The sequence below is a fragment of the Bradyrhizobium sp. BR13661 genome (assembly GCF_029892425.1).
In the GTDB taxonomy this organism is placed as follows: domain Bacteria; phylum Pseudomonadota; class Alphaproteobacteria; order Rhizobiales; family Xanthobacteraceae; genus Bradyrhizobium.
Window position 1 is genome coordinate 1 of sequence record NZ_JARXWB010000045.1, and the last position, 50,195, is coordinate 50,195.

Sequence of the window (50,195 nt, forward strand, 5' to 3'; positions counted from 1 at the left end):
CTGTCCGCGCCTTCAACGAAGCGTCCCATCCGTGTCCTCCATCAGGAAACGGAGGAATCGTAGCCGACTCGTGGCTTTTCACACAGCCAGGGTCATTTCCGGACCATCCGCGGTTGCGGCCACCTTTCTGCTTTACCCTCCAAAGCAGACACTGCGGATTGTCGCGCTTGCTTTAGCTCGCACATCGCAGCTATGCGCGACTTCTGCCCTTGGCCGGAAGGCGTGCGCGCTCACCACCTTCTTTCCGCTTGGGCGGGGGAAACCAGAATTGATCGCCTCGGACACCGAAGGCATCGGCTAGGCTCACGACCTGCTGAAGATTGAAGTTTATCGGGTAGGTTTCGAATGCCTGGTATTGGTCCATGTCCATGCCGGCTGCCCGGGCCGCCGTCTCGACCTTCACACCCATAAATTCGCGCCAGGCGCGGATGCCGGAGGGAATGTCACCCATGCCGGCCATGATGCCATCATGCCCCTGTTTTGCCCGACGGAGCAAGCGAATTTCTTAAAAAGCGAAAAAGCCAATGCCGTCAATGCGTCGGCTACTGTGCATGGGGTTGTTTTCGAGGTTTGATTGTCCGGCCCTAAATTTCGCTCGGTCGCTGGCTAGCCTCAGCTATCCACCTTCAACGCGGCAATGAAGGCTTCCTGCGGGATGTCGACCTTGCCGAACTGCCGCATCTTCTTCTTGCCTTCCTTCTGCTTCTCCAGAAGTTTTCGTTTACGCGTGATGTCGCCGCCGTAGCACTTCGCGGTGACGTCCTTGCGCAGCGCGCGCACGGTCTCGCGCGCGATCACCTTGCCGCCGATCGCCGCCTGGATCGGGATCTGGAACATGTGCGGCGGGATCAGCTCCTTCATCTTCTCGACCATGGCGCGGCCGCGACCCTCGGCGCGGGTGCGATGCACCAGCATGGACAGCGCATCGACCGGCTCGTTGTTGACGAGGATCTGCATCTTGACGAGGTCGGCCGGCTTGTAGTCGGTCAGATGATAGTCGAACGAGGCGTAGCCCTTCGAGACCGACTTCAGGCGGTCGTAGAAGTCGAACACCACTTCGTTGAGCGGGAGGTCGTATTTCACCATCGCGCGGGAGCCGACGTAAGTCAGCTCCTTCTGCGAGCCGCGGCGGTCCTGGCACAGCTTCAGCACGCTGCCGAGATATTCGTCGGGGGTGAGGATCGTGGCTTCGATCCAGGGCTCCTGGATCTCGGCGATCTTGACCACGTCAGGCATGTCGACGGGGTTGTGAATGGAGATTTCCTGACCGTCGGTCAGAGCCATCTTGTAAATCACGCTCGGCGCGGTCGCGATCAGGTTGAGATCGAACTCGCGCGACAGACGTTCCTGGATGATCTCCAGATGCAACAGCCCGAGGAAGCCGCAGCGGAAGCCGAAGCCGAGCGCAGCCGACGTCTCCATCTCGTAGGAGAAGCTGGCATCGTTGAGGCGCAGCTTGCCCATCGCTGCGCGCAAGGTCTCGAAGTCGTCGGCGTCGGCGGGGAACAGGCCACAGAACACCACGGGGATCGCCGGCTTGAAGCCGGGCAGCATGTCCGTCACCGGCTTCCTGTCGTCGGTGATGGTGTCGCCGACGCGGGTGTCGGCAACTTCCTTGATCGCGGCGGTGATGAAGCCGATCTCGCCGGGGCCGAGCTCGTCGACCTGCTGCATCTTCGGCGTGAAGAAACCGACGCGCTCGATGTCATAGGCCGCGCCCGTGCCCATCATGCGGACCCGGCTGCCCTTCTTCATCACGCCGTCGACGACACGGATCAGCACGACCACGCCGAGATAGACGTCGTACCAGCTGTCGACCAGCAGCGCCTTCAGCGTCGCATCACGATCGCCCTTCGGCGGCGGCAGGCGGGTGACGATGGCTTCCAGCACATCGGGAACGCCGAGGCCGGTCTTGGCCGAGATCATCACCGCGTCGGACGCATCGATGCCGATGACGTCCTCGATCTGCTGCTTGACCTTTTCGGGCTCCGCAGCCGGAAGGTCGACCTTGTTCAGTACCGGAACGATCTCGTGACCCGCGTCGAGCGCGTGGTAGACATTGGCGAGCGTCTGCGCTTCGACGCCCTGGCTGGCATCGACCACCAGCAGGGAACCCTCGCACGCCGCCAGCGACCGCGAGACCTCGTAGGCGAAGTCGACGTGGCCGGGCGTGTCCATCAGGTTGAAGATGTAATCCTTGCCGTCCTTGGCGCGGTAGGCGAGGCGCACCGTCTGCGCCTTGATGGTGATGCCGCGCTCGCGCTCGATGTCCATGGAATCGAGCACCTGCTCCTTGCCCGCCATTTCGCGGTCGGAGAGGCCGCCGGTCATCTGGATCAGGCGGTCGGCCAGCGTCGATTTGCCATGGTCGATATGGGCGACGATGGAGAAATTGCGGATGTTGGAAATGGGGACGGTCGTCATGGGCGCGGGATACCACTCACGCCGCAATGCGGCAACCATTCCCTTACCCTCCCGCGCCGGTAGGGGCCTCCCGCCATCGATTTCAGCGCCGCCCTCTGCTATTTTTCCACTTTTCTGTCGTGGAAACAGGCATGCGCTGGAAGCTTCTTGCCGCCTTGTTGTTTGCAGCATGTTTCGCCATGCCGGCGGCGGCCGAGAAGCGCGTAGCGCTGGTCGTCGGCAACTCCGCCTATCAGAGCGTATCGCGGCTGGAAAACCCTTCGAATGATGCGCGCCTGGTCGCCGAGACGTTGCAGCGGCTCGGCTTCGCGCTGGTCGGTGGCGGCGCCCAAATCGATCTCGACAAGGCGGCGTTCGACAGCGCGGTCCAGCGCTTCGGCACCCAGCTGATCGGCGCCGACGTCGCCTTATTCTACTACGCCGGGCACGGCATTCAGCTGCGCGGGACCAACTATCTGGTGCCGGTCACGGCCAATCCGGCGCGCGAGACCGACGTGGATTTCCAGATGGTCGATGTGGCGCTGGTGCTGCGGCAGATGGACGGTGCAGGAACCAAGCTAAACATCGTGATTCTCGATGCCTGCCGGAACAATCCGTTCGGCGGGCGGGGCCTGCGTGCTTCCGACGGTGGCCTCGCGCAAATCCGCGCGCCCGAGGGAACGCTGCTCTCTTATGCCACGCAACCCGGCAATGTCGCGCTCGACGGCGCCGACGGGCACAGCCCCTACACGCGCGCGCTGGTGGACACGATGCAGCGGCCCGGGCTCGACGTGCTCCAGGCCTTCAACCAGGTCGGGCTCATCGTCAAACGCGCGACCGGCAGCGCCCAGCAGCCTTGGGTGTCCTCGTCGCCGATCGACGGCTCGTTCTACTTCTCCGGCGCGCCGGCAGGGCAGGGCGGGGCAAACCAGGTCGCGACCGCCGGCGTGCCCGCGACGGTCGTGCCGCCCGTCTCGAACCCTCCCTCGTCCGCGCCTGCGCGAACCCAATCGGATTTCCTGTTTCCGGATTCGGGTAGCCGGCTGCTCACTGATGGCGATTTGAGGGCGCTGAGCAAGGACGAGCTGCGCATCGCGCGTAACGAGATCTTCGCGCGCCGTGGGCGCTATTTCGACGCGCCCGATCTGACGGCGCGATTCAGCAAGTTCGCGTGGTACGTCCCTCGCACCTGGGATCCTCAGCTTAGCGCCGTGGAGAGGGCGAATGTCGCCTTGATCGAGCGCTACGAATCCGGCGGCCCGGCGCAAGGCGGCTTCATCTTTGCCGATTCGGATCGGCGCCTGCTCACGCCCGCCGATCTGCGCGGGCTTTCGAACGACGAGCTGCGGATCGCCCGTAACGAGATCTTTGCGCGACGCGGGCGCTATTTTGAATCGGCGGACCTCAAAGCCCGCTTCGAGCGCTTCTCCTGGTATTCGCCCAACACCTGGAATCCGAAACTCAACCCGATCGAGGAGGCCAATGTCGCGCTGCTCGATCAAGCCGGCAAGCGGCGATGAGGATCGCACTGCTGGCCACGCGAATGGCCGTCGTGCTCCCGCTCGCATTCGACCCGGCGCAGGCTCAAACCAGGACCGAGTTGCTGGATCGGCTGGTGCGCGCCTACCCCGAAGCGCTGTCCGGCCACGATGGCAAGCAGATATTCTGGCGGGACGGCACCGCGATGCCCGTCGATGACGGAATCGAGGACAAGTCCTTCGAGCAGCGCCTGCGCGGGGCCTCGATCCTCGACCAGCTCCGCTTGCCCTATCCCCTTGGCGCTTCCGCCGCCCCTGCCGCAAACGCCGATCCCGGGCGCTTCCGCAACGAGGCGTTCTTCAGGAAGATGTATGGCGACTGTCACACGGGGGCGGTCCAGCGCAATCTCGTGACCATCACCTGGCTGCCGCGATCATGGGGGAAGGCGGTCCAGGTGACGCGGATCAATGGCGTCGCGGATCGGCTCAAGGAGGTGTCGGCGGACATCGACAAGCTCGAACCGGCGATCAAGGCCGCGGCCTTTCCCATTGCCGGCGTGCTGTCGTGCCGTCCTGTCGCCGACACCGGCAAGATGAGCATGCACGGCTACGCCGCTGCGATCGACCTGAACCTTCGCTATTCCGATTACTGGCTGTGGGCGGGCCGGGGCAAATCCATCCCCTACAAGAATCGGATGCCGCAAGCGATCGTCGACATTTTCGAACGCCACGGCTTCATCTGGGGCGGCAAATGGTATCACTACGACACCATGCATTTTGAATATCGCCCGGAACTGCTGGCCAGGTGATCCCGCATGGTTTCCGTGCTCCAGGCGGTCATTCATTCACGCCAAGCTGATTTCACTCGGGCGTAAAACGCGCTACGCAAGCGCCCATGTCCACGACCTCGATCCCTTCGGCCCGACCGCGCGTTAAAGCCCGGGTGAGCTATAACCGCCTTCGGGCGTGGTTGGTTGCCTATGCGACCGACCCCTCCGCCCGGCTCTGGCTGGTGATCCAGTTCGCCATTCTGCATGCGGTGATCTGGACCTTCATCCTGATCAATCTCAAGGCAGCGCAGGACGTTCACATGGACGTCGCAGAAGCCTGGGGCTGGGGCCAGAAATTCCTGTGGGGCTACGGCAAGCATCCGCCGCTGTCGGGCTGGATTGCCGGTGTCTGGTTCAAGGTCTTCCCGCCGACGGACTGGGCGACCTATGCGCTGGCGATGGCGACCGTCAGCGTCGGCATGGTGATCTGCTGGCTCGTCGCGATGCGCGTGGTCGATCCGCGCCGCGCGTTCCTCGTCGTGGTGATGGTCGCGCTCTATCCGATCTTCAATTTCAAGGGGTTCAAGTACAACCCCGATCTGCTCCAGCTCGTCACCTTGCCGCTCGTCGTGCTCGCTTATCTCAATGCGTTCGAGAAGCGGAGCTCGCAGTCCGGGATCTGGCTCGGTCTCGCCGGCGCGCTGGCGCTGATGACCAAATATTGGGTGCTGACCATGATCGGCGCCATCGGCCTTGCCGCGCTGATTCATCCGGAGCGGACGAGGTTCCTGCTGTCACCGGCGCCCTGGATCGCGATCGCAACGATGTTCGTTGCAATGATCCCGCACATCATCTGGCTGGCGGGTTCGAATTTCGTGCCGCTGACCTATGCCGGCGACACTTACGCCATCGAGAATGCGGGTCTCGTGCATCAGCTGGTGTTCGGCTACGTCCTGCACAATACTGGGCTGCTGGCGCTGCCGGTGGCGCTTGCAGCCCTCGCGATGGCGCTGGTGCCGCCGTGGCTGTCGCTGCTGATGCGCGCGCCCTCGCGCATCGTCACGCGCGCCTGGGCGCGCGGCGCCAACGCGAGCGTCAATGCCGCTCAGGCGCTGAATATCTGGATCATCCAGATCATCGTTGCGGCCGGGCCGCCGCTCGGCGCGCTCGCCTTCAGCATCTACATGAAGACTGATTGGGGCATCTCGCTGTTCTTCCTGGTGCCGCTCGCTCTGGTCGCGATTCCGGCGCTGCGGGTGCAGAGTGCCGTGCTGTTCAACATCACCGCGATCTGGCTCGTGCTCAGCATTGCGACGCTGGTTGCCTCGCCCTGGATCGCCGCGCGCGAGATGACGGCGAATGCGGACAACACCGCGACCTATGGCGCACGCTCGGAGCTCGCGCGCGAGCTGACCCAGGCCTGGCATTCGCGCTTCGCCTCGCGCTGGGCGGTCGTCGTAGGCACCATGGAATCGATTCAGCCGATGGTGTTCTACAGCCCCGATCATCCGGTGGCGTTCACCCCGAACGAGGCGTGGTCCTCCGGGCTCTCATCACTCGACGACGTCAAGAAGTACGGCTTCATCGGCGTGTTCGATCCAACCGACGGCCGCCTGCCCGCGTTCGAGAAATGGGTGTCGGAGATCGCCCCGAACGCCGAGCGCGTGGTGATGACGACGCGCCGCTTCACCCACGGCAAGGCCGGCCCGTCGATGACGTGGAACGTCTACATCGCCCCGCCGGCGAAGTGATCGAAGGGCCTAAACGCCTTCCTCGTTGAATTTGCTGTCAACGAGCTCGGTGATCGCCGCGAGCGCGGCTTCGGCGTCAGTGCCGGCGGCGGCGACCGTGATCGTCGTCCCCGGTCCTGCCGCGAGCATCATCAGGCCCATGATCGAGGTGCCGCCGACGGTCTCGCCGCCGCGCGTCACCCACACCTGCGCGTTGAAGCGCTCGACCGCCTGGACGAACTTCGCCGAGGCGCGCGCATGCAGGCCGCGCTTGTTGATGATCAGGAGCTCTTTTGAGATCGCGCCCGCGGGCACGCCTGCCCCGGCTTGTGGCGCGTCGTCGCTCATTTGCCGGCGAGCACACGGCTGGCGATGGTGACGTATTTGCGGCCGGCCTCCTGCGCCATCGCGATTGCGTCCGGCAGCGGACGCTCCTCACGCACCTTGGCGAGCTTGACCAGCATGGGCAGGTTGATGCCTGCGAGCACTTCGACCTTCGGCCGGCTCATGCAGGAGATCGCAAGGTTCGACGGTGTGCCGCCGAACATGTCGGTCAGGATCGCAACGCCGTCGCCGGAATCGACGCGGTTAACCGCCTCGATGATGTCGCTTCGACAGAGATCGGAATCATCTTCAGCGCCGATCGTAATCGCTTCGATTTGCTTTTGTGGACCCATCACATGCTCGAGCGCTGCCTTGAATTCGTCGGCAAGGCGCCCGTGGGTCACAAGTACTAGACCAATCATCGGAAAACTCCCGCGGGCGCTTTTGGTGCACCGCACGAACGCGCCACTTTGACCATCCAGAGCCCCCGCGCAAGAGGGGATGTTGCGTATCTCCCTGAATCTAGACGGATGGATAAGGGGAGTTGCGCCGGTCTACTCGGTCGCGAGTGTGGGGTTCATATGGTTACCATTTCCCTTCAAACAATCGCCTCAAGGCTTAGCAGAAGGTTAACTCTTGGTAGTGGTCAAGGCCGCGACAACCAGTGGGAGGGGCAGATAGCTGCTGTTGACCGGGATTCGCGGTATTTCGACACCAAAAATCACGGTTTTGAGCGATTCCGGCGGCGGCAGGCGTTCGGCGTCGACGGCGTCCAGATCGACCACGAGACCGACCGTCGCATGCTCCACGAAGTCGCAGCTTCGGATTCCCAGCCCCCGAATCTCGATCAGGCCGGCCAGGAGGGGCGCGGGACGAACCTCAATTTCGTCGCCGACTGTCGCCAGATGGACACGGTCATCGCCGACCAGAACGGCGCTTTCGAGCACCCCCGAGCGCCCCGCCATGATCAAATCGAAGGCAAGGCGCGATTTGCCGGCGCCGGACGGTCCGCGGATCAGCACGGCCCGGGACCCGACCTTGACTGCGGAGGCATGAATACTCGGCCCGCCATCGTTCAAACGGCCTTGGCTCATAGCGCCGGCAGCCTGACCACGAAGCGCGCGCCAGCTACGGTCGGCGCGCCGTCTTCGTCGGCTGGGCCAGCGCGGTTTTCTGCCCAGATGCGTCCGCCATGGGCGTCGACGATCTGCTTGGAGATCGACAGGCCGAGGCCGGAGTTCTGGCCAAAGCCCTGATGCGGCCGGTCGGTGTAGAAGCGCTCGAAGATCCGCTCCAGCGCGTCGTCGCGGATGCCGGGGCCGTCGTCGTCGACCACGATCTCGATCTCGCCGCGGACACGGCGACAGGTCAGGCGGACCTTGCTGCCGGCTTCCGAGAACGACTGCGCGTTGGAGAGCAGGTTGGAGACCACCTGCCCGAGCCGTGAATCATGGCCGGTGACGGCGAACGTGTCGGTCGGGCTGCGGCCCTCGAAACGCACCTCAACGGCGACGTCGTGGCCGAGCTTGGTCTCGTTGGCGACCCCAACCAGCGTGCCGAGGAGGCGCCTGAGATCGACCGGAATCGCATCCTGCCGCTGCAATTCGGCATCGAGCCGGCTTGCATCGGAGATATCGGAGATCAGCCGATCGAGCCGTTTGACGTCGTGCTCGATCACCTCGAGCAGGCGGGCGCGGCTGTTCTCGTTGCGCGCCAGCGGCATCGTCTCGACCGCCGAGCGCAGCGAGGTTAGCGGGTTCTTCAGCTCGTGGGCGACGTCGGCGGCGAACATCTCGATCGCCTCGATCCGCTTGTAGAGCGCGTTGGTCATGTCGCGCAGCGCCCCGGAGAGGTGACCGATCTCGTCGCGGCGGCGGGTGAAGTCGGGGATCTCGACGCGGGTCTTGATGCGCCGGCGGACCCGCTCGGCACTGTCGGCGAGCCGGCGCACGGGGCCTGCGATGGTGCTCGCGAGCAGCAGCGACAGCATGATCATGACGGCTGCGGCGACACCGCCGACCTTGAGGATCGCCAGACGCTCGGCGGTGACCATCTGATCGATTTCGTCGCCCTGGGTCGACAGCATCAGCGCGCCATGAATGGCGCGCGAGCGCTGCACGGGGACGGCCACCGAGACGATCACCTCGCCGCGCGCATTGACCCGCACCATCGAGCGCTTCTGGCCCTGCAGCGCGTCGGCGACTTCCACATAACCATTGCCGTTCTCGCGCCCGAGCTCGCGATAGAGCGGCAGGTCGCCGCGGTTCAGCCAGGTCCGCACCGCGGCCTTGACGCGTTCGACCACGCCTGGCTTTTCCGATAGCGGTGGCAGCGGAAAGCCGCGGACAATGTCGAGATCACGGCTGTCGAGCAGCACGCTCCCGTTGGGATCGAAAATCCGCGCGCGGGTCTTGGTCGGCGAGATCAGCGTGCTCAAAACCGGCGCGACGCGCTCGGGATTGATCGGAAAATCCAGCGAATCGTCCATGCCGCCGTAGGTCTCGCCCAGCTTCAGGTCGAGCAGCCGCTCGGGGTCGACGGTAATGGCGTTGGTCTGCACCGTTGCCGACGCGCCGATGGCGCCGGCAATGATCTCGGCCTGCACCAGCAGGCTCTGCGCGCGCGCATCGATCAGGCCGGCGCGGAATTGCGACAGATACAGGATGCTTGCGACCAGCGCGACGAGGCCCGCGAGGTTGAGCGAGACGATGCGGCGGGTCAGGCTGGAGAAGGACAGCGCGAAGAAGAACTGACCGGCGCGCTTGAGCCAGTTTAGCGGGCCCCAGCCTTTCGCAACCGGCTTGTCCTCATGATCCGGGGCGCCGTGAGATGCAATCTCCTCGGCGTTCGAACTCGAATCAGGCTGCGTTCGGTCCAGCAATGCTCACGCCCGCGTTAGGAGAGCTCGTTGCGACGGTCCCCGCATCCTAGAGCCATCCCGGTCCCGATGGAATCAATACCGGACTTGAGCTCTGCTCTTTGTAAAGGCGCGCCTCCGCCTCAGGCTTCCTTGAAGCGGTAGCCGACGCCGTACAGCGTCTCGATCATCTCGAAATCGTTGTCGACCACCTTGAACTTCTTGCGCAGCCGCTTGATGTGGCTGTCGATGGTGCGGTCGTCGACATAGACCTGGTCGTCATAGGCGGCGTCCATCAGCGCGTTGCGGCTCTTGACCACGCCGGGCCGTGTCGCCAGCGCCTGGAGGATCAGGAATTCGGTGACCGTCAGCGTCACCGGCTCGTTCTTCCAGGTGCAGGTATGCCGTTCCGGATCCATGCGCAGCAGGCCGCGGTCGAGCGCCTTGGCGTCGTTCTCCTTCGGCGCGACAGTCGGATCCTTCGGTGCGGAGCGGCGGAGCACGGCCTTGACGCGTTCGACCAGGAGGCGCTGCGAGAACGGTTTGCGGATGAAATCGTCCGCGCCCATCTTGAGGCCGAACAGCTCGTCGATCTCTTCGTCCTTGGAGGTCAGGAAAATCACCGGCAGGTCGGATTTCTGCCTGAGGCGACGCAACGTCTCCATGCCGTCCATGCGCGGCATCTTGATGTCGAGGATGGCGAGATCCGGTTGGGTGGTGCGGAAACCGTCAAGCGCGGAGGCGCCGTCGGTGTAAGTCATGATGCGGTAGCCTTCGGCTTCCAGCGCGATCGAGACGGATGTGAGAATGTTGCGGTCGTCGTCGACCAAAGCGATTGTGGGCATGAGCCTCTGCTTTCTGCTTTCCGTTTGGGTCGTGGCTTAAACGGCGAGCAATCCAGTGATGCGCCGCATACATGGGTGCCGAATTTGGCGTTCGAACCTTGTCACCGAGCAATGCAAGCTGGGCTGAAGTGTGACCAAGTTCCACGAAACACGGCGGATTCGCCGCATATCGACCCATAACCGGGTTCGGGTTTACCCGAAAAAAGGCCCGCCTTGCAACCATCTGAGACGAGAAAGCCCATGCAACCGACCCCCAATTTTGACCCCGGAAAGCTCGCCAAATCGCTGCTCAGACGGTCGCGGCAGGGGGCGCTCGCGACGCTCATGGCTGGGAGCGGCGATCCCTATTGTTCCCTGGTCAATCTGGCGAGCCACCCGGATGGCTCGCCAATCCTGCTGATCTCGCGATTGGCCGTTCATACAAAGAATATCCTGGCTGATAGCCGGGTTTCTCTGATGCTGGACGAGCGCGCCGCTGGCGATCCACTGGAGGGCGCCCGGATCATGCTGTCCGGTCGGGCCGAACAGGCCGAAGACGACAAGGATTTGCTCCAGCGGCGGTATCTCAATGCCCATCCGTCCGCGGAAGCCTTTGTCTCATTTAAGGATTTTTCGTTCTTCCGGATCCGCCCGACGGGAACCCATCTGGTCGCTGGCTTTGGCCGGATCGTCGACCTCAAGCCGGAACAGTTCCTTACGGACCTCGCCGGGGCGGACGAGCTGTTGGCGGCAGAGGAGGGGGCCGTCGAGCACATGAATGCCGACCACCGCGGGGCCATGGGCCTCTACGCCACAAGGCTACTCGGCGCGGCCGAAGGTGACTGGCGCTGCACCGGCTGCGACCCGGAAGGCCTCGACATGCAGGATGGCCAGATCGCGCTGCGGCTCGATTTTCCGGAGCGGGTCACGAACGGAACGGCGCTGCGCAAGATTCTGGTCCGGCTCGTGGACCAAGCGCGCGGCAGGGAAAACGAGAAGCCCGGCTAGCTGCGACAGATTGAACGTCGCCCGCCATCGCTGCGACCCAAGATCGTGTTCGGTCTGAGGTCGGCAGCGAGGGTTCATGGCACGTCATCGTCTGGCATTGGTCGCGGGCCTCACACTCGCGGTCACCGTATCGTTGGCCACGCCCGGCCTTGCCCAGACGGGCGGTCTTGCCGCGCAGAGTGCGCGGATCAATGCGCTCAGAACCGCTGGCAAATATGCCGAAGCGCTGCCACTGGCGCAGGCCATGGTGGCCTCGCTCGAGAAGACCAATAACAACCGCGATCTCGCCGCCGCGCTCAACAACCTCGCGCAGATCTATGCCGACCAGGGCCACGACGATCAGGCCGAGCCGATCTACAAGCGCGCCATCGCGCTGATGGAGAAGGGCACTGGCCTCGACAGCGTCGAAATTGCGCCCGTGCTGAACAATCTCGCCGCGCTCGATCAGCGGCAAGGCCGCTTCGCAGAGGCCGAACCCTTGTTCAAGCGGGCGCTGGCCATCCGCGAGAAGGCGCTGTCGCGCGAGCATCCTGACGTTGGCCAGTCTCTCAACAATCTCGCCACGCTCTATGTGAAGCAGGAGCACTTTGCCGACGCCGAGCCGCTGTTCCAGCGCGCGCTCGCGATCTTCCAGAAAGTCGGCGGCCCCGAGCATCCGGCGGTGGCAACGCTGCTGAACAATCTCGGCCAGCTCTATCGCGACCTCAACCGCGATGCGGATGCGGAAGCTCCGATCAGGCGCTCGCTGGCAATCCGCGAGAAGGTGTTGGGAACGGATCATCCCGACGTCGCTCGATCGCTCAACAATCTCGCCGGTCTCTATGAGCACCAGCAGCGCTATGCCGACGCCGAGCCGCTCTATCGCCGCGCGCTCGCCATCCGCGAGCGCGCGCTTGGGCCTGACCATCCTGACGTTGCGACATCCACCAGCAATCTGGCCTATTTCCTCTATGTGTCCGGGCGAATCGCGGATGCGTTGCCGCTCGCGGAAAAGACGCTGGCGGGTGATCGCGCGCAGCTGCGCGTGGTGTTGCCGATCCTGTTCGCCGCGCGTCAGCAATCTTTGCTGCCGGGTGACAAGGCACTGGACGAGGCACTCGCCGCGATCCAGCGCGGCACGCAATCGTCTGCTGCCTCCGCCGTGAACAAGCTCGCGGTGCGGCTCGCCGCTGGCACCGACCGGCTCGCCGAGTTGGTGCGCAAGGATCAGGATCTCGGAGCTGAATCCGAGGCGTTGGACAAGGCGATCATCTCGGCCGTGTCGAAATCATCGGCGCAGCGCGACGCCGCCTCCGAGCAGCGCAGCCGCGCCAGGATCGCGGCGATCGCAAGCGAGCGTGCCGGCTTGCAGAAGACGCTCGCGGTCGAATTCCCCGACTACGCTTCGCTCTCCAACCCGCTGCCACTCGCGGTCAAGGACGTGCAGCCGCTGCTGTCGGCCGATGAGGCCATGGTGGTCTATTCCGTCCTCGACACGCGCAGCTATGTCATCGCCATCACGCGTGAGGGCGCTGACTGGAAGGAGATTCCGCTCGGCGCAGATGCGCTGGCGCAGAAGGTTACCGCGTTCCGCAAGGGGCTGGATGTCGGCAAGGCGCGCGATGGCACCGGCAAATCAGGTCTGTTCGACCTTGCGCTCGCCAACGAACTCTATGTCACGCTGCTCGGCCCGGTCGAGGCGCTGACCAAGGACAAGCGCAGCCTGCTGACAGTGCCGTCTGGCGCGCTGACTGCGCTGCCGTTCCATTTGCTGGTTACAGAGGCCCCGCAAGCTGCGATCCCGGACACGCTCGAAGGCTATCGCAGTGCCGCCTGGCTGTTGCGGCGTCAGGCTGTGTCCGTGCTGCCCTCAGTGGTCAGCCTGAAGTCACTGCGCGCCTTTGCGCGCAAGGACGAAGGCATCAAGCCGATGACCGGCTTTGGTGATCCCGTCTTCAATCCGGCACAGGAGGGGCCAGCCGATCGCCGTGCAGCAGGCGGCAAGGTTGCCGCGCGCAGCATCGTGACGTCAGCCTATAGCGATTTCTGGCGCGGCGCGGGCGTCGATCGCGCGCGGCTTGCACAGGCGCTCCCGCAACTTCCCGATACCGCGGACGAGTTGAATGCCGTGGCCAAGGACGTCGGCGCGGCCGATGCCGATATTCATCTCGGCCGTGATGCCAGCGAAGCGACGCTCAAGCGTGCACCGCTTGCTCAATACAGCATCATCTACTTTGCGACCCACGGCCTCGTCGCAGGTGACATCAAGGGCGTGGGCGAGCCGTCGCTCGCGCTTTCAATTCCCGATCAGCCCTCCGAACTCGACGACGGTCTGCTCACGGCGAGCGAAGTCGCCCAGCTCAAGCTCAATGCGGATTGGGTCGTGCTGTCGGCCTGCAATACGATCGCCGGCGACAAGCCAGGCGCCGAAGCATTGTCGGGATTGGCCCGCGCCTTCTTCTATGCCGGCGCACGCGCGCTGCTGGTGTCCCATTGGGCAGTCGATTCGGAGGCTGCCACCCGCTTGACCACTTCGACTTTCGATTTGCTCAAAAACGAACCACAAATTGGTAGAGCCGAAGCTCTTCGGCGCGCGATGTTAACGTATGTTGATGACAGGTCGTCGCCGCGCAATGCATACCCGGCAATGTGGGGACCGTTCGCACTGATCGGCGAGGGCGCGGTACGATAAACCGCCACGCAGATTTGTGCATCGCAAAACATCTCACAACGCTGAAACGGCCGTTTGGTTGCGCGATCATTCGCAATTTTTGATGCGCTTGATCAGGGCTGACATGCGCGACGTTTGGCGCGGTCCTTGAATAAACCAAATCCCAAGGGATCAGCTTGGCAACGTCGGCGTTCACCGATATTAGGTCGTCCAACCGAGGCCGGACGGCCTGTTATCAGCGGTGGCCGCGATGGCACCAAAGCTTGGTTGTGCTGATGTCGCGGGTTCTAGGAGGATTCTTCGTGCAAGAAACGGGCGTGCGCAACGGTGCCTTCGGCGCCGACAAATTCGGCTTAAAGAATCTCAAGCAGGTTCACTGGAACCTCGGCGCACCGCAACTCTATCAGTACTCGCTCGCTGCCGGCGAGGCGGTGCTGTCCGCCGACGGCGCGCTCTGCGCCGACACCGGCGAGTTCACGGGTCGCAGCCCGAAGGACAAGTTCACGGTGCGTGACGCCACCACCGACAAGAAGATGTGGTGGGCCGGTAACCAGTCGATCACTGCGGAGCAGTTCGAGACGCTGTATCAGGATTTCCTCAAGCACGCCGAAGGCAAGAGCCTGTTCGCGCAGGACCTCTACGGCGGCGCCGATCCGTCCTACCGGATCAAGACGCGCGTCTTTACCGAGCTCGCCTGGCACTCGCTGTTCATCCGCACTCTCCTGATCCGCCCCGAGGCGGTCGAGCTGCCGCACTTCACGCCGGAGCTCACCATCATCGACATGCCGAGCTTCCGCGCTGATCCGAAGCGCCATGGCTGCAAGTCCGAGAACGTCGTTGCGATCGATTTCGCGCGCAAGATCGTGCTGATCGGTGGCTCCTACTATGCCGGCGAGATGAAGAAGTCGGTCTTCACCACGCTGAACTATTATCTGCCCGAGCGCGGCGTGATGCCGATGCACTGCTCGGCGAATGTCGGCGCCAATGGCGACACCGCGATCTTCTTCGGCCTGTCTGGCACCGGCAAGACCACGCTCTCGGCCGATCCGAACCGTACGCTGATCGGCGACGACGAGCATGGCTGGGGTCCGAACGGCGTCTTCAATTTCGAAGGCGGCTGCTACGCGAAGTGCATCAAGCTGTCGAAGGAAGCCGAGCCCGAGATCTACGCAGCCTCGACCCGCTTCGGTGCCGTCCTCGAGAACTGCGTGCTCGACGAAGACACCCGCGTGGTCGATTTCGACGACGGCTCCAAGACCGAGAACACGCGTTCGGCCTATCCGCTCGACTTCATCCCGAACGCCTCGCGCACCGGCCGCGCGCCGCAGCCGAAGAACGTGGTGATGCTCGCTGCCGACGCCTTCGGCGTGCTGCCGCCGATCGCAAAGCTCTCGCCGGCGCAGGCGATGTATCACTTCCTGTCCGGTTACACCGCCAAGGTCGCCGGCACCGAGCGCGGCTTGGGCTCCGAGCCGCAGCCGGAATTCTCGACCTGCTTCGGCTCGCCCTTCCTGCCGCTCGATCCCTCCGTCTACGGCAACATGCTGCGTGATCTCATCGCTCAGCACAATGTCGACTGCTGGCTGGTCAACACCGGCTGGACCGGCGGCAAGTACGGCACCGGCTCGCGCATGCCGATCAAGGTGACGCGCGCGCTGCTCACCGCCGCGCTCGACGGTTCGCTTCGCAACGTCGAATTCCGCACCGACAAATATTTCGGCTTCGCAGTCCCGACCGCGCTGCCCGGCGTGCCATCTGAGATCCTCAACCCGGTCAACACCTGGAAGGACAAGGACGAGTTCGACAAGACCGCACGTAGCCTGGTCGGCATGTTCCAGAAGAATTTTGCCAAGTTCGAAGCCCAGGTCGACGCCGAGGTGCGCGCCGCTGCGCCGGACGTGAAGCTCGCGGCGGAGTAATCTCTCGCACCGCCTTCAATGAAAAAGGGCGGCCGCGAGGCCGCCCTTTTGTTTGTGGCGTGATCGTTCCACTCGCAATGACGAGTTGTGGAAGCACTCACGCCTTGAAATACGCAATCTGCGTTGTCGTCGCGAGCAGCCGCCCGTTCGGCGACCACAGCTCCGCGTTCTGGTCGGCGTAGCTCTTGTGCATGATCTTCGAATCCGCCGTCGCCAGCACGCGCGTGATGTTTTCAGTCGCGAGCTCTTCGCTGTCGGTGTGGAAATAGGTCGTCAGCGACACCGTGCCGAACGGCACCAGCTCGCGCCGCACATGGAAGATGCGGCCGAAGAAGGCGTCCGACATCGACATCAGCGACAGCATGTCGAGCTTGCGCGGTTCGCGATCGCTGATCCAGATTTTCGAATAGGTGCTGGCGAGCCCGGCCTGCGGCGGGCCGAGCCGCATCTCGCCCTCCACGAAGCGGAATTCATACTGGTTGGCCCAGGATGCCTGGATCTTCGGGAACGGCAGCGTCTGTTCGAACGGCTTGGTCTCGGGATATTGCGCCACCCGGTGCTCCCAGGACGGCCGGCGCTCGGCGAACACGGCGGTGGCAAGCGTCGCGACCTCGCCGCCGCCCTGCGACAGTTCGACGCTCCAATGCTGGCTGGAGCGATTGCCCTTCACCAGGCGGATGTCGAGATCGAACGGACCCTTGGCGATCGGCGCGCAGTAATTGACGGTCAGCGCCAGCGGATCACCGGCGGCTTGCGGATGCTCGATCAGCGCGCGCAGGATGGTTGCAGCGGTGGCGCCACCGAACGGGCCGACAAAGGCCCAATAGTCGTCGCTGGTGTGCCCCTGCCAGCTCGAGTCGCCTGCGGTGATGCGGGTGGCGTCGTCGAAGGGATGTGGAAGCTTGACGTGCATTGCTGGTCCTCGATGCCGACCCCGTCGTCATTGGGCGCGCAGCGAAGCATTCCCGACTGCTATCGCGGAAAGATTCTGGATTGCTTCGCTGCGCTCGCAATGACGGGCGGTCGAGATGACGACAATCATATCATCATCCCCCTCGCGACATGCAATAACCTCGCAGGTAACGCCGATTTCACGCTGCGGAAATATCAGCCCGTTGCGTCGCGCAGCTCCTCGGCCGTCTGGAACGGCGGCGTGATCGGGTTCACCGGCACGTTCCAGATTTCCTCGGCATATTCGCGGATAGTGCGGTCGGATGAGAACCAGGCCATGCGCGCGACGTTGAGGATGGAGGCGCGGGTCCAGGCCGGCGCCACCTGCCAGCGTGCGTCGACCGCGCGCTGCGCCTCGTAATAGGAATCGAAGTCGGCGCTGACCATGTAATGGTCGAGATAACGCAGCGCATGCGCGATGGATTCGAAACGGCCGGGGTCGCCGGGCGAGAATTCGCCGACGCCGATCGCGTTGATGGCGCGTTGCAGTTTGGGCGATTTTCGGATCACGTCGGAGGCGTCGAGCCCCTGCTTGCGCCGGATCATCACGTCGCCAGCCTCCATGCCGAAGATGGCGATATTGTCGACGCCGACCTGGTCGCGGATCTCGATGTTGGCGCCGTCGAGCGTGCCGATCGTGATGGCGCCGTTGAGCGCCAGCTTCATGTTGCCGGTGCCGGAGGCTTCCATGCCGGCGGTCGAGATCTGCTCGGACAGATCGGCCGCGGGGATGATGATCTCGGCGAGGCTGACATTGTAGTCGGGCAGGAAGGCGACCTTCAGCTTGCCGCCGATGGTGGGGTCGTTGTTGACGATTTCGGCGACGTCGTTGATCAGCTTGATGATCAGCTTGGCGTAGCGATAGCTCGCTGCCGCCTTGCCGGCAAAGATCTTCACCCGCGGCACCCAATTGCCGTTGGGGTCGTCCTTGATCGACTGGTACAGCGCGACCGTCTCGATGATGTTGAGGAGCTGGCGCTTGTATTCGTGGATGCGCTTGATCTGCACGTCGAACAAGGCGGTCGGATCGACCTTGATGCCGAGCCGTTCGCCGATCAGGCGTGCCAGCGCGGTCTTGTTGTGAAGCTTGACGCTGCGGAATTTCTTCTGGAATTCGGCGTCGCTGGCGCGGGCCTCGATCAGCGAGAGTTGTGTCGGATCGTCGAGCACGGCTTCGCCGCAGGTCTCGCGCAACAGGTCGGTCAGCTTCGGATTCGCCAGCATCAGCCAGCGGCGGAAGGTGATGCCGTTGGTCTTGTTGGTGATGCGGCCGGGATAGAGATGGTTGAGATCGTGGAACACGGTTTCGCGCATCAGATCCGAATGCATCGCCGAGACGCCGTTGATGCGGTGCGAACCGACGAAGGCGAGCTGGCCCATGCGGACCCTGCGCCCGCTCTTCTCGTCGATCAACGAGACCGAGGCGCGGAAATCGATGTCTCCGGGCGCGCGCGCCTCGGCGAGCGCGAGATGCTGCACGTTGATGCGGTAGATGATCTCGAGATGGCGTGGCAGCAGCCGCTCGAACAATTCGACCGGCCAGGTCTCCAGCGCTTCGGGCAGCAGCGTGTGGTTGGTGTAGGACAGCGTCGCGACGGTAATCTTCCAGGCCTCGTCCCAGCGGAAATTGTGGAGGTCGACGAGGATGCGCATCAGCTCGGTGACGGCGAGGCTCGGATGGGTGTCGTTGAGCTGCACCGCGACCTTGGACGACAGGCTGCGCAGCTGGCCGTCGGATGAGAGATGCCGCTTGATGAGATCCTGGAGCGAGGCCGAAACGAAGAAATATTCCTGACGCAGCCGCAGTTCGCGGCCCGCCGGGCTCTCGTCGTTCGGGTAGAGGAATTTGCAGATCGCTTCGGCGCGCGATTGCTCGGCGCTGGCGCTGACATAGTCGCCCTTGTTGAAGGCGTCTAGCTTGAGCGGATCGGGCGAGCGCGCCGACCACAGCCGCAGCGCGTTGACGTGCTGGCCGCGCCAGCCGACGATCGGCGTGTCATACGCGATCGCCTGCACGGTCTCGCCAGGATGCCAGATCGCGCGGTCGCGGCCCTTGTCGTCGACATGCTCGACGCCGCCGCCGAAATTGACGTCGTAGATCACTTCCGGCCGCTGCAATTCCCAGGGGTTGCCGAAACCGAGCCATTCGTCCGGATATTCCTGCTGCCAGCCCTGATTGATGATCTGCCGAAACAGGCCGAAATCGTAGCGGATGCCGTAGCCGATCGCGGGGATCGACAGCGTCGCCATGCTCTCCATGAAGCACGCTGCGAGGCGCCCGAGGCCGCCATTGCCGAGCGCGGCATCGGGCTCGCATTTGCGCAACTCAGGCAGCGATACGCCGAGATCGCCGAGCGCGACCTCGAAGATCTTCAAGAGCCCCATATTGTTAAGCGCGTCAGTGAAGAGGCGGCCGATCAGGAATTCGAGCGAGAGATAATAGACGCGCTTGCGGCCGGCATCGTAGCTGCGCTTCTCGGCGGAGAGCCAGCGATGCACGATGCGGTCGCGCAGCGCGAGCGCCGCGGCCTGGTACCAGTCGTGCTTGGTCGCCATGCCCGCGTCCTTGCCGATGGCAAGGCGCAGCTTCGCCAGGATCGCACCCTTGATCTCCGACAGCGCGAGTTCGTCGATGGGCTGACCGGGGGCGGGGAAATTTGGCTGGAACGATTGATCTTGCAAGGCCGTCACTTCCTGGTCGACAGAAACACCACTGCACCCTACGCGTCTTGCCTCTTTGCCGGAACCATCGCTGGCGCGGCAGTGCACTGCGCTGGCGTAAAATTATGCAAGGAACGGGCCGGTTTGGGAACCCGGACCAGCACGGAGGAACGCTGATTCAGTGATAGACTGAGCGGAGATTCAGCCCTCACTGTGGAGGAGACATCCCATGAGACCTCTGATGCGACTGCTGATCGAAATCGTCGCCGCAGCGCTTCTTGTCGTCTGCATCGCCAGTTCGAGCGCCGCCTTCGCCGCCGGCAAACGCAGCGCCGACGGCCTCAGCTGCGGCTTCTCCCTCCCGCAGAACCCAACACCCGCTGCGCGCTGCGCCGCCATCAAGCGCCAATGCGGCGGCAAATTCTACGCGAATGCATGCGGGGATAAGTTGCTGTCGGCCGCGAATTGACGCCGCACGCGTCGAATTTGGCATTCGCATCAGACCTGATCGTCATCGATCAAGTTTATTCTTTCGTTGCTCAAAGCCGACATGATCGCTTCGATATCTTCGGGCTCAACTGTCGCTGCGGGCAGCAGTTGGTTGAGCTGTTCGAAGGTCACGAAGCCGGTGCGTCGGCCAAGCTCGATCGCCGCTTGAATCATTTTCTGTCGCTGCATCCGTCCTCCAACATTTTGGCCCCTACTTATGGGAGACAAAGTGCTGGACAGAGAAAGGCTCTGGAACAAATTAAGAACACTTTAGCAAGTCTTTGATATATCATTGTGATTCGGCGCATCGCCGACACAATATCTAGGGTCTGACGTCAGTCGCGAGGACTACATGTCCACCATTGCCTTCGATCAATTTGCCCTCACCCGGATCGCCGATTTCGCGCGGTCGCTGTCGCGGCTGCATCAGGCGGCGCGGCGCCATGCCGTCGACGACGACCAGTTCGACCGCGAGTTCAACGCGGTGTGCCAGTCGATCTGGGGCTACACCATCGACGACATCAGCGACGATCTGTTCGCGGCCGAGGATCACCACTTCCTCGACACGCTGGACGAAGCGCATGCGCGCATCTTCGCCGCCGAGCAGGGTTATGACCTCGTCGGCGAGACGGGCATGCTCACCGATTGGTGGGGCTTTTGCTGGATGATCCTGGCCGAGAAGCGCGGCCTGCTGACGGCCGAAAACCGTGCTGCCGCGCGCGCGGCGATCGAGGAGAAATATCTGGCGGCGCCGAATGTGATCGGGGTGATCATCGGGAGATAAGTCTCGTATCCCGGGCGCAGCGCGTCCGGGATACGAGACCGAGCTAATCCAAACCCGCCCGCTTCGCCGATTTCGCCGGCGTCTTCGGCACGGCCGATACATCCGGCAACGTCTCGCGCACGATCTCCGCCGCCGGCGTGTCTGCAGCCACGGTCTCGGCGCGCACCGGGGCCACCCGCATCTCGCCGAGGCGGGCGCGGACCTGCGCGGTGAGGCCGGGATAGGAGGCGACAGGAGTGAACTCCGCGCTCTGCTCCTGGCCGAGACGGATGCCGGTATAGGCGACAAGACCGTCGGTCGTGGCGATGACGTCGCCAGCTTTCAGCGAATTGTCCAGCGACAGGTCAACCGGCGAGAGCCCGGCCGGCTCGCGGCCGTTGCAGGTGCAGTCGGCGCGCAGCGCCTTGCGATAGGCGAATGCGTTCTCACTGTCGGCGTAGCGCTCGCCGGTCTGGCTATAGGCGCCGTCGATCGAGGAGCCGAAATACACTTTCGTCGCGCTGGCAGGACAGAAGGCCTGACACATCTGCGCCGGCGAGGCGAGGCCGCGCATCAACGGAAAATATTTGCCGTCGCAGCTGCGCACACAGAAAGCCGGGCCGGAGGCATTGGCTGAACGCATCGACGGCACATTCTGCGGCTGAGCCGCCGACTGACTGGCGAAGGGGTCGACGAAAGGGCTCGCCTGTTGCGGCACGTCGCGCTGAGGCCGCTGCTGCATTCCGCCGAAGAAGAAGTCGAACAGGCCTTCGGCCGCAACCGGGGCCGGGGTCGCAAGCAGCGGTGCTGCCAGGGTGGCGGCCACAAGCATCGCGCGACGCCGCCGGCGCGCATGGGACACAATCGTACGCAACGCTCACTCCACCCGACGCTACCGAACCGGCCGGGACCGTGAGGTCTCAGCACATGATTCACCATAGAGCCGGATGGTAAATGAGCGGTTGAGGGGGCTGCTTGCGCCCGTTACGCCTTCAAAAATTCCGAGGCCTTGTACAGCGAGCGGAACGGCAGGCCGGCCGCGCCAAAAGTGTCGGTGGCGCCTTCCTCGCGATCGACCATGGTCAGCACCAGCACCACTTCGGCGCCGGTCTCGCGCACGGATTCCACGGCCTTCATCGCCGAGCCGCCCGTGGTGGTGACGTCCTCGACGATCACGACGCGCTTGCCGGCCAGCGTCTCGCCCTTCGGCAGACCCTCGATCGCGAGCTTGGCGCCATGCTCCTTCGGTTTCTTGCGCACGAAGAAGGCCGCGATCGGATGACCCTTGATCCAGGAGATCTGCGCCAGCGCACCGGCCAGCGGCACCGCGCCCATCTCGAGGCCGCCGATGAAATCGAGCTGGTCGTCCTTCAACGTCTCGTAGGTGAGCTCGGCGAGCAGCGTCGCGCCCTCGGGGTCCAGCATGGTGGGCTTGAGGTTGAAATAGAAATCGCTCTTGCGGCCCGACGCGAGCGTCACCTCGCCCCGGCCGAAGGAGCGGCGGCGGATGATTTCGAACAGGCGGGCGCGGGAGGCTGATTTCGACACGGCGGTCCCTCGGGAGCGTTCTTGGAGGTGGCGGAATTTATCCGCGACGGCCACGACATTCCAGAGGGGGCGTCCCCCGTCAACAGGGATCGGCCATCCCGGTCCGCCGGTTGTGGGGGTGCAACCTTCTGGAGTAGGTGGATGCTCGAGATCCCGGGGAAGGAAACAGGCAAATGACCATCGAGCTGCACACCTGGAACACACCGAACGGCCGCAAAATCTCGGTCGCGCTGGAGGAAATGGGCCTGCCCTACAAGGTGGTTCCGGTGAACATCACCAAGGGCGAGCAGATGGCGCCGGGGTTTCTCAAGCTGTCCCCGAACAACAAGATCCCCGCCATCCTCGACCCCGAGGGGCCGGACGGCAAGCCCGTCAGCATTTTCGAGTCCGGCGCGATCCTGCTCTATCTCGGCGAAAAGACCGGAAAATTCCTGCCGAAGTCGCTTGGCGATCGCATTCCCGTCTACGAATGGCTGATGTGGCAGATGGGCGGCTTCGGCCCGATGCCCGGCCAGGTCCACCATTTCATCGCGCTGGAGAACGAGCAGGACCGCGCCTATGGCCTCAAGCGCTATATGGCCGAGACGCGCCGGCTCTACGGCGTGCTCGACCGCCGCCTGGACGGCCGCGATTTCGTCGCTGGCGATCTGTCGGTCGCCGATTTCGCCATTTTGGGCTGGGCCTGGCGCCATCCGCGCCACAAGGTGGGGCTTTCCGATTTCCCCAACGTCAAGCGCTGGTACGACGCCCTGATGGCGCGCCCAGCCACCAAGCGCGGCATGGACGCGAAGCTGGATTAGTCTGGCGACGAGCTCTCACGTCTCGTGCCCCGGACGCGACGCAGCGCATAGCGCTGCAGCGCGTCCGGGACACGGATGGAGTGTGTCCACTAGACCTTCTTCGCTTCCACCGCCATTCGCACCGCGAGCCCCGCCAGCACGGTGCCCATCAGCCAGCGCTGCACCAGCATCCAGCTAGGCCGGGTGGCCAGGAACAACGCGATCGATCCGGCTCCGAGCGCGATCATCGCATTGACGCTGACACTGATCGCGATCTGGATTGCGCCGAGCACGACCGACTGCGTCAGGACGCTGCCGGCGGTGGGATCAATAAACTGCGGCAGCAGCGCGAGGTACAGCATCGCGATCTTCGGATTGAGCAGGTTGGTGACGAGCCCCATCGCAAACAATTTGGGCGGGCTGTCGATCGCGAGCTGCTTCACCTGGAACGGCGAACGTCCGCCCGGCTTCACCGCCTGCCAGGCGAGCCAGAGCATGTAGCCGGCACCGGCAAAACGCAGCGCATCGTAAGCGAAGGGAATAGCGAGCAGCAGCGCCGTGATGCCGAACGCAGCGCACAGCATGTAGAACACGAAACCGAGCGCGACACCGCCGAGCGAGACGATGCCGGCCGCCGGTCCCTGCGTGATCGAGCGCGAGATCAGATAGATCATGTTGGGCCCCGGCGTGAGCACGAGACCAAGGCAGACGAGGGCGAAGCCGAGCAAGGCGGAGGTGTGGGGCATGGATGAACCGTTGCGGGAGGTGCAGTGGTTCTTAATGCGCGCGGCGCTTTCGGGCCATGGCGCAATTGCTCGGAGGACAATTCAGTCCGATTCTACACCGCAGCCCGTACGGTGCGAATAAATGCCGCGAAGCGCTCCATCGCCAAACGTAACGGCTCAGCCAGTGCAGGGTCTGCGACGATGCTACGTTCGTCCCAGGCGCCGCCCAGCAGCGGCAGCGTCACGCAGGCCTCGGTGGCGAGCCGTGCCGACATTGTCTCCAGCGTCAGCGTCAAGGCGGCCAGCGCGTGTGTCGCGCGCGGAGACGTGTTGATCAGCGCGACGGGCTTATCAGGAAATTCGTGGCTGCCGACGAGCCAGTCGAGCGCGTTCTTCAAGACGCCCGCGACGCCGCGGGCATATTCGGGGCTCGAGATCAGGAGCCCGTCGACGCCGCCGACCAACTTGCGCATCGCGCCGACAGGCGCAGGCACGTCATCGCCATCGAGATCCGGATTGAAGAAAGGCAGGCCGGCAATTCCCTCGAACAGGATCACCTCGACGCCAGCAGGGGCGAGCCGTGCGGCCGCGCGCAACACGGCTGTATTGCTCGAACCCGCACGCAGGCTGCCGGAGATGGCGGCGATCTTCATGGGAAGGCCGTCAATGTGCCTCGTCCCAATTCTTCGCGGCGCGCGCATCGACATGCAGCGGTACCGACAGCAGCACCGCCGGGAACGGCGCATCCTGCATCACGTGCTGCACCACCGGGAGCGTCGCCTCGACCTCCGCGTCCGGCACCTCGAAGATCAGTTCGTCATGCACCTGCAGCAGCATCTGCGCCGAAAGCTTCTTCTCGGCGAGCGCGTCCTCGACGCGCGTCATGGCGCGGCGGATGATGTCGGCGGCGGTGCCCTGCAGACGCGCGTTGATCGCGGCGCGTTCGTTGAAGGCACGCACCGAGGCGTTCGACGCCTTGATATCGGGGTAGTGGCACTTGCGGCCGAACAGCGTGGTCACGTAGCCGTGTTGACGGCAGAAATCGCGCGTCTCGTCCATGTAAGCGCGGATGCCCGGGAAGCGCTCGAAGTACTTCTTGATGTAGGCCGACGCTTCCTCGCGCGCGATGCCGAGCTGGTTGGCGAGGCCGAACGCCGAGATGCCATAGATGATGCCGAAATTGATCGCCTTGGCGCGACGGCGGATCTCGCTCGGCATGCCCTTGATCGGCACGCCGAACATTTCCGACGCCGTCATCGCGTGAATGTCGAGGCCGTCGCGGAACGCCTGCTTCAGCACGGGAATGTCGGCAATCTCCGCCAGCAGCCGCAGCTCGATCTGCGAATAGTCGGCGGAGACCAGCTTGTGCCCGGGCGTCGCGATGAAGGCACGGCGGATTTTCCGGCCGTCCTCGGTGCGCACCGGGATGTTCTGCAGGTTCGGCTCGTTCGACGACAGCCGGCCCGTCGTGGTTGCTGCCAGCGCGTAGGTCGTGTGCACGCGATGGGTCTGCGGATTGACGTATTCAGGCAGCGCGTCGGTGTAGGTCGATTTCAGTTTCGAGACCTGGCGCCACTCCAAAATTTTGCGCGGAAAGTCATGACCCTGCTCGGCGAGCTCGTCGAGCACCTGTGCGGTGGTGGACCATGCGCCGGTCTTGGTCTTGGTGCCGCCCGGCAAGCCCATCTTGCCGAACAGGGTGTCGCCGATCTGCTTGGGGCTGCCGACATTGACGGGCTCGCCGGCGATCTCCTGGATTTCGGCCTCGACACGCGCCGCGGTCTGGGCGAAGTCGCCCGAGAGGCGCGACAGCACTTGCCGGTCGATCGAGATGCCGCGCCGCTCCATGCGGGCGAGGACTGACACCAGCGGCCGCTCCAGCGTCTCGTAGACGGTGGTCATGTGCTCGGCGACGAGACGGGGCTTCAGCACGCGCCAGACCCGCAAGGCGATGTCCGCGCTCTCTGCCGACAATGGCGCGGCCTTGTCGATCGGAACCTGGTCGAAGGTGATCTTGCCCTTGCCGCTGCCGAGCAGCTCGCTCTCCTTCAGCATGGCGTGACCGAACCAGTGCTCTGAGAGCGAGTCCAGCTCGTTCGAGCCGCGGCCGGCATCGAGCACGTAGGAGATCAGCTTCGCATCGTCGGCGTTGCGCAAGGTGATGCCGTGCTGTGCCAGCATCACGGCAGCGAATTTAACGTCGAATCCGATCTTGAGAATGCCCGCTGACTCCAGCACCGGGCGCAGCGCGTCGATAGCGTCGGTGTGTTTGACTTGATCCGGCGCGAGGCCCGCGTCGAACAGGCCGCCGTCGCCGCCGGACTGCTTGTGGGCCAGCGGCATATAGCAGGCCTCGTTCGGCGCCAGCGCCAGCGCGATGCCGCAGAGATCGGCCTGCATCGGATCGATGCTGTTTGCTTTGATCTCGATCGCGACGTGGCCGTTATCATGGATGCGCGCGATGAAAGCGTTGAGCTCTTTGAGGGTCTTGATCGTCTGGTACCTGGCCCGGTCAACAGAAAGGTTGCGCAGCGCTTGCTCGCGCGCGACCGCGAGCGAGATCGGCGCGCCCTTGAGGCTTGCCGACTTGTCGCTCTTGTCTGCACCCTTTGTGGCTGTCGCAGGAGCGGCGAAGAGGTCGCCGGAGCTTTCGCTCGGTTTTGCCTTTGCACCGTCGCCGCCTCTCGCGCCGCTGCTGTTCGCCGCATCGGCATCGACATTGGCGGGATCGATTTGCGAATAGTCGGCGACGCGTCGCGTCAGCGTGGTGAATTCCATCGCCTTCAGGAAGGCGATCAGTTTTCGCGCGTCAGGCTCGTGAACGGCCAAGTCGTCGAGCGGTACGTCCAGATCGACCTTGTCATCGAGCAGCACGAGCTGGCGCGAGATCCGCGCCTTCTCGGCATTCTCGAGCAAAGCCTCGCGGCGCTTCGGCTGTTTGATCTCGGTGGCGCGGAACAGGAGTTGTTCGAGGTCGCCATATTCGACGATCAGCTGCGCCGCGGTCTTGATGCCGATGCCGGGGACACCAGGCACGTTGTCGGTGGAATCGCCGGCCAGCGCCTGAACCTCGACCACCTTCTCCGGCGGCACGCCGAACTTCTCGATCACTTCGGGTATGCCGATGCGGCGATCCTTCATGGTGTCGTACATGGTGATCTTGTCGTTCACGAGCTGCATCAGGTCCTTGTCGGAGGACACGATGGTCGTGGTGGCGCCGCGCTCGCTGGCCTGCCGCGCATAGGTCGCGATGAGATCGTCGGCCTCGAAGCCGCCCTGCTCCAGGCAGGGCAGATCGAAGGCGCGAACGGCCTCGCGGATCAGCGCGAATTGCGGGATCAGATCATCAGGCGCCGGCGGCCGGTGCGCCTTGTACTCGGGGTAGATCTTGTTGCGGAAAGTGACTTCCGACTTGTCGAATACGATGGCGAGATGCGTCGGCCGGTTGTCGGCAGGCATGTCGCGCAGCAGCTTCCACAGCATGTTGCAGAAGCCGAGCACCGCGTTGACCTGCAAGCCGTCGGATTTGCGGTTCAGCGGCGGCAGCGCGTGATAGGCGCGGAAGATGTAGCCGGAACCATCGACCAGGAAGATGTGGTCGCCTTTGCCGGCAGCCTTGGCTGCGACCGGTTTGGCAGCAGCTGTCGCCGCGGGTTTGGTGTCGGCTTTGGCGGAGGTCTTCGGGGAGGTTTTTGGCATGGCCGCAATGTATGAATTTTTGCGGCAAAAGACAGCCTCTGCGGATCGCTATTTTACCGACTCGCACAGCAAATCACGGCATCAGGCCAGGCAGTCCTCGATGAAACCTGCTACCGCGCGCACCGTGGGCGTGCGGCGCAGGTCGCGATGGACGACCAGCCAGACCTCGCGCCCGACGGGGCGGCCGCCGATATCAAAGCGCTCCAGCAGTGGATCGGTCTCGCCAAGGAATTTCGGCAGGGCGGCGAGCCCAAGTCCGGTCCGCGCGGCCGCTGCCTGGTTCTCCAGATCGTTGGTGCGAAGCACGATCTCGCGCGACGCGGCAAAGCGCATCAGCCATCGCTGCTGAGGAACCTCATCCATGCTGGAATCGTAAGCGACGAACGCGAAAGCATGCGGTGGTGTCGTCTTGAAATAGTCGGGAGAGCCGTAGAGCGCGAACTCGAAATAGCCGACCTTCCGCGCGATCAGTCCCGGCTCCGTCGGGCGCGACAGGCGAAGCGCCAGATCCGCCTCGCGACGGTTGAGCGAGGCCGTGCGCTTCTCGCCGATCAGCTTGATCCTGATGCCGGGATGCTGTTGCAGCAACCGGATCAGCTTCGGTGCGATCAGGAGGTTGGCGAGCGAAGGCGGAGCGCTGATCGTGATTTCGCCGCCGATCTCTGATTTTGAGGCCTGCACGGCGCGCGCCACGGCGAAGGCCGTCTCCGCCATCGGAGCCCCGATCTTGGCGATGCGCTTGCCGTCCTCGGTGAGCTCGTAGCTGCGCGGCCTGCGGTCGACGAGCTTGAGCGACATCGAGGCTTCCAGGGCCGCGACGCGGCGGGCCACGGTGACGTGGTCGACGCCAAGGCTCCGTGCCGCAGCGGACAGGGTCCCCTCGCGTGCGAGCGCCAGAAAATGCTGCAGGTCGGTCCAGTCCATCTGTGCGAATTCTCACAACAAGATCTCAATCTTGAGCAGTTTCGCAGATTTTCGCGCCATTCCATAGTGTGTCCATCATCGACAGGAGGATCCGATATGGCCGTGATCGTGAGATTGAAGGCGCCCGGTGGCGTCAACCAGCTCGAAGTGATGAGCGCCGATCTGCCGCCGCCCGGCCGCGGCGAAATCCGGCTGAGGCAGACCGCGATCGGCGTGAACTCCATCGATATTTATCAGCGCATGGGTCTCTACGCGCTCCCGCCTGAGCGCATTCCCGGCGTCGAGGCGGTGGGCGTCGTTGCGGCGCTGGGCGCGGAGGTCACTGGCCTCGAGGTCGGGGACCGCATCGCCTATGCGGGCGCGCCGGTTGGCGCCTACGCATCCGAACGCAATTTGCCGGCCTGGCGCTGCGTGAAGCTTCCCGCGCGCCTTCCGGACGAGGCGGTCGCCGCAGCATTCGTCAAGGGCATTACCGCCGACATGCTGCTCAATCGGGTTTTCCCGGTCGGCCCAGCGACGACAATTCTCGTCCATAGCGCTGCAGGAGGGCTCGGGCAGCTTCTGACGCGCTGGGCCAGCGCGGCTGGGGCAACTGTCATCGGGACTGTTGGTTCGTCGGCCAAAACCGAAATCGCCCGCTCGGCCGGAGCGTCTCATGTGATCGTTGGCCGGGATACTGATTTCGCTGCTGCGATCAGCGATCTCACGGCCGGACGGGGCGTCGATGTCGCTTATGACGGGGTCGGCGGGGCGACGTTGCAAAAGACGCTTGGCTGCGTGCGGCCATTCGGCGTCGTGGCCAGCATTGGCCAGTCGGCCGGGCCGATCCCATCGGTCGATGTTCATGATCTCGGGCCGCGGCGCAGCCTGATGTTGGCGCGGCCGAGTGTCATGGCCCACATGAACGATGCCGACGCGTATCGCCGTTCTGCCGAGCGCGTGCTTGCCGCGATAGGCGACGGTGTGCTGCAAGTCAGCGGGAAAGCCTACAGTCTGCGGGACGTGGCGCTGGCGCAGGCGGATCTCGAGGCCGGGCGTACGACGGGAGCCTTGTATCTGCGCCCCTGAGCGGCCTATTCCGCCGCCTGCAACGCCGGCCCGGTCTTTTTCGGCGCAATCCAGAATGCGCCGGGCCGCTCGAACAGGAAGTCGGCGTGCAACCGCAGCGCAGCCTGCCAGATCGCGAGCGATCCGAGCACGCCGACGATGGTCACGATCAGTGACACCGCGCCGATGTCGGCAATGAGTCCTGTGTGCAGGAGCAGCGTTCGCGTCGCCGCCATCGGCAGGAAGAAGGCGAGATAGATCACGATCGAATGTTCGCCGCAGAAGCGCAGGAAGTTGCACCAATGTGCGCGCGCGAGCAGCGTGCCGATGGTAATGATGGCACAGGCGCCGGCGAAGCCGAGCAACAGCGAGACGATCTTCCATTCGCTGGCGCCTGATGCGACGAGGCCGGCATTCGCTAGCGCCCAGGCCGCAAGCGCTGCGAGCGCATACGCGGGATGGTTTCGCGCGCGATCCGACAGAGTGAACACGTAAGGCGCAAACAGATAGCCCGAATAGAAATAGACGAATCGCGCGCAGAATTCGTCGATCGCGGTCCAGCCGGTCGTGATGCGCGCCGTCTCCAGCGCAGCCGCGACAAGCCAGATGGCCAGCGGCGGGAATTTGCGTGTCAATTTCGTGACAACGAAGAAGATCGGCAGCAGATAGATGAACCAGAGCGTGCCGAATGGCTCAACGAAGGATTCCAAATAGAGCAGGCCCACGTCGCGCCAGCTGGTCTCGGCTGCAAAAGCCGGTGCTTTGAAGCCGAACTGGATTGTCACCCAGACGACATAAAAATAAGCGAAATGCACCACCTTGCGGTCGAGATAGGTTCGCCAGTCCCGATCGATCACCAGCGGCAGGAACAGGCCCGAAATCAGGAAGAAGTCCGGCATCCGGAACGGCTTTGCAAAGGCCACCAGGACATGCATGAAACCGGTCTCGCCGGCGGCGAGCTCGACCCCCAGGACCGAATGCATCATCACGACCATGACGATACAGATGCCCTTGGCATAATCGACCCAGTCGACACGCGCGGCAGCGGAGGCTTTGCGAAGCCCCCCGGTCGCAGCTGATGTGCCTGATGGTGCCATATGTCTCTTTTCGAGGCGGGTTCCGCCCGGTTCTGTCCAAGCGTAGGGCAGTGTGGCGCCCAGTGGTTTCCGACTTCTTTACCGGTACAAATCGCGTGCCGGTTTCTGACCGCGGGCTGTTCCTTTCCGACGGGAAAATGCTAAACCGCCCCGGATTTGGGGTTTCGTTAACCAAGCCAAAACAGGAATATTCATGCGCATCGCGATGATCGGCACGGGTTACGTCGGACTGGTATCCGGGGCCTGCTTTGCGGATTTCGGTCACGACGTCACCTGTGTCGACAAGGACGAGAAGAAGATCGCGGCCCTTCATCGCGGCGAGATCCCGATCTATGAGCCGGGCCTGGACGAACTGGTCGCGAACAACGTCAGGGCCAAGCGGCTCGCTTTCACCACCGATCTGTCCAAGCCGGTTGCTGACGCCGACGCGGTGTTCATCGCGGTCGGCACGCCCTCACGCCGCGGCGATGGCCACGCCGATCTGTCCTATGTCTACGCCGCCGCGAAGGAGATCGCGCAGTCGCTGTCCGGCTTCACCGTCGTGGTAACGAAGTCGACCGTGCCGGTCGGCACCGGTGACGAGGTCGAGCGCATCATTCGCGAGACCAATCCTAAGGCTGACGTCGTCGTCGCCTCCAATCCCGAGTTCCTGCGCGAGGGCGCTGCGATCCGCGACTTCAAGTTCCCCGATCGCGTCGTGGTCGGCACCGCCGACGAGCGCGGCCGCAAGGTGATGGGCGACATCTACCGCCCGCTGTCGCTGAACCAGGCGCCGCTGATGTTCACCGCGCGGCGCACGGCCGAGATGATCAAATACGCAGCGAACGCGTTCCTCGCGACCAAGATCACCTTCATCAACGAGATCGCGGACCTGTCTGAAAAGGTCGGTGCCAACGTGCAGGAAGTCGCGCGCGGCATTGGCCTCGATAATCGCATCGGAACCAAGTTCCTGCATGCCGGTCCCGGCTTCGGCGGCTCGTGCTTCCCGAAGGACACCAAGGCGCTGATCAAGATCGCGCAGGATTACGACGTGAGCTTGCGCATCGTCGAATCCGTGCTCGCCGTCAACGAGAACCGCAAGCGCGCGATGGCGCGCAAGGTGAGCCAGGCACTCGGCGGCTCCTTGCGCGGCAAGACCATCGCGGTGCTCGGCCTCACCTTCAAGCCCGACACCGACGACATGCGCGACGCGCCGTCGATTCCGCTCGTCACCGGCCTCCTCGACATGGGCGCGAAGGTGAAGGCGTTCGACCCTGTTGGCATGGAGCAGGCCAAGAGCGAATTGCCCAATATCACCTATTGCGAGGATGCCTATTCCTGCGCTGAAGGGGCCGATGCGCTCGTCGTCGTTACCGAGTGGACGCAGTTCCGCGGCCTCGATCTCGACCGGCTGAAGAGCATCATGGCGCAGCCCGTCGTCGTCGACCTCCGCAACATCTTCAGTCCCGACGACATGGTGACCGCCGGCTTCACCTATGAAAGCGTCGGCCGGCCGCCGGTCCAGGGCTGATAGTTAGATTGTCGACCTGAAACCGTCATGGCCGGGCTTGCCGACTTCGCTTAGGCTTCGCCGGCCCGATTCTGTAAGCCCGGCGAAGCATTCGTGGAGCCGGGTCCCGGCCATCCACGTCTGTTTTCTAGTCCATGACGTGGATGCCGGGACGAGCCCGGGCATGACGACCGGATAGATATTTGCCCCGCACCTTCGACACGCCCCTCCCGATCGATGCCGTGCTCGACGACCTCTCGCGCACGCTGGAGGCGCACAATGCGGCTGTGCTGGTGGCGCCTCCCGGCGCCGGCAAAACCACGCGGGTGCCGCTGGCGCTGCTCGATGCGCCCTGGGCCGAGGGCAGGAAGATCATTGTCCTGGAGCCGCGCCGCATCGCCGCGCGCGCCAGCGCCGATCGCATGGCCAAGTCGCTTGGCGAGCGCGCCGGCGAAACTGTCGGCTATCGCGTCCGCTTCGGCTCGAAGATCTCGCGCGCGACGCGCATCGAGGTCGTGACCGAGGGCATTTTTACGCGTCAGATCCTCGACGACCCTGAACTGTCAGGCGTTGCCGCCATCCTGTTCGATGAATTCCACGAGCGCTCGCTCGATGCAGACATGGGCCTGGCGCTGGCGCGCGACGCGCAACTGGGCTTGCGCGAAGACCTGCGCATCCTGGTAATGTCGGCCACGCTCGACGGCGCTCGCGTCGCGAGGCTGCTTGGCGAAGCGCCTGTCGTCGAGAGCGAGGGCCGCGCCTTTCCGGTCGAGACGCGCTATCTCGGCCGCAAGGCGGATGCGCCGATCGAGCGACAGATGGCGGATGCGATTGCCTCGGCGCTGCGCGCCGACAGCGGCTCGGTGCTCGCGTTCCTGCCAGGCGCCGCCGAAATCCGCCGCACTCAGAACTTTCTGGCTGAGCGTGTGCAGGATGCCAGCATCGAGATCGTGCCGCTGTTCGGTGCGCTCGATGCGGCCGTGCAGGACCGTGCCATCGCTCCGGCGCCCAAGGGCACGCGCAAGGTGGTGCTGGCGACGTCGATCGCGGAGACCTCTCTGACAATTGAAGGCGTGCGCATTGTGGTCGATTCCGGGCTTGCCCGCGTCCCACGCTACGAGCCTGATATCGGCCTGACCCGGCTCGAGACCGTGCGGGCTGCGCGTGCCGCCGTCGACCAGCGCCGCGGCCGCGCCGGCCGCACCGAGCCCGGTGTGTGCTATCGTCTCTGGGACGAGCCGCAGACGGCCTCGCTGGCGCCCTACACTCAACCTGAAATTCTCAGTGCCGATTTGTCTTCGCTGGTGCTCGATCTTGCGCAGTGGGGCGTCGCTGATCCCTCGGTGTTGTCGTTCCTCGATCCGCCGCCGGCGCCTGCCTGGAAAGAGGCGAAAAGCCTGCTCGAAGAGCTCAACGCGCTTGATGGCGACGGCCGCATCACCGTCGAAGGCAAGAGCCTGCGCGCGCTGGCGCTGCCGCCGCGGCTGGCGCGCATGATCGTGGATTCGCATCGCGCAGGGTGCGGCGAAGAGGCGGCCGAGATCGCAGCCATTCTCACCGAGCGCGGGCTCGGCGGCGACAGCGCCGATCTCGATCACCGGCGCGACCAGTTCCGCCGCGACCGATCGCCGCGGGCAGCGAGCGCGCGCGACCTGGCGCGACGATGGGCGTCGCAGGTCGCAGCATCCGAGAAGCCGGGGCAGCAGGAGGATCTTTCGACCGGCCTGATGCTCGCCTATGCCTTCCCGGACCGTGTCGCGCGCAATCGCGGCAACGGCAGCTTCGTGCTCGCCAACGGTCGCGGCGCCGCTGTGGAGCAAACCTCCTCGCTCGCCCGCGCGCCCTACATCGCAATCGGCGAGATGACGGGCACGGCCGCAAGTGGCCGCATCCTGCTCGCCGCGCAAATCGCCGAAGCCGACATCGAACAGCATTTTGCCGAGCATATCGAGACCACCGACGAGATCTCGTTCGATCGCGGCGCGATGGCGCTGAGGGCGCGGCGCAAGCGTGTGCTGCACGCGATCACCCTGTCCGAGGCCACGCTTGCCGTGTCGCCCTCGGAGGACACCGCGCGAATCTTTGCCGACGGGCTGATCGCAGCCGGCCTCGACCGGCTGCCCTGGTCAAAGGCCGCAAAACAATGGCGCGACCGCGTGATGTTTTTGCGCAAGGCGGAGGGGGATAGCTGGCCCGACCTTTCCGATGACGGGCTGATCGCGCGGCGCGACGATTGGCTGGTGCCGGCGCTCTACGACAAGATCGCGCTGAAGGACATTTCCGCCGGCGATCTCTCCGATGCGCTGATGGTGCTGTTGCCGTGGGAGATGCGCGCGCGGCTCGACCGCGAGGCGCCGACCCATTTCGAGGCGCCCACGGGAAGCGTGCTCGCGATCGATTACGAGGCCGAGCAAGGGCCGACCATCGCGGTGCGGCTGCAGGAATTGTTCGGCCTCAACACCCATCCGTCGATCGCGGCGGGCAAGGTGCCGCTGGTGCTGGAATTGCTGTCGCCGGCGCAGCGCCCGGTGCAGGTGACGCGCGATCTGCCCGGCTTCTGGCGCGGCAGCTATGCCGCGGTCCGCTCCGACCTGCGCGGTCGCTATCCGCGCCATCCCTGGCCTGAGGATCCCGCGAGTGCGCTGCCGACCCGGCGGGTCAAGCCGCGCGGCACCTGACGGATCACGCCCCGCCGTTAACCGTACGCTCATCCTTTTCGTCAAAATGACACCGGCTCCGCCGTGGCGGCGCTCGCAGAGAGGCGCGTCGTGTGGTGGAATCGGGCTTTCCGGCTCGGAAGTGGTGTGATGCGTAACATTATGATCTTCGCGGCCGTGATGATCGGCCTCGGTACATTCATGGCGCAGATGGCGGACAAGATGAGCTCCGCATCTGCCACCTCGGTGCCGCGCACGACGGTCGCGGTCGCGACCACGGCGCCATCAGGCAGCCGCAGCCTCAACATCCCCCGCGACGGCCGTGGCCATTTCCAGACCGAAGGCCGCATCGATGGCCAGCGCATCGGCTTCATGGTTGACACCGGCGCCTCCGTGGTGGCGCTGAACGAGACCTCGGCCGCCCGCTTTGGCCTCCGTCCCTCGCGCAGCGAGTACAACGCCACCGTCACCACCGCGAACGGCACTATCAAGGCCGCGCGCACCCGCATCGCCATGCTTGATGTCGGCGGCCTCATCGTGCGCGACGTCGACGCCATGGTGCTGCCCGACGAGGCGCTGTCGGAGAACCTGCTCGGCCTCTCGTTCCTGTCCCGCCTGAAGCGTTTCGAGTACGCCAACGGCCAGATGGTGCTGGAGCAGTGAGTTCGGGCGGCCAGCGTCGCGGATGAGCTCAATATTGATCTGATCGGGCCCGCGGCTGGTAACCTTCATCGTTACCAAACTGCCGCAATTATCAGCCATAAGCTGCCATTCCTGCCTTCCGCTGCGGCCCGGCATTCGCTAAGGCTGCATCATTTCCTGCCTTTTCATGAGACCGCTTCAATGTTTCCCAAGCCGAAATCCGCGCTTTTGCCCAACACCTACGCCTTCGAATCCGAGCCGATGGTGAAGCCGACAGGTTTTCGCGAATACGACGCGCGCTGGCTGTTCCAGAAGGAAATCAACCTCATGGGCGTGCAGGCGCTCGGGATGGGACTGGGCGCGCTGATTGCGGAACTCGGCGTCAGCCAGGAGATCGTCACCGGCCATGATTTCCGCGGCTATTCGGCCTCGATCAAATATGCGCTGATCTCGGGCCTGATGGCTGCGGGATGCAAGGTGCATGACATTGGGCTCGCGGTGACGCCGATGGCCTATTTCGCGCAGTTCGATCTCGACGTGCCCGCTGTCGCGATGGTGACCGCCTCGCACAACGACAATGGCTGGACCGGCGTGAAGATGGGTGCCAACCGCCCGCTGACCTTCGGCCCCGACGAGATGACGCGGCTGAAGGAAATCGTGCTCAACGCGGATTTCAAGAATAAGGCCGGCGGCTCCTACCAGTTCCACGAGAATTATCCGGCGCGCTACATCGCCGACCTCACCAACCGTCCGAAGCTCAAGCGCAAGCTCAGGGTCGTCGCGGCCTGCGGCAACGGCACGGCCGGCGCCTTCGCGCCGCAGGTGCTGGAGGCGATCGGCTGCGAAGTGATCCCGCTCGACACCGAGCTCGACCACACCTTTCCGAAATACAATCCGAATCCTGAGGACATGGAGATGCTGCACGCGATCCGCGACGCGGTGCTGCATCACAAGGCCGACGTCGGTCTCGGCTTCGACGGCGACGGCGATCGCTGCGGCGTCGTTGACAACACCGGCGAGGAGATTTTCGCCGACAAGGTCGGCGTGATGCTCGCGCGCGACATGTCGGCGATCCACAAGGACGCGCAGTTCATCGTCGACGTGAAGTCGACCGGCCTGTTCATCACCGATCCGGTGCTTCAGAAGCAGGGCGCCAGGACCGCCTACTGGAAGACCGGCCATTCCTACATGAAGCGCCGCACCAACGAGACGGGTGCGCTCGCAGGCTTCGAGAAGTCCGGCCACTTCTTCTTCAACAAGCCGTATGGCCGCGGCTATGACGACGGGCTGGTCTCGGCGCTCGCGATCTGCGACATGCTCGACCGCGCGCCGGGCAAGTCGATGGCTGACTTGAAGAACGCGCTGCCAAAAACCTGGTCGTCGCCGACCATGTCGCCGCATTGCGCCGACGAGACCAAATACGGCGTGATCGACAAGGCGGTGAAGCACTTCGAAGCCTTGCAGGCGAACGGCGCCAAGATCGGCGGCCAGTCGATCCGCGATCTCGTCACCGTCAACGGCGTGCGCGTCACCGTCGAGGACGGCAGCTGGGGCCTGGTGCGGGCGTCCTCGAACAAGCCTGAGCTCGTCGTCGTGGTCGAGAGCCCGGTCTCCGAGCAGCGCATGCACGACATGTTCGAGATGGTGAACAGCGTGCTGCGCACGCATCCCGAAGTCGGCGAGTACAATCAGAAGATCTGAGGTGGGAGCGAGAGCGCTCGCGCTCGCCGCACTCATGCTGTCATCACCCGCGAAGGCGGGTGATCCAGTACGCCGTGGCCTCTCGATTTTATCGCTGGCGTCACGGAGTACTGGATCGCCCGGTCAAGCCGGGCGATGACAGTTTACCCTGTGGCGATACGCTAGCTTTCTACGCCGCGACCACGGCCGGGATCGGCAGCGCCGTCACCGACTTGATCTTTTCCATCGCGAAGCGCGAGGTCACGTTCTTCAATGGCACGGCACTGATCAGCTTCTTGTAGAAGATGTCATAGGCCTGCATGTCCGCGACCACGACGCGCAGCATGTAATCGACGTCGCCGGCCATGCGGTAGAATTCCATCACTTCCGGCATGGCGCTGACGGCTTCGGCGAATTTCTTCAGCCAGGCGTCGGAATGATCCGAGCTCTCCACCGAGACGAACACGGAGATGCCGAGACCGATCTTGTTCTGATCGACCAGCGCCACCCGCTTCAGGATCACGCCGTCGGCCTCCAGGCGCTGGATGCGCTTCCAGCAGGGCGTCGAGGACAGCCCGACGCGGTCGCCGATCTCGGCAACGGACAGGGAGGCATCGTCCTGGAGAACCATCAGGATCTTGCGATCGATGGCATCGAGGCGGCGGCTGGTCTCGGGAAGCTGGACAGCGACATCAGTCATTTGAAGAACTTTGTTCCAATTCATGGGCTGATTTCCCTGATATAGAGAAAATCTTTCTATAGCAAGCCCATAATCTTGGCGTTTCGGCAGAATGGCTCTAACGTCTGCCGTGCAAAAACGCTTCAACTTCAATGCGTTGTGGTGCCGCCGGACCGCCGCCATGGCGGGTGCATTTCAGGGCTGCGGCGGCCGCGGCGAATCGCAGCGCCTCCGGCACTCCGCCACCCTCGGCAAGCCGAAGCGTGAAGGCGCCGTGGAAGACGTCGCCGGCGCCGAGCGTATCCACGGCCTCGACCGGGAAGGCCGGCGTCTCCACCAACGTACCCGCCTCGTTCAGCCAGATCGTGCCGTTCGGCCCGCGGGTGGCGGCGAGGAAAGCCGGCGTGAGTTCTGCGAGCCGCTTCAGCGCCTCGCCGTCGTCGGCGATGCCAGCGGTCTCCTGCACCTGCTCGCTGGCAAACAGCAGATGCGAGGCGGCCGTGAGCAGGCCGTCCGCCAGCGCCATCGCACGGTCGACGCCGACGATGACGGGAATGCCGCGCCGGCGCGCCTCAAGGCAGACATCGATGCAGAAGGGACCGCAGCGGCTCTCGACGAGGAGGGCCTGGCAATCGGCGAGCAGCTCGTCCGTATCCGACAGCTTCACGCTCCACAGCGCGGGATCGCGATAGATCGTCAGCGTTCGTTCGCCTGACGCGTCGATGATGATCGCAGAGACGGGGGTGGCCGCGTTGGGCATGCGCACGATATGGCTGGTCTCAATCCCCTCGGCGGTCATCCGCTCGAGAATGAAACTGCTCGACGTCTCCCGCGCATCGCCCATCGGCCCCGCAAACGCGACACGGCCGTCAAGCCTGGCGATGGCGATCGCGGCATTTAGCGCGTTGCCGCCGCAGATCTCGGCAAGATGCGTCGCGTTCGCCTTGCTGCCGCGCTCCGGCACGGCTTCGACCCGGAAGGTGAGGTCGCGCACGGGGATGCCGATGCAGAGGATGCGCGGCGCGATCCTGGATAGCGCCATCGCTCTCAGCTCTTGTCGTGCACCCAGCGGCCGAGCAGATGATGCGCGATGGCGAAGGGATGCGGACCGGCGAGCCCGTCGGGGTGCGTGCGCTTCAGCATCAGCGCCGCCTCCTCGCGCGTGAACCAGCGAGCGTCTTCCAGCTCGGAATGGTCGACGACGATATCCTCGCTCACGGCCCGCGCGCTGCAGCCGATCATCAGCGACGACGGATAGGGCCAGGGCTGCGTCATGTAATACTGCACGTCGGTGCAGCGAATGCCTGATTCCTCGAAGATCTCACGGCGCACCGCGTCCTCGATGGTCTCGGCGGCCTCGACGAAGCCGGCGAGGCAGGAATACATGCCCGGCGGAAACTGCTTCTGGCGGCCGAGCAGGCATTTGTCGCCCGATGCCACGTGCATGATCACGACGGGATCGGTGCGCGGAAAGTGCTCGGCCTTGCAAGCCGGGCATTCGCGTTTCCAGCCGCCTTCCTTCATCGCGCTGCGAGTGCCGCAATTGGCGCAATAGCCGTGGCGCTGGTGCCAACCGACCATCGACTTCGCCATCGCGATCGCCGAGAGCTCGTCGGGCGGGATCGCGCCCTGCATCGCCATGCCGCGCAGCTCGGTGACGGTGTAGTCCTCCCGGCCGACCAGCTTCTCGGCGGCGGCCTGCGGCAGGCCCATTCCGAACCTGGCGGCGCCGTCGCGAAGGCCCAGAAAGATCGTGCCGGGATTGGCACCGCATTTCAGCGCCTCCTCGATCGAGAGCAGCGCACGCACCTTGCCGCCCTCGCGCTTCACCAGCAGCGAGTCGCGGTAGATGACATAAGCGCGCGACGAGGACTTCTGCTCCATCGCGAACAGCTTTTCGTCATCGCGGCGAAGATGCGCGGCGCGGTCGAGGATGTTGGTGACGAAGGCCGGTTGCCCCAGCGGAAACGAGTCGAATGCTGACATTTCTTGTTCTTTCAACCCAACCAGATTTTCTTGCGAAGCGCGCTGATGAAATTCTGCACCTCGGTGGCGTCATGCGCCAACGGCTTCATCACACCCCAGACCGGTCGCGGCCAGGCGGCGTCGCTGGTGCGACGTGCAATGATATGGACGTGAAGCTGCGGCACGAGGTTGCCGAGCGCTGCGATATTGAGCTTGTCGCATTTGGTGATCTCCTTCAGCGCGCGCGAGACGCGGGAGATCTCCGTCATCAATTGCGCCTGCTGGACCTCGTCGAGATCGATGATCTCGACCGCGTCAGGCCGTCGCGGCACCAGCAGCAGCCAGGGATAGTGCGCGTCCTTGATGACCAGCACCTTCGACAGTGGCAGGTCGCCGATGTCGATGGTGTCCTCTTTCAGGCGGGAGTGCAGCGACCAGGCGGGATCGGGCATGGAGGTTTCCGGATGGCCTCGATAGGTTCGGGCGTGTTTGGTGCGACCATACGATACGAGGTCCGTCAGGGGAAGGATGGCAACTGCATACTCGACCGTCGTCCTGGACAAGCGAAGCGCAGATCCAGGACCCATCACCACAGGGAGTAGTTTGTCGAAGATTCGTGGTGACCAGTTTGCACTAGAACTTCTTCTTGGGGTAATGGGTCCTGGCTTTCGCCAGGACGACCAAAAACTACGCCTCCGCCAATACCCGTGCATTCGCCCGGATAGACGCCTCGCTGACGCGAATGCCGAGGCCCGGACCATCAGGCACGACAACGTGACCTGCGCGGTTGGCGACGCGCTCCTCCAGCACATCCTCGGTCAGCACGTGATGCGGCATGTAGAACTCACAGCCGAGCGAGATGCCCGGGGTCGCCGCGATCAGCTGCGTTCCCGCGGCAAGGCCGATGCCGCCCTCCCACAGCGTGCCGCCATAGCCGGGCAGGCCGGCGATGTCGGCGATCGCCATGATCGCCTGCGCCTCGAACAGGCCGCCTGATTTCATCAGCTTGATCGAGACGGCATCGGCCGCCTCGCGGCGCACCACCTCCATCATGTCGCGGCGATCGAAGCAGCTTTCGTCGGCGAGCACCGGCGTTTCCAGCGCCGCAGTGAGCTGCGCCATCACGTCGAGAAATTTGCGCGGCACCGGCTGCTCGATGAAGGTCGGCGCGAACGCCTCGACATCGCGCAGGATTTTTATGGCGCCGAAAGGCGCTAAGGCCTGGTTGTAGTCGACGCGAAGGTCGATCTTGTCGCCGAATTCTTTCCGGATCGCTTCGAGATGGTCGAGGTCCTCGCGGTGCGGCTTCACGCCGGTCTTGACCTTGTAGATCAAATTGCCATCAGGAACCATTTTCCGCATGCGTTCGAGATCGGCGGCGAAATCCGGATCGGCGATGGAGAAGGAGAGGGGAATGGTGTCGCGCACGCGGCCGCCTAGCAAATCGGCGACCGACAAGCCGGACGATTTGCCGACGATGTCGAGCAGCGCCATCTCGATCGCGACTTTTGCTTCCGCGTGCCCGACCAGCGCGCGGTCGAGCTCCGCCATCAGCGCGCGGATGCGGCGCACGGATTTGCCGAGCAGGATCGGCCGCAGATAAATGTCGAGCGCGGCGAAAGCCGCTTCCGGCGTTCCCGTGAACACCTCCCACGGAGCAGCCTCACCCCAGCCGATCACGCCATCGCTGGACGTGAGCTCGATCAGCACGCGCTTCACGGTGCCCTTGACGTTGCCGACGCCCTGCAGGCGCGCCATCTTGATCGGGCTTTCGATCAGGAACAGCCTGATGCGCTCGACGGTTGCTTCGGTCATGTCAGGCCTCCATCGACGTGCCAGACCTGGCCGGTGACGTAGGATGCTTTGGGGGACGCCAGAAAGGCGATGATCTCGGCGACTTCCTCAGGCCGCCCGCGGCGGCGCATGGGGATCAGCGCTTCGGTCGCAGCGATCTGCTCGGGCGAGAGCCGGCTCTCGCTCGGCTTGTCCTTGACGATGAGGCCGGGCGCGACTGCGTTGACGGTGATGCCGTCTTTCGCTAGCTCGACCGCTGCGAGCCGGACCAACGCTTCCAGCGCGGCACGGCTCGCAGCCGTTGCTGCGAACGGCGCAAATTCCGGCCGGATCGCATGCGCGACAAAGGAAGACACCGCGACGATGCGCGCGTCCTGCCCCACGCGAAGCAGCGGCAGCGCAGCCTCGACCATCCGCGTGAACGCCAGCGCCGATTCATCCATAGCCTGTCGGAATTGATCGGCCGGCGTGCCGACCGCGCTGCCGCGACGGGCGTGGCCGCCGACGAGAACCAACCCATCGAGCCGGCCGAAGGCGCGTTGCGTGGCGGCGATGGCGTCGGTGACGGCCGCTTGCTCGGCAAGGTCGCCGAGGCACTTTGCGACAACCGCGCCTTTCGCTTCGGCCTCCACCGCGGTGGCATCGAGACCTTCTGCATTCGAGCGCGTGTGCAGCAGAAGCGCAGTGCCTGGCGCGGCGAGTAATTTTGCGGTGGCGCGGCCGATGCCGCTGGCGGCACCGGTGACGAGATAGGCGCGATCGATATTAGGCATCACGGTGTCGCGTTGGCCGGCGGCAGCGCGCCGGTGCGGTGGAAATGGCCGAGGAAGGCGCGTGTAGCGGCTTCCCTTGGATTGTCGATCACCTGCCGCGCCGGCCCTTCCTCGACCACGACACCGTCGCGCATGAAGATCAGGCGGTCGGCGACTTCGCGGGCAAACGCAATCTCGTGGGTCACGATCACCATGGTCATGCCCTCAGAGGCCAGCTGCTGGATCACGTTCAGCACCTCGCCGACGAGCTCGGGATCGAGCGCCGACGTGGCTTCGTCGAACAGCATCACGTCGGGCTCCATCGCCAGCGCGCGCGCGATCGCGACGCGCTGTTTCTGGCCGCCGGAGAGTGTTGCCGGATATTGATCCGCCTTCTCGGCGAGTCCGACCTTGGCAAGCTGCGCCCGCGCGAGCTTTTCGGCGTCAGCCTTGGCCATGCGTCGCACCGTGACCGGCCCCTCCATCACATTCTGCAGCGTCGTCATGTGCGGGAACAGGTTGAAGTGCTGGAACACCATGCCGGTGGTGGCGCGGAATTTTGCCAGTGTCTTCACATCAGGGAGCTTCGTGCCCTCGCCGAATGCAAAGCGCGTGTCGCCGACGCGGACGCTGCCGCCATCGGGCACGACCAGCAGATTAATGCAGCGAAGCAGCGTCGATTTGCCGGAGCCGGACGGCCCGATCAGCGCCACGACACCGCCCTTGGCGACGTCGAGATTGATGTTCTTGAGAACCTCGTTGCTGCCAAAGCTCTTGCGCAGCCCACGGATCTCGATTTTCGATGTGTCGCTCATTCGCCGACCGCCAGTCGCTTCTCGCCGCGGCGGACGATGATGGTGAGCGGGATCAGGATCGCCGCATAGGCGACCGCCACCGCTGTATAGGTTTCCAGCGGCCGGTAACTGTCATGGGCCGCGACCTGGCTCTGATAGACGAGGTCAGGCACCGCCAGCACCGAGACCAGCGAGGTGTTCTTGAACTGGATGATCGACTGGTTCATCAGCGCCGGGATCATGCGCTTGATGGCCTGCGGCAGCACGATGCGCCGCATGCTCTGGATAGGCGTCATCCCGAGCGCGGCGCCGGCTTCCGACTGTCCCTTGTCGATCGAGATGATGCCGCCGCGGATGATCTCCGAATAGAACGAGCCGCCATAGAGTGACAGCGCCAGCGCCGAAGCCGTGATCGGCGTCATCTCGACGCCGGCGAGGATCGGCAGCGCGTAATAGAACCAGATCAGCTGCACGAGGATCGGCGTGCAGCGAAACGCTTCGATGAAGGTGAGGGCGACAATGCGTACGGGCTTGAGGCGCGATAGGCTGCCGAAGGCGCCGAACAGGCCGAACACGAGGCCAAGTATCACGATCACCACGGTGAAGCCGACGGTGACGCCAAGCCCGTTGAGAAAGAGCCAGCGATAGCTCCAGAGGATGCCGAAGTCCCACTGATACATGCGTGCTTAGCTCATGCCGGATGCCAACCAGAAACTCGACGTCATGCCCGGGCTTGTCCCGGGCATCCACGTTCTTGGTGCAGCGGGTCGGACGTGGATGGCCGGGACAAGCCCGGTCATGACGGTGCGGATGCTTGAGGTGCTCACTACACGTTACAGCGACACGCCCGGCGGAATGTCCGCCTCCGTCACGCCCACCAGCTCCATGTTGGTAATGATGGCGTTGCGGATGAAACCGAGGCCCTTGTTGAAGTCGATCCAGGTGTTGACGTAGTCGCGCCAGGTCTTGTCGGTCTCGCGGCGGAAGCCGGCATTCGACGTCGTCGCGAAGATCGGCGTCGGCAGCACGAACTGGCCGAGCGAGGGGTTCTTCTTCAGCACGGTCAGCGACAGCATGGTGATCAGGCACTGCGCGTCGACGCGGCCGGTCTGCAGCGCCGCGGTGGCATCATCGGCGGTCTTCAGACGCGAGATCTGAGCCTTTGGCGTCAGGCGGCTGACGACCTGGTCGTGCGAGGAGCCCTGATCGACCGCGATCTTGATGTCGGGAGAGTTCAGCTCGGCCCAGCTCTTCAGCTTGAAGTCCTTCTTGCAGAGAATGCCGAAGGCGTTGTTGAAAACCGGCACCGAGAAGTCGATCACCAGCGCGCGCTTCGGGGTCGGGTTGAGGCCGAAGAAGATGTCGATCTTGTTGGATTGGAGATCGAGCACCGAATTGCCCCAGGTGGTTTCGGTGATCTCGAGCTCGGCCTCCATGTCGTCGGCGAGCGCCTTGGAGATGTCGACGTAGAAGCCCTTCCACTGGCCGCTGGCGAGATCCTTCATGTAATAGTGCGCGCCGCCGCCGACCGCGCCGATCCGCATCTTCTTGGTACGGCGGATGCGGGCGAAGGTCGATTCGTTGGGATCGGCCGCCTGGGCCACGGCCGGCGAGGCCAGCGCGCCAGCGGCGGCTGCGCCGATCGCGCCAAGTCCGGCACCAAGTCCGACAATCGATGCAACATCTCGACGTGTAACCATTGGGATCAATCGCCTTTCTGGTTGGGTGGAGTTCCGGCAGCGTTCTTACCAAGGCGACCGAGGCGACGGAAGCACAGCCTATTGGCTGGGCAGGTCAGGAATTGCCCGGATGCTGGGCAAGATCAAGGTGGCCAATGTGATACCCGCTTGCTTTCCGCTCCCTTTGGCCCCAAATAGGGACCGGGAGATTGGCGGTGGACGAGCCACTCGCCAACCGGGTCAGGTCCGGAAGGAAGCAGCCCTAACGAGGTCCGGATCGGGTCGCTCGTCAGTCTCCTACCTGTTTTTTCGAGCGAATTGCGCTGGCGGCATGGCCGCCCGCGCGCTCCTGTCCGCAAAAGCCAGCCGAGAGACATTCCATTGCGGATTGACCGATGACCGACGCTGGCGCCCCTCCACCTCCTGATAGCGCCGGCCCCGCCGGCAATGCGCCTTACCGGGTGCTGGCCCGCAAATACCGCCCTTCATCGTTTGACGATCTGATCGGCCAGGAGGCCGTGGTCCGCACCGTCTCGAATGCGTTCGAGACCGGGCGCATTCCGCAGGCCTGGATCCTCACCGGCGTCCGCGGTGTTGGCAAAACCACCACCGCGCGTATCCTCGCCCGCGCCCTCAACTACGAGATGCCGGATGGTTCGGTGAAGGGCCCGACTATCCACATGCCGACGCTGGGCGTGCATTGCCAGGCGATCATGGAAAGCCGGCACATGGACGTGCTGGAGATGGACGCGGCCTCGCATACCGGTGTTGACGACGTCCGCCAGATCAATGACAGCGTGCGCTACGCGCCGGCCAGCGCCCGCTACAAGGTCTACATCATCGACGAAGTCCACATGCTGTCGACGGCGGCGTTCAACGCCTTCCTGAAGACGCTGGAGGAACCGCCGGAGCACGCCAAGTTCGTGTTCGCGACGACGGAGATCCGCAAGGTTCCGGTGACGGTGCTGTCGCGCTGCCAGCGCTTTGATCTCCGCCGCGTCGAGGCCGACGTGCTGATGAAGCACCTCGCCAATATCGCCGCGAAGGAGAATGTCGAGATCGAGCCCGAGGCGCTCGGCATCATCGCGCGCGCCGCGGAAGGTTCCGTGCGCGATTCGCTGTCGCTGCTCGACCAGGCGATCGCGCATGCGGCTGGCGCCGTGAAGTCCGATGCCGTCAGGCAGATGCTGGGGCTCGCCGACCGCACCCGCGTCATCGACCTGTTCGATTCGCTGGCGCGCGGCGACATCGCGAGCGCCTTCAAGGAATTCCGTGACCAGTACGACGTCGGCGCCGATCCCGTCGTCGTGCTCTCGGACCTTGCCGAGTTCGTCAATTTCGTCACCCGCGTGAAGATCATTCCGGCAATCGCCGACAACGTCGCCTATGGCGAGACCGAGCGGCTGCGCGCGCGCGATTTCGCGTCGAAGATCTCGCACCGCGTGCTGTCGCGGATGTTTCAGATGCTGCTCAAGGGCATTACCGAGGTGCAGGCCGCAACGCGTCCCGTCATGGCCGCCGAGATGGTGCTGGTGCGCATCGCCTATGTCGCCGACCTGCCGACGCCGGACGAAGCGATCAGGATGCTGGAGCAGAATGGCGGCGGCTCGCCGGTCGTGAGCGGCGGTGGTGCGCGCAGCAGCGCGCCATCGGCGCCGATGGCCTCCGCGGCGCCGGCTGCTTCGGTCGCGCCTGTTCGCATGCCGACGTCGTCGCCGTCGGCGCTCGGCGGCGGTGCCCGGCCGCAAATGGCCGCGCCGGCGCCGGATCCGCATGGCGCGACACCTCAGTTGCGTGTCACCAGCTTCACCCAGCTCGTCGCGCTTGCAGGGCAGAAGCGTGATCTCATGACCAAGGGCGCGCTCGAAGGCGACATGCGCCTTGTCCGCTTCGAGGAGGGCCGGCTGGAAGTCGCGCTCGAGCCGAACGCCTCCAAGACCATGATCTCCGAGCTCGCGCGCAAGTTTGAGCTCTGGACCGGCCGCCGCTGGACCATCATCGTGTCCAACGAGCAGGGCCAGGCGACGCTGCGTTCGGTCAACCAGGCTGCCAAGCAGGAACATGCCCGCACCGCCGAGGCAGATCCGCGCGTGCAGGAGGTGCTGTCACGCTTCCCCGGCGCGAAGGTCGTCGAGGTCCGCAGGCTTGCCCCCGAGACGCCGGAATCCAATATTAACGCCGACTATGGCTCTGACGATCCGCCCGACGGTTCCGACGCCGACGACGATCTCTGAGCTATTCTTTCAAGGACGAACACCCATGGCTGATTTTCTCGGCATGATGAAGCAGGCAGCGCAGCTGCAATCCAAGATGCAGGAGATGCAGGAGTCTCTCGCCAATGTGGAGGTCGAGGGCATCTCCGGCGGCGGTCTCGTCGCCGTGCGCATGACCGCGAAGATGGACGTCAAGGGCGTCAAGATCGATCCCTCGCTGATGAAGGCCGAAGAGCGCGAAGTGCTGGAAGACCTGCTCGTCACCGCGCTCGGCGACGCCCGCCGCAAGGCGGAGACTGCGATGCAGGAAAAGATGCAGTCGCTCACCGGCGGGCTCGGCCTGCCGCCGGGGCTGTTCGGCCAATAATATGGGCGCGGTTGCAGGTCCCGAAATCGAGCGGCTGGTGCAGCTTCTCGCACGGCTGCCAGGCCTCGGTCCGCGCTCCGCGCGGCGCGCGGCGCTGCATCTGATCAAGAAGCGCGAAGCGCTGATGATGCCGCTGACCTCTGCCTTGCAGGTCGCGCTCGACAAGGTCCAGGTCTGCAAGACCTGCGGCAACATCGACACGCAAAATCCCTGCACGGTCTGCACCGATCCGAAGCGCGATCCCGCCATCATCGTCGTCGTCGCCGACGTTGCTGATCTGTGGGCGCTGGAGCGGGCCAATGCAACGCAAGGGCGCTATCATGTGCTGGGTGCGACCTTGTCGCCGCTCGACGGTGTCGGCCCGCAGGACCTCACCATCGACGCGCTGGTCGCGCGGGCCCACGCGGCCGAGGTGCACGAGATCATCCTGGCGCTGAATGCGACGGTCGACGGCCAGACCACGGCGCATTACATCACCGACCTGCTTCAGGACGCCAACGTCAAAGTAACCCGGCTGGCCCATGGTGTGCCTGTCGGTGGCGAGCTTGATTATCTCGACGAGGGCACGCTATCGGCCGCCATGCGGCAGCGGACCCTGTTCTAGAGCGTTTTCGAGCGAAGTGGATACCGGTTCGCGTGAAGAAAACGCGTCAAAACAAGAATCTCCATCCAGATCTACGGAACGGACGACATGACGAAACTTTTCGCCACACGATGGGCTTTGGCCGCGACGTTGATGCTGCTGGTGACACCGGCCATCGCTGCGCAGCAGGACGACGAGGCGCCGCCGCCCTCGAAGCCCGGCAAGCCGATCAGCGCCGGCGAGGTGCTCTCGGGCGAGCTGAACGCCATGAAGATCCGCGATGCCAAGAATGCCGGCAAGCGGATTGCGATGTACCAGATCACTTCCGAGCCGCGCCGCCTGCCGGCGCCGAGCGGTCTCTGCGATCTCGAGACCGGGCCTGAGACCTTTCAGCTCGTCACCTCCAGCGATGCGCAGGCCTCGCAGTTGAAATCCTTCGTCGGCAAGGAGATCTCGGTCAAGGTGGATGAAGTCGCCTGCGCGAGCGATCCCGGCCAGATGAGCGAAGCCGTGGTGACGAAGTGGAGTTTGGTGAAGAAATAAGGGGTACCGACGGCTCTCCCGTCGTCATTGCGAGCGAAGCGAAGCAATCCAGACTTTCTCCGCGGAAACAGTCTGGATTGCTTCGTCGCAAGAGCTCCTCGCAATGACGAGGAGAGATGTGAGTGTCAAACCCTCACCGGCCCCAGTTCCTCGAAATGCCCGCGCTTCTGCAGCCAGGTCAGCAGCACCAGGCTCGGGATCGCCACCAGCACGCAGATCACGAAGAACAGCGGCCAGCCGGTGAGGTCAGCGACGAACCCGGCGCCTGATGAGAGATAGGTTCGCCCCACCGCCGCAAGTGCGGTGAGCAGCGCATACTGCGTCGCCGTGTGCAGCGGGTTCTGGCACAGCGCCGAGAGATAGGCGACGAAGATCACCGTGCCGATCGCGCTGGTGAAATTCTCCGCGCAAATTGCGAGCGCCAGCGCCCATTGGTTCGCGCCGACGACCGCGAGCCACGCGAAGGAGAGGTTGGCCAATGCCTGCAGCACGCCGCCGATCCAGAGCGAATTTGCCAGCGAGTAACGCCGTGCGACAAAACCGCCGGCAAAGCCACCGATCAAAGTTGCGGCGAGGCCGACGCCCTTCACGATCGCCGCGTAGTCGTTGCGGGTGAAGCCGAGGTCGATCACGAACGGCGCCGTCATCAGGCCGGAGAATGCATCGGTGAACTTGAACAGCACGACGAAAGCAAGTGCGACGAGCGCATCCTTCCGATCCAGGAAATCAATGAATGCACTGGTCGCGGCCCGCGCGATTCGCGTTTCCAGGACGTTGTGAGGAACTATCCGGTGAATCCCGCGCAGCAGCGCCTTGACCCACTCCCTCTCGGGATTCGGATGATAGTCGACGAGGGCATCTTCAGCCTGGCCTGATTGCCCGGGCTCTGTCGCGACGAGCGCCGTGATTGTTCCGATCAGCACCATCGCCGCCATCACCACATAGCCCCACATCCAGGCTGACGGACGTGGAATGCCGCTGCCCTCGAAGCCCGAGACGATGAACAGCGCCCCCGCGGTCGAGACCAGCATACCGATGCGATAGGCTGCGACATAGGCCGCCATGCCGGCGGCCTGCTCGCTTTCGGGCAGGCTCTCGACGCGGAAGGCGTCGACCACGATGTCCTGCGTCGACGATGTCGTCGCCACCAGCAGCGCGCCGAGCGCGACATAGAACGGCGAGCGTGCCGGATCGGTCATGGCCAGCAGCAGGATCGAAATGATCAGCAGCAGTTGCGAGAATAGCAGCCAGCCGCGCCGCCGCCCGAAGGCGCGTGTGAACAGCGGCACATGCATCGCATCCACCAGCGGCGCCCACAGGAATTTCAGCGTGTAGGGCGTGCCGACCAGCGCGAACAGCCCGATGGTCTTGAGATCAACCCCGGCCTCGCGCATCCACACCAGCAGCGTCGATCCTGACAGCGCCAGCGGCAGCCCCGAGGAGAAGCCGAGGAACAGCACGATCAGCACCCGCGGCTGCAGGTAGACAGCCAGGCTGTCGCGCCAGGAGGTCGCAGGGGCATCGGTGCCGGCGGAGGAGGTCGCGTCGGGTGCGGTCATACGGCCGTGTTAGCAGATTCTGACACCACAAGTGAGCTGTCGTGGCCCCGGCCACCCCCGGGGCCGCCCCCCGGGGAATGGGGCCAAATAAATCAAAAAACCGCACAAAAAAAACCCCCCCCGGGGGGTGCACGGGAACACAACCCGCGCGCC

Annotated in this window: 44 protein-coding genes, 1 other RNA gene and 1 pseudogene; 19 read left to right on the forward strand and 27 right to left on the reverse strand. The window is 64.2% G+C overall.

From position 1 onward, the window contains the following. Positions 1-190: 190 nt before the first annotated feature. On the reverse strand, positions 191-460 hold the full coding sequence (locus M2427_RS38970; protein WP_280712068.1) for a helix-turn-helix transcriptional regulator: 270 nt from the start codon (positions 458-460) through the stop codon (positions 191-193). Positions 461-612: 152 nt separating this feature from the next. Next, entirely contained in the window at positions 613-2,424 is a 1,812-nt protein-coding gene (lepA, locus tag M2427_RS38975) for a translation elongation factor 4 (protein ID WP_280712069.1), read from the reverse strand. 131 nt (positions 2,425-2,555) lie between these two features. On the opposite strand from lepA, the gene M2427_RS38980 reads away from it, so the two are divergent. The 3 genes from M2427_RS38980 to M2427_RS38990 all read left to right on the forward strand — a co-directional run bounded on the left by M2427_RS38980 (position 2,556) and on the right by M2427_RS38990 (position 6,402). Further along, positions 2,556-3,923: a YARHG domain-containing protein gene (locus M2427_RS38980; RefSeq protein ID WP_280712070.1), complete on the forward strand. Its 1,368-nt coding sequence runs from the start codon at positions 2,556-2,558 to the stop codon at positions 3,921-3,923. Positions 3,924-3,946: 23 nt separating this feature from the next. Continuing rightward, complete coding sequence (locus tag M2427_RS38985; protein WP_280712071.1) at positions 3,947-4,690, forward strand: M15 family metallopeptidase; 744 nt, start codon at positions 3,947-3,949, stop codon at positions 4,688-4,690. An 86-nt stretch (positions 4,691-4,776) separates the two neighbouring features. Next, positions 4,777-6,402, forward strand: coding sequence for a glycosyltransferase family 39 protein (locus M2427_RS38990; RefSeq protein ID WP_280712072.1), 1,626 nt, complete (start codon positions 4,777-4,779; stop codon positions 6,400-6,402). Positions 6,403-6,411: 9 nt separating this feature from the next. Here M2427_RS38990 and M2427_RS38995 read toward each other — a convergent pair whose 3' ends face one another. The 5 genes and pseudogenes from M2427_RS38995 to M2427_RS39015 form a co-directional block, all read right to left on the reverse strand. Further along, the gene (locus M2427_RS38995; RefSeq protein ID WP_280712073.1) at positions 6,412-6,729 is read right to left on the reverse strand and encodes an HPr family phosphocarrier protein; all 318 of its coding nucleotides are present in this window, start codon (positions 6,727-6,729) and stop codon (positions 6,412-6,414) included. Further along, positions 6,726-7,127 carry a PTS sugar transporter subunit IIA gene (locus M2427_RS39000; protein ID WP_007597752.1) on the reverse strand — a complete coding sequence of 134 codons (402 nt, stop codon included), beginning with the start codon at positions 7,125-7,127 and terminating at the stop codon, positions 6,726-6,728. The genes M2427_RS38995 and M2427_RS39000 overlap by 4 nt, the downstream gene beginning before the upstream one ends. A gap of 189 nt (positions 7,128-7,316) precedes the next feature. Beyond that, positions 7,317-7,784, reverse strand: a pseudogene (locus M2427_RS39005) (HPr kinase/phosphatase C-terminal domain-containing protein). A gap of 11 nt (positions 7,785-7,795) precedes the next feature. Continuing rightward, positions 7,796-9,586: a sensor histidine kinase gene (locus M2427_RS39010; protein ID WP_280712074.1), complete on the reverse strand. Its 1,791-nt coding sequence runs from the start codon at positions 9,584-9,586 to the stop codon at positions 7,796-7,798. A 119-nt stretch (positions 9,587-9,705) separates the two neighbouring features. Then, positions 9,706-10,407, reverse strand: a complete 702-nt coding sequence (locus M2427_RS39015) for a response regulator transcription factor (RefSeq protein WP_027535781.1) — start codon at positions 10,405-10,407, stop codon at positions 9,706-9,708. A gap of 240 nt (positions 10,408-10,647) precedes the next feature. Here M2427_RS39015 and M2427_RS39020 point away from each other — a divergent pair, with 240 nt between their 5' ends. The 3 genes from M2427_RS39020 to M2427_RS39030 all read left to right on the forward strand — a co-directional run bounded on the left by M2427_RS39020 (position 10,648) and on the right by M2427_RS39030 (position 15,963). Next, entirely contained in the window at positions 10,648-11,394 is a 747-nt protein-coding gene (locus tag M2427_RS39020) for a DUF2470 domain-containing protein (RefSeq protein ID WP_280712075.1), read from the forward strand. A 76-nt stretch (positions 11,395-11,470) separates the two neighbouring features. Further along, positions 11,471-14,065, forward strand: coding sequence for a CHAT domain-containing protein (locus tag M2427_RS39025; RefSeq protein ID WP_280712076.1), 2,595 nt, complete (start codon positions 11,471-11,473; stop codon positions 14,063-14,065). 281 nt (positions 14,066-14,346) lie between these two features. Then, on the forward strand, positions 14,347-15,963 hold the full coding sequence (locus M2427_RS39030) for a phosphoenolpyruvate carboxykinase (RefSeq protein ID WP_280712077.1): 1,617 nt from the start codon (positions 14,347-14,349) through the stop codon (positions 15,961-15,963). A gap of 97 nt (positions 15,964-16,060) precedes the next feature. Here the strand turns inward: M2427_RS39030 and M2427_RS39035 are convergent, their stop codons facing one another. Both M2427_RS39035 and M2427_RS39040 read right to left on the reverse strand, forming a co-directional pair. Then, positions 16,061-16,876 carry a thioesterase family protein gene (locus M2427_RS39035; RefSeq protein ID WP_280712078.1) on the reverse strand — a complete coding sequence of 272 codons (816 nt, stop codon included), beginning with the start codon at positions 16,874-16,876 and terminating at the stop codon, positions 16,061-16,063. Between the two features lie 194 nt (positions 16,877-17,070). Beyond that, the gene (locus M2427_RS39040) at positions 17,071-19,596 is read right to left on the reverse strand and encodes a glycogen/starch/alpha-glucan phosphorylase (protein ID WP_280712079.1); all 2,526 of its coding nucleotides are present in this window, start codon (positions 19,594-19,596) and stop codon (positions 17,071-17,073) included. Between the two features lie 220 nt (positions 19,597-19,816). Here M2427_RS39040 and M2427_RS39045 point away from each other — a divergent pair, with 220 nt between their 5' ends. Then, positions 19,817-20,044: a hypothetical protein gene (locus M2427_RS39045; protein ID WP_280712080.1), complete on the forward strand. Its 228-nt coding sequence runs from the start codon at positions 19,817-19,819 to the stop codon at positions 20,042-20,044. Positions 20,045-20,073: 29 nt separating this feature from the next. Here M2427_RS39045 and M2427_RS39050 read toward each other — a convergent pair whose 3' ends face one another. Further along, complete coding sequence (locus tag M2427_RS39050; protein WP_280712081.1) at positions 20,074-20,253, reverse strand: RNA polymerase sigma factor region1.1 domain-containing protein; 180 nt, start codon at positions 20,251-20,253, stop codon at positions 20,074-20,076. Between the two features lie 163 nt (positions 20,254-20,416). On the opposite strand from M2427_RS39050, the gene M2427_RS39055 reads away from it, so the two are divergent. Beyond that, the gene (locus M2427_RS39055) at positions 20,417-20,848 is read left to right on the forward strand and encodes a hypothetical protein (protein ID WP_280712082.1); all 432 of its coding nucleotides are present in this window, start codon (positions 20,417-20,419) and stop codon (positions 20,846-20,848) included. A gap of 43 nt (positions 20,849-20,891) precedes the next feature. Here M2427_RS39055 and M2427_RS39060 read toward each other — a convergent pair whose 3' ends face one another. Beyond that, complete coding sequence (locus M2427_RS39060) at positions 20,892-21,659, reverse strand: DUF2865 domain-containing protein (protein ID WP_280712083.1); 768 nt, start codon at positions 21,657-21,659, stop codon at positions 20,892-20,894. Positions 21,660-21,811: 152 nt separating this feature from the next. Continuing rightward, complete coding sequence (pyrE, locus tag M2427_RS39065; protein WP_212236435.1) at positions 21,812-22,375, reverse strand: orotate phosphoribosyltransferase; 564 nt, start codon at positions 22,373-22,375, stop codon at positions 21,812-21,814. A 173-nt stretch (positions 22,376-22,548) separates the two neighbouring features. Here pyrE and M2427_RS39070 point away from each other — a divergent pair, with 173 nt between their 5' ends. Continuing rightward, the gene (locus tag M2427_RS39070; protein ID WP_280712084.1) at positions 22,549-23,175 is read left to right on the forward strand and encodes a glutathione S-transferase family protein; all 627 of its coding nucleotides are present in this window, start codon (positions 22,549-22,551) and stop codon (positions 23,173-23,175) included. An 89-nt stretch (positions 23,176-23,264) separates the two neighbouring features. Here M2427_RS39070 and M2427_RS39075 read toward each other — a convergent pair whose 3' ends face one another. From M2427_RS39075 to M2427_RS39090, 4 genes are all read right to left on the reverse strand, one after another. After that, positions 23,265-23,900 (reverse strand): LysE family translocator, encoded by a 636-nt coding sequence (locus tag M2427_RS39075; protein ID WP_280712085.1) that lies wholly within the window; start codon positions 23,898-23,900, stop codon positions 23,265-23,267. A 92-nt stretch (positions 23,901-23,992) separates the two neighbouring features. Next, positions 23,993-24,532, reverse strand: a complete 540-nt coding sequence (locus M2427_RS39080; RefSeq protein WP_280712086.1) for an NADPH-dependent FMN reductase — start codon at positions 24,530-24,532, stop codon at positions 23,993-23,995. A 10-nt stretch (positions 24,533-24,542) separates the two neighbouring features. Next, complete coding sequence (polA, locus tag M2427_RS39085; protein WP_280712087.1) at positions 24,543-27,578, reverse strand: DNA polymerase I; 3,036 nt, start codon at positions 27,576-27,578, stop codon at positions 24,543-24,545. Positions 27,579-27,659: 81 nt separating this feature from the next. Next, positions 27,660-28,502: a LysR family transcriptional regulator gene (locus M2427_RS39090; protein ID WP_280712088.1), complete on the reverse strand. Its 843-nt coding sequence runs from the start codon at positions 28,500-28,502 to the stop codon at positions 27,660-27,662. A 96-nt stretch (positions 28,503-28,598) separates the two neighbouring features. Between M2427_RS39090 and M2427_RS39095 the strand changes: the two genes are divergently transcribed. After that, on the forward strand, positions 28,599-29,570 hold the full coding sequence (locus tag M2427_RS39095; protein WP_280712089.1) for a quinone oxidoreductase: 972 nt from the start codon (positions 28,599-28,601) through the stop codon (positions 29,568-29,570). A gap of 5 nt (positions 29,571-29,575) precedes the next feature. Here the strand turns inward: M2427_RS39095 and M2427_RS39100 are convergent, their stop codons facing one another. After that, entirely contained in the window at positions 29,576-30,646 is a 1,071-nt protein-coding gene (locus M2427_RS39100; RefSeq protein WP_280712090.1) for an acyltransferase family protein, read from the reverse strand. Between the two features lie 193 nt (positions 30,647-30,839). Here M2427_RS39100 and M2427_RS39105 point away from each other — a divergent pair, with 193 nt between their 5' ends. The 4 genes from M2427_RS39105 to M2427_RS39120 all read left to right on the forward strand — a co-directional run bounded on the left by M2427_RS39105 (position 30,840) and on the right by M2427_RS39120 (position 37,135). Continuing rightward, positions 30,840-32,156 (forward strand): UDP-glucose/GDP-mannose dehydrogenase family protein, encoded by a 1,317-nt coding sequence (locus tag M2427_RS39105; protein ID WP_280712091.1) that lies wholly within the window; start codon positions 30,840-30,842, stop codon positions 32,154-32,156. Positions 32,157-32,338: 182 nt separating this feature from the next. Further along, positions 32,339-34,813, forward strand: a complete 2,475-nt coding sequence (gene hrpB / locus M2427_RS39110; RefSeq protein ID WP_280712092.1) for an ATP-dependent helicase HrpB — start codon at positions 32,339-32,341, stop codon at positions 34,811-34,813. A gap of 129 nt (positions 34,814-34,942) precedes the next feature. Further along, positions 34,943-35,455 (forward strand): TIGR02281 family clan AA aspartic protease, encoded by a 513-nt coding sequence (locus tag M2427_RS39115; protein WP_280712093.1) that lies wholly within the window; start codon positions 34,943-34,945, stop codon positions 35,453-35,455. A gap of 180 nt (positions 35,456-35,635) precedes the next feature. Continuing rightward, the gene (locus tag M2427_RS39120; RefSeq protein ID WP_280712094.1) at positions 35,636-37,135 is read left to right on the forward strand and encodes a phosphomannomutase/phosphoglucomutase; all 1,500 of its coding nucleotides are present in this window, start codon (positions 35,636-35,638) and stop codon (positions 37,133-37,135) included. A 169-nt stretch (positions 37,136-37,304) separates the two neighbouring features. Here the strand turns inward: M2427_RS39120 and M2427_RS39125 are convergent, their stop codons facing one another. The 9 genes from M2427_RS39125 to M2427_RS39165 all read right to left on the reverse strand — a co-directional run bounded on the left by M2427_RS39125 (position 37,305) and on the right by M2427_RS39165 (position 44,798). Continuing rightward, complete coding sequence (locus M2427_RS39125; protein ID WP_280712095.1) at positions 37,305-37,814, reverse strand: Lrp/AsnC family transcriptional regulator; 510 nt, start codon at positions 37,812-37,814, stop codon at positions 37,305-37,307. Positions 37,815-37,911: 97 nt separating this feature from the next. Beyond that, on the reverse strand, positions 37,912-38,835 hold the full coding sequence (locus M2427_RS39130; protein ID WP_280712096.1) for a sugar kinase: 924 nt from the start codon (positions 38,833-38,835) through the stop codon (positions 37,912-37,914). 5 nt (positions 38,836-38,840) lie between these two features. Beyond that, the gene (gene nudC, locus M2427_RS39135) at positions 38,841-39,779 is read right to left on the reverse strand and encodes an NAD(+) diphosphatase (RefSeq protein WP_280712097.1); all 939 of its coding nucleotides are present in this window, start codon (positions 39,777-39,779) and stop codon (positions 38,841-38,843) included. A gap of 11 nt (positions 39,780-39,790) precedes the next feature. Then, the gene (locus M2427_RS39140) at positions 39,791-40,210 is read right to left on the reverse strand and encodes an HIT family protein (RefSeq protein ID WP_280712098.1); all 420 of its coding nucleotides are present in this window, start codon (positions 40,208-40,210) and stop codon (positions 39,791-39,793) included. 235 nt (positions 40,211-40,445) lie between these two features. Next, entirely contained in the window at positions 40,446-41,573 is a 1,128-nt protein-coding gene (locus tag M2427_RS39145) for a muconate cycloisomerase family protein (RefSeq protein WP_280712099.1), read from the reverse strand. Further along, on the reverse strand, positions 41,570-42,325 hold the full coding sequence (locus M2427_RS39150) for an SDR family oxidoreductase (protein WP_280712100.1): 756 nt from the start codon (positions 42,323-42,325) through the stop codon (positions 41,570-41,572). Before M2427_RS39150 ends, M2427_RS39145 begins: the two co-directional genes overlap by 4 nt. After that, entirely contained in the window at positions 42,325-43,119 is a 795-nt protein-coding gene (locus M2427_RS39155; protein WP_280712101.1) for an amino acid ABC transporter ATP-binding protein, read from the reverse strand. The genes M2427_RS39150 and M2427_RS39155 overlap by 1 nt, the downstream gene beginning before the upstream one ends. After that, complete coding sequence (locus M2427_RS39160; RefSeq protein ID WP_280712102.1) at positions 43,116-43,778, reverse strand: amino acid ABC transporter permease; 663 nt, start codon at positions 43,776-43,778, stop codon at positions 43,116-43,118. Before M2427_RS39160 ends, M2427_RS39155 begins: the two co-directional genes overlap by 4 nt. 153 nt (positions 43,779-43,931) lie before the next feature. Further along, positions 43,932-44,798, reverse strand: coding sequence for a transporter substrate-binding domain-containing protein (locus M2427_RS39165; protein WP_280712103.1), 867 nt, complete (start codon positions 44,796-44,798; stop codon positions 43,932-43,934). A 183-nt stretch (positions 44,799-44,981) separates the two neighbouring features. Between M2427_RS39165 and ffs the strand changes: the two genes are divergently transcribed. The 5 genes from ffs (at position 44,982) to M2427_RS39190 (ending at position 48,483) form a co-directional block, all read left to right on the forward strand. Then, positions 44,982-45,078, forward strand: an RNA gene (ffs, locus tag M2427_RS39170) — signal recognition particle sRNA small type. A gap of 94 nt (positions 45,079-45,172) precedes the next feature. After that, positions 45,173-47,011 carry a DNA polymerase III subunit gamma/tau gene (locus M2427_RS39175; RefSeq protein WP_280712104.1) on the forward strand — a complete coding sequence of 613 codons (1,839 nt, stop codon included), beginning with the start codon at positions 45,173-45,175 and terminating at the stop codon, positions 47,009-47,011. Positions 47,012-47,036: 25 nt separating this feature from the next. Then, complete coding sequence (locus tag M2427_RS39180; protein WP_209966244.1) at positions 47,037-47,357, forward strand: YbaB/EbfC family nucleoid-associated protein; 321 nt, start codon at positions 47,037-47,039, stop codon at positions 47,355-47,357. 1 nt (position 47,358) lies between these two features. Then, on the forward strand, positions 47,359-47,961 hold the full coding sequence (recR, locus tag M2427_RS39185; RefSeq protein ID WP_280712105.1) for a recombination mediator RecR: 603 nt from the start codon (positions 47,359-47,361) through the stop codon (positions 47,959-47,961). A gap of 87 nt (positions 47,962-48,048) precedes the next feature. Beyond that, the gene (locus M2427_RS39190) at positions 48,049-48,483 is read left to right on the forward strand and encodes a hypothetical protein (RefSeq protein ID WP_280712106.1); all 435 of its coding nucleotides are present in this window, start codon (positions 48,049-48,051) and stop codon (positions 48,481-48,483) included. 125 nt (positions 48,484-48,608) lie between these two features. Here M2427_RS39190 and M2427_RS39195 read toward each other — a convergent pair whose 3' ends face one another. Next, positions 48,609-50,042 (reverse strand): MFS transporter, encoded by a 1,434-nt coding sequence (locus M2427_RS39195; protein ID WP_280712107.1) that lies wholly within the window; start codon positions 50,040-50,042, stop codon positions 48,609-48,611. Positions 50,043-50,195 lie beyond the last annotated feature (153 nt).

What these genes read in the sequence shown, in the direction of transcription:
- M2427_RS39105 (WP_280712091.1), top strand. Translation starts at nt 30,840, where the DNA reads ATGCGCATCGCGATGATCGGCACGGGTTACGTCGGACTGGTATCCGGG.
- M2427_RS39095 (WP_280712089.1), top strand. Translation starts at nt 28,599, where the DNA reads ATGGCCGTGATCGTGAGATTGAAGGCGCCCGGTGGCGTCAACCAGCTC.
- M2427_RS39145 (WP_280712099.1), bottom strand. Translation starts at nt 41,573, where the DNA reads ATGACCGAAGCAACCGTCGAGCGCATCAGGCTGTTCCTGATCGAAAGC.
- M2427_RS39050 (WP_280712081.1), bottom strand. Translation starts at nt 20,253, where the DNA reads ATGCAGCGACAGAAAATGATTCAAGCGGCGATCGAGCTTGGCCGACGC.
- M2427_RS39180 (WP_209966244.1), top strand. Translation starts at nt 47,037, where the DNA reads ATGGCTGATTTTCTCGGCATGATGAAGCAGGCAGCGCAGCTGCAATCC.
- M2427_RS39035 (WP_280712078.1), bottom strand. Translation starts at nt 16,876, where the DNA reads ATGCACGTCAAGCTTCCACATCCCTTCGACGACGCCACCCGCATCACC.
- M2427_RS39190 (WP_280712106.1), top strand. Translation starts at nt 48,049, where the DNA reads ATGACGAAACTTTTCGCCACACGATGGGCTTTGGCCGCGACGTTGATG.
- M2427_RS39080 (WP_280712086.1), bottom strand. Translation starts at nt 24,532, where the DNA reads ATGAAGATCGCCGCCATCTCCGGCAGCCTGCGTGCGGGTTCGAGCAAT.
- M2427_RS39160 (WP_280712102.1), bottom strand. Translation starts at nt 43,778, where the DNA reads ATGTATCAGTGGGACTTCGGCATCCTCTGGAGCTATCGCTGGCTCTTT.
- M2427_RS38980 (WP_280712070.1), top strand. Translation starts at nt 2,556, where the DNA reads ATGCGCTGGAAGCTTCTTGCCGCCTTGTTGTTTGCAGCATGTTTCGCC.
- M2427_RS39175 (WP_280712104.1), top strand. Translation starts at nt 45,173, where the DNA reads ATGACCGACGCTGGCGCCCCTCCACCTCCTGATAGCGCCGGCCCCGCC.
- M2427_RS38990 (WP_280712072.1), top strand. Translation starts at nt 4,777, where the DNA reads ATGTCCACGACCTCGATCCCTTCGGCCCGACCGCGCGTTAAAGCCCGG.
- polA (WP_280712087.1), bottom strand. Translation starts at nt 27,578, where the DNA reads ATGCCAAAAACCTCCCCGAAGACCTCCGCCAAAGCCGACACCAAACCC.
- M2427_RS39045 (WP_280712080.1), top strand. Translation starts at nt 19,817, where the DNA reads ATGCGACTGCTGATCGAAATCGTCGCCGCAGCGCTTCTTGTCGTCTGC.
- M2427_RS39025 (WP_280712076.1), top strand. Translation starts at nt 11,471, where the DNA reads ATGGCACGTCATCGTCTGGCATTGGTCGCGGGCCTCACACTCGCGGTC.
- M2427_RS39155 (WP_280712101.1), bottom strand. Translation starts at nt 43,119, where the DNA reads ATGAGCGACACATCGAAAATCGAGATCCGTGGGCTGCGCAAGAGCTTT.
- M2427_RS39165 (WP_280712103.1), bottom strand. Translation starts at nt 44,798, where the DNA reads ATGGTTACACGTCGAGATGTTGCATCGATTGTCGGACTTGGTGCCGGA.
- M2427_RS39100 (WP_280712090.1), bottom strand. Translation starts at nt 30,646, where the DNA reads ATGGCACCATCAGGCACATCAGCTGCGACCGGGGGGCTTCGCAAAGCC.
- recR (WP_280712105.1), top strand. Translation starts at nt 47,359, where the DNA reads ATGGGCGCGGTTGCAGGTCCCGAAATCGAGCGGCTGGTGCAGCTTCTC.
- M2427_RS39060 (WP_280712083.1), bottom strand. Translation starts at nt 21,659, where the DNA reads ATGCTTGTGGCCGCCACCCTGGCAGCACCGCTGCTTGCGACCCCGGCC.
- M2427_RS39150 (WP_280712100.1), bottom strand. Translation starts at nt 42,325, where the DNA reads ATGCCTAATATCGATCGCGCCTATCTCGTCACCGGTGCCGCCAGCGGC.
- M2427_RS39055 (WP_280712082.1), top strand. Translation starts at nt 20,417, where the DNA reads ATGTCCACCATTGCCTTCGATCAATTTGCCCTCACCCGGATCGCCGAT.
- M2427_RS39070 (WP_280712084.1), top strand. Translation starts at nt 22,549, where the DNA reads ATGACCATCGAGCTGCACACCTGGAACACACCGAACGGCCGCAAAATC.
- M2427_RS39000 (WP_007597752.1), bottom strand. Translation starts at nt 7,127, where the DNA reads ATGATTGGTCTAGTACTTGTGACCCACGGGCGCCTTGCCGACGAATTC.
- M2427_RS38995 (WP_280712073.1), bottom strand. Translation starts at nt 6,729, where the DNA reads ATGAGCGACGACGCGCCACAAGCCGGGGCAGGCGTGCCCGCGGGCGCG.
- M2427_RS39115 (WP_280712093.1), top strand. Translation starts at nt 34,943, where the DNA reads ATGCGTAACATTATGATCTTCGCGGCCGTGATGATCGGCCTCGGTACA.
- lepA (WP_280712069.1), bottom strand. Translation starts at nt 2,424, where the DNA reads ATGACGACCGTCCCCATTTCCAACATCCGCAATTTCTCCATCGTCGCC.
- nudC (WP_280712097.1), bottom strand. Translation starts at nt 39,779, where the DNA reads ATGTCAGCATTCGACTCGTTTCCGCTGGGGCAACCGGCCTTCGTCACC.
- M2427_RS39140 (WP_280712098.1), bottom strand. Translation starts at nt 40,210, where the DNA reads ATGCCCGATCCCGCCTGGTCGCTGCACTCCCGCCTGAAAGAGGACACC.
- M2427_RS39120 (WP_280712094.1), top strand. Translation starts at nt 35,636, where the DNA reads ATGTTTCCCAAGCCGAAATCCGCGCTTTTGCCCAACACCTACGCCTTC.
- M2427_RS39090 (WP_280712088.1), bottom strand. Translation starts at nt 28,502, where the DNA reads ATGGACTGGACCGACCTGCAGCATTTTCTGGCGCTCGCACGCGAGGGG.
- M2427_RS39020 (WP_280712075.1), top strand. Translation starts at nt 10,648, where the DNA reads ATGCAACCGACCCCCAATTTTGACCCCGGAAAGCTCGCCAAATCGCTG.
- M2427_RS39015 (WP_027535781.1), bottom strand. Translation starts at nt 10,407, where the DNA reads ATGCCCACAATCGCTTTGGTCGACGACGACCGCAACATTCTCACATCC.
- M2427_RS38970 (WP_280712068.1), bottom strand. Translation starts at nt 460, where the DNA reads ATGGCCGGCATGGGTGACATTCCCTCCGGCATCCGCGCCTGGCGCGAA.
- M2427_RS39130 (WP_280712096.1), bottom strand. Translation starts at nt 38,835, where the DNA reads ATGGCGCTATCCAGGATCGCGCCGCGCATCCTCTGCATCGGCATCCCC.
- M2427_RS39075 (WP_280712085.1), bottom strand. Translation starts at nt 23,900, where the DNA reads ATGCCCCACACCTCCGCCTTGCTCGGCTTCGCCCTCGTCTGCCTTGGT.
- M2427_RS39125 (WP_280712095.1), bottom strand. Translation starts at nt 37,814, where the DNA reads ATGACTGATGTCGCTGTCCAGCTTCCCGAGACCAGCCGCCGCCTCGAT.
- M2427_RS38985 (WP_280712071.1), top strand. Translation starts at nt 3,947, where the DNA reads ATGGCCGTCGTGCTCCCGCTCGCATTCGACCCGGCGCAGGCTCAAACC.
- M2427_RS39195 (WP_280712107.1), bottom strand. Translation starts at nt 50,042, where the DNA reads ATGACCGCACCCGACGCGACCTCCTCCGCCGGCACCGATGCCCCTGCG.